The sequence below is a fragment of the Qipengyuania aurantiaca genome (genome assembly GCF_019711375.1).
In the GTDB taxonomy this organism is placed as follows: domain Bacteria; phylum Pseudomonadota; class Alphaproteobacteria; order Sphingomonadales; family Sphingomonadaceae; genus Qipengyuania; species Qipengyuania aurantiaca.
On the sequence record NZ_CP081295.1, the window covers coordinates 2,311,783 to 2,367,768 of the forward strand.

The following is a 55,986-nucleotide window of genomic DNA, read 5'->3' on the forward strand; positions in this document are numbered from 1 at the left end:
AAGAAATAGCGCAATCGCGAAAGGGGAAGGCGATGCAGGCGCAGGAGCAAGAGGTCAGGCAAGACGGACCGGTCGCAAGTGGGCTGGCCTATGACACGCGCTTCCGGGCCCTCGTGGGTGAAGTGGCCTGGCGCGGGCTCCCGCAGGCCGTGCAAAAGCGCTTCTCGAAGCGCCTCGCGGAGGCGAAGCTCGCAATTTACCCCGGCGTGATCGAGGAGGTCCGCTTCAGCCGCGCTGGGTGGCTTCTCGCCCAGCTATGCCGGGTGATCGGCGCCCCGCTGCCGCTCCATGCGGACAAGGGCGTGCCCGCCACGGTCTCGGTCAGCGAAGACGGGGCGAGCGGCGGCCAGTGCTGGACGCGCGTCTACGCCCGCAAGCGCGGTTTCCCGCAGGTGATCCACAGCGCCAAGCGCTTCGCCGGGCGTTCGGGGCTGGAAGAGTATCTCGGACGGGGCATCGGCATGGCGCTCAAGGTGGTCGCGATCGAGCGCGGCCTCGAATTTCGCAGCGACCACTATTTCCTCGACATCGGGCCAGTCCGCTTGCGCCTGCCGCACTGGATCGGGCCGGGCCGCACGGTCGTCCGCCACCGCGACCTCGGCGAGGGGCGGTTCGAATTCTCGTTGAGCCTCGTCCACCCCTTGCTGGGCGAACTGGTTTACCAGATGGGAGTGTTCCGCGATGGCTGAGCCTTTGAAAGTCCTGCTGGTGGGCGCGAGCGGTGTCTTCGGGTCGCGCCTTGCCGAACTGGCGGTAAAGGAGCCGGGCATCGCGCTGACGCTGGCGGCGCGCAACCTTGCCAAGCTGGAGGCGCTCGCCGCCCGGCTTCCCGCGAAGGTCGGGCTGGCCCGCATCGATCGCGACCACGTGAAATCGGTCGATCTTGTGGGCTACGATCTCGTGATCGACGCCGCCGGCCCTTTTCAGCATTCGCACACGCGGCTGATCGACGCGGCGATTGGGGCGCGAGTCGACTATTTGGACCTTGCCGACGGGCGCGAGTTCATCGCCCGCTTCCCGCGCTTCGACGCGCAGGCGAGGGAGGCCGGTGTCGCGCTGGTGACGGGCGCAAGCTCGATCCCTGCACTCAGCCACGCGGTCCTGGACTGGCTGACGGCAGGCTGGCGTGCAATCGACGACCTGCGCGTCGGCATCTACCCCGGCAACCGCGCCCCGCGCGGCCGCTCGGTAGTGGAAGCGATCCTCTCCTATGTCGGCAAGCCCGTCCACGTCTTTCGCGAAGGCGCGTGGCAGGAGGTGCCGGGCTGGGGCGGCCTCCACCGCGAGGACATCCCGCGCATCGGCAAACGCTGGGCCTCGGTCTGCGACACGCCCGAGCAGGACCTGCTGGTCGCGCGCTACAAGCCGCGCCGGTCGGCGGAGTTCTTTGCCGGGCTGGAGCTTGGCCTTCTGCATATCGGCCTGTGGCTGTGCGCGCTGCCGGTGCGCTGGGGCTGGCTCAAGACCCTGCAGCCATTTGCTCTGCCGATGCTCAAGCTTGCCGAACTGGTGCGGCTCGTCGGCTCCGATCGGGGTGCGATGACGGTGAGGGCGCGGGGCGAGGGGCCTGCTGGGGAATCGGTCGAGAACACATGGATACTGCGCGCCGACGCCAATCGCGGGCCTTATGTCCCGGTGCTCGCCGCGCTGGCGATGATCCGGCACCGTCGGGAGGGCACGGGTCCGGGGAAGGGCGCGCATGTCTGTTCGGGCTTCCTCGCGCTCGAGGATTTCCTGCCCGACATGGAGGCGCTCGGCATGGAGCATTGGTTCGAAAGCGCGCCGCAAGGCTTTGACTTGGCGCAGGAGGCGCGGCAATCCTCTGCCGCATGATCCGAACCGCACTCGCCGCCGCTGCCCTCCTCTCCGCCACACCGACGCTCGCCCAATCGACCACACAGGACGAGCTCGACGCGCGTTACGACAGGGCGCTCGCGGCCGGGTACAAGGCGCTGTTCCTGTGCAGTGCCATCGCGAATGCGGAGCGCAATGGCGCTGAGCGTTCGCCTGAAAGCGTGGAGCGATGGGAGCTTGCTGGCATTCAATCCCCGCTCGACGGTTTAGCCCCCGACTTACCCTTCCAGATCCAGCGCGGGCCGACCGGGCAATTGGTTCAGGTCTCCGTCTCCTGGGCCGATGGGGTATCGCCGCGTATTGCGATCCACGATTCCCAGAAGGGTTGTTACCAACTCCCTGTTGGTGGAGCCCCCGCTCCCTTCAACTCAGTGCGAGAGCCGAAGACCCTTGCAGACGGAGAGGTCATCGCTCCAACCGCTTCTCTGGGTGACGTCTTCGGGCGAGCGTTCGGTCCTGCCTACGGCCAGGACACGCGCACGACTGCCGCCTTGGTCATGCTCGGGGGAGAAATTGTCGGGGAACGCTATGTTGCCGAGTTCGGGCCAGCCGTGCCGCAGCGCACGTGGTCCGTCGCGAAGAGCCTTGCCGCGACCCTCGTCGGAGCGGCCACTTATCGCGGCGAGATCACGGTAAACACGTCGGCGAAGCTCGGTCTTGCGTTTAACGACCGGCGCAACGCTATCACCATCGACCACCTTTTGCGCATGGCCTCCGGTCGCTATTCGGACACACCCGGCAACCGGACCGATCCGCTTTACTATGGCGGATCGAGCGTCGAGGAGACCGCGCAGCATTGGCCGCTCATTCACACCCCGGGCACGGTTTTCCGCTATGCGAACAACGATACGCTGGCAGCGATAAAAGCGATAACTCCTACCTTCGCGAGCCACCCTCCAGCGGCCTTCCTGGAAGCGGTCGGTATGGATCACACGGTTGCCGAGACCGATTGGCGGGGAGACTTTATTCTCTCGTCGCAAGTCTGGTCGACCGCGCGCGATCTTGCCAAGCTTGGCCAGCTCTACCTCAACGATGGGCTGCTGGCCGACGGAACCCGCATCCTGCCCGAAGGCTGGGTCAAGTATGTTTCCGCCCCCTCTAGCCCGCAGCCGGATGGTCCCTTTGGCTATGGTGCAGGGTTCTGGCTCTTCAACAAGTCGGACGGCATCCCGCCCGACACCTTCGCCGCGATGGGCAACCGCGGGCAGTTCATAGTAATCGTCCCGAGTATGAACACCGTGATCGTCCGAAGGGGTGAGGATCCGGCCGGTTCGCGCTTCGATATCGCCGGTTTCACGCGCGATGTGCTTGAAAGCATTGCAGAATAATTGTTCAGATAAAGTGCGCTTTACCTGAACATCGCCTGCAATCGGGATTCAGCGTCACCTCACAGCGAATCGCCTAGAACCTCAATCAACCGAGGCAATCCCGCCCCGGTAGAGATGAGGAGAACCTCACATGACCAACTATTTCCAGAAGTTTGCGAAGGGTGGGATCGCGACGGCAGCTGTCGGTGCAATGGCGCTCGCCGGTGCAACGCCTGCCCAGGCCCGTGACCGCGACGACGGCATTTCCGTCGGCGACGTCATTGCCGGTGCCGTGATCATCGGCGGTATTGCCGCCATCGCCAATTCCGCGAGCCGCGACCGCGATTATTATCGGGACGGACGCTATTACCGCGATGGCCGTTATTACCGAGACGGACGCGATTATCGCTACAACCAGTACCGCAACCGCGGCAATCCGCGCGCAGCCGTCGAGCGCTGTGTAGCAGCGGCAAAGCAGGATGCGCGCCGCTACGGTGGCTATCGCTACGCCCAGGTCACCGAAATCCGCGACGTGGACGACACGCGTTACGGCTGGAGGGTGAAGGGCCGCATGGTTGTCGATGGAAACTACCGCGGTGGACGTTACGATCGCCGGGGCTATCGCGATCGCAACAACCGTTACCAGCGCTGGAACGACCGCGATAGCGGCAAGTTCACCTGCAACATCGAGCGTGGCCGCGTGAGCCATGTCGACTTCAAGGGTATCCGCGGCCTCCGCTAAGACCCTTTTGCAAACACATCACACACGGCCCGGGCGCAGGCGTCCGGGCCGTTTTTCGTGCGCGGTTCAGCCTCGCTAAAGGCTTTCCTCCGCATGAACATGGGCATCACTAGACGATTCGCGCCAGGTGGGGGTGCGTAAGAAACGGGGACCGGTCAATGCCGCTGAAGACCAGACTTGCCGCCGCGCCTGCCATGCTGGCCGCGCTTTCGCTCACCGCCATGCCCGCTCAGGCTGCCGAAATGCCTCAGCCGACCAAGGCGCCGGCCCATGCCGCCGCCGTGCCGGTGCTCGATATCGAAAAGGCGCAGACGGCGGAGCATCGCCGCCATTATCGTTACCGGTACCGTCGCGGACCCGGTGTGGGAGACGTGCTGGCGGGAGTGCTGATCGTTGGCGCTATCGCTCATGCTGCCAAGGCGGCCACCCGCGATGACCGAAGGAATCGTGACCGCGACTATCGCCGCGACGCGCGCTGGGAAGACGGGCGCGGAATCGATCGCGCGGTCGAGATGTGCCTCGATGCCATCGAGCGCGATCGCCGGGTCGAAAGCGTCGAGCGGGTGGACCGCACCGCGCGCGGCTGGATGGTCGAGGGCACGCTTTCGCGCGGCGGCGGCTTCCTGTGCCGGATTGGCGACAATGGCCGTATCCAGGACATCGACTACAGCGGACGCAGCGCTCGCTACGACCGCGACGACGATGGCCGTTACGAAGACGGCCGTTACGAGGATACCGACTGGAACGAGGATGAGCGTCGCTATGGTCAGGACGATCAGGGCGAGGACGCGGATGATCAGTGGGACGATGATCGCTACGCCAGCGAATGGAGCCGGGTGGATCGCGGCGAGGCAGTCGCTTCGGCGGTCCCGCAGGCCGACTATCCGGGCGGCCCGGTCGAGGATGACGACGCCCCGGTCGACGGCGATCTCGAAATCGGTACCGGCTACCCCGGCGCCGGGGCCTAGTCCTCGGCGGCGGCCCGCTCGTCATAGGCGGGCAGGGCCAGATTGAGCAGGATCGCGGCTAGGCGCAGCGCAAAGCCCGCCAGCGCCGCCGCGATCCATGTCCACCAATTGGTGACACCCAGCAAGCTCCCTGCGACGGTGATCGAGGCCGACAGCGCCGCCGCGGTGACATAGAGTTCCGGCCGCATCAGGATCGACGGGCGACCTGCCAGCACGTCGCGGATGATCCCGCCGGCTGTCCCGGTGATGACTCCCATCAGCAGCGCAGGCACGGGCGGCACGCCATATTGAAGGGCCTTCGCCGTGCCGAGCACCGCATAGGCGGCTAGACCCATGCCGTCGGCAATCGAGAGAAACTTGCCCTCCAGCCAGCGCGTCGGCGTGAACCAGGTGAAGAGCGCCACGCCAAGGCAGATCGCCGCCACCCAGGGGTCGGTAATCCAGAACACGGGCGCGCCGATCAGCAGGTCGCGGATCGTACCGCCGCCGACGCCGGTGATCAGCGCGAAGAAGGACAGCGTCACCAGCGTCTGCTTTTCCTTGGCCGCGACCAGCGCGCCGGTCAGCGCGAAGATCGCAACGCCAGCAAGGTCCAGCCAGTCGAGGACGGGGGTGAGGATTTCCTCGTTCAAGTGGTTACCTGCGGGCGCGCCTTGCGGCGGCGGAACATGAGCACGCAACCAAGCAGCGATCCGATCACGCCGAGCAGGGCGAAGAGGATGAGGATTGGGTGGCTCGTGTCCTCGCGCGTTTCCAGGTCCATGATGTGGAGGCCCCAGACGAAATCGAAGGTCCGCCACCAGCGCGTGCGCACCGCCTCGATCGCGCCGGTTTCGGTGCCGACATAGACGTGCGTGCCGTCTTCCAGCACGACCTGCCAGACCGGCATCGGGCGGCGGAAGTCGAAGGGCACGGCGTCGGCCTCATAACGCGCCGTGCTGACCACCTTGTCCCCGCCGTGAATGCGTTCGCCCACGATCAGCCGCGCTTCCACTTCGGACAGGGGCGACATCTTCACGCCATTCGTGCGGAAGCGTTCGCTCGTCCCGTCCATGTATGTGATGCGCGTCACGGTCTCGCCACGCTCGACCTGCGTGGTGACCGAGCGGACCGGTTCGGTGCTTTCGGACGGAAGCGCGACCGAGATGTTCGTATCGGGCGGCAGCGCGCGCTCGGTCACTTCCTTGCGGAGGTGGTTGCCGCGCACTTCCTCGATCGGCTTGATGACCATGATGAGGCCGGTGACCGTCCACATGAGGATCGGCACGCCGACCAGCCATCCGAGCCAGATGTGCCATTTCGCAAAGCGCTGCATGATGCGCTGGTTCGCCACGCGTATTCTCCCGTCGTCCGGCTGCGAGCCTTGGCGCTGCGCGGTCAGGAGTGCAAGACCCGGCCGATCTCTTCCGCAGCTTCGATGGCTGCCAGGTCCGCCCAGCGCGGAGCCATGACCTGCATGCCGCACGGAAGCCCGCCGCTCTCGCCAATGGGAAGGACGGTGGCGGGAAGATTGGGGAAGGTGGCAAGACCCGCCCAGCACAGGCCCGCGGCTCCGGGAGCCTCCTTTCCCTCGATCTCTATGGTCCCGTCGAACACGCGGGTCTTGCTGTTCGGGACGGCAAGCACCGGTGCGGGCGGGGCAAGGACGAAGTCGTAGGTCTCGAACAGGCGGTGCCACGCCATCTCGTTGCGCGCCTGCGTGTCGAGGAGGTCGAACCAGTCGGTCGCGCTCGCGCGCTTGCCGTCCTTGTTCGGCGCGCCGCGCGCCATGGCGATGTTGAGCATGCGCATGTAGTTGCCGTGCTGGCGCTCGAGATCGGGGACGAGGTCGCTGCTGCGGTCAACCGTCACTCCGGCCTTCTCCAGCGCGATGGCGGCCGCCTCCATCGGGCCACGCACTCCGCTGTCAGTGGGGCAGGAGGGGTGGTCGATGAGCATCAGGACCCGGCAGTCGCGCAAGGGCCTGGTGCGCTCGGACAGCGGCATTGAGGCGGTCAGGCGCAGCAGCACCGCCAGATCGGCGGCGTTGCGGGCCAGCGGGCCGGCAATGGAGAGCGCCCCGTCATGCGCGCCGCGGCCGGCCATCAGCGGATGGTCGTGACCCTCCTTGCTGATCAGGCCCCAGCTCGACTTGTGTCCCCAGACGCCGCAGAAATGCGCAGGCACACGCACCGAGCCGCCGATGTCGGTCCCGAATTCGCAGGGCACCATGCCGCTCGCCACGGCCGCTGCGGAACCGCCCGAGGACCCGCCGGGCGAACGCTCATGGTCGTGGGGATTGTGCGTGCGGCCATAGACCGGGTTGGCGGATTGCCAGTCGGCAAGGTCGGGCGGGACGTTGGTCTTGCCCAAAAACACTACGCCCGCCTGCTTCAGCAGCGTTACAACGCGCGAATCCGCCTTGGCGATGGCGTCCCGGTGCGCCTCGTGCCCCCAACTGGTGGGCAGACCCTCGATGTCGAAACTTTCCTTGATCGTCATCGGCACGCCGAACAGCGGCTGGCCGCGTGAGCCGCCGCTGCCCGTCATCGCCTTGGCCTTATCGCGCGCACGGTCGAAATCGCACACGACGACCGCGTTGATATGGGCATCGAGCCGCTCGATCCGCGCAATCGCGTGGTCGACGGCCTCGAGCGGCGACATCTCGCCACGCGCGATCATGGCGGCGGTCTCGATGGCGCCGGGCTCTTGGGTCAGTTTCGGATAGGCCACGCAGATCTCCTCTCGCGCGGATGTGTCGGACATCCGCGCGCCAGCGTCAATTGCCGGGAGAGGAGGGCGGAGCGCTAGCCCCGGTTGCGGCTATTCCGCCTGTGCCGCCATCTGGTCGAACAGGGCCCGGTAATGCCTCGCCATCAACAGGTCGGGATCGGTCGCCTCCAGCAACTGCAGTCCCAATTCGAAAGCGTCGCCACCATTCATGAACAGGACAAGACCTTCCCGCGTTTCCGGACTGAAATAGACTTGTGCATGCTCGCCGAAGTCGTTGCCACTATGGTTGAGGATCATCCGGTCGGGTTCGCCGAACAGCGTCCAGCCGGGGCCGTAGCCAAGGGGATCGGGGCAGTCTTCGGGGGTCGCAACGCACACATACCCTAGTGCGCTGTCCGAGCGGGACAGCAGGGTGCTGCGCTCCTGCTGCATTTCGGGCGAAAGATCGTCGGCTTTGATCAAGGCGACGAGCAGGCGGGCATAACCGGGCACCGTGGCGTACAGATTGTCCGCCGGATTGTAGGCGCCCATGAGGATGAGCGCGCCGCTGCGGTCGTTGGTGAAGGGGGCATAGCGCTTGCCCGTGGCGTCGACCGGCCCGGCGACTCGTCCTTCCAGCCAATCCTCGCGGCCGACTGCGATTTCCGCGATGCCGAGGGGATTGAAAAGATATTCGTCGACCAGTTCGGGGTAGGTCTTCCCGTAACGAGCCTCGAGATAGCGCATGACGATGGTGATTCCGGCGCCCGAATAATGCACCTGGCCATTGCCAGGCTCGTCGATGAAGGCGAGCTTGCCGTCATCGTAGGAGTCGGCCCAGTTGAGTAGCCCCGCCTGATGTGAGAGCAAAATACGCGGCGTAAGTTTCGCGTAGCGCGCGTCTTTCGAAAGTTCGGGGTGCTCGTAATAGGCAGCAATCGGATCATCGAGATCGAGATCGGTCCGGTCGGCGATGCGGTAAGTGGTCTCGGCCAGCACGGTCTTGGCGACCGAAGCGACGTTAAAGGCGGTCTGCGGGCCGACAGGAACACCCTCGGCCTGCTCGCCCCAGAAATCCATCCAGACCACGCGCCCGTCTTCGATGCGCGCCATCCCGATACCGGCTACGTTGAGCTGGGCGAGCACTGTGCGCGCGACACCGTCCACCTGTTCCGGAGCACTGGCTAGAGGCGATGTGGCCCAGGGCGTGGCGCAAGCTGCCGTGCCGAGACAAAGCGCTGCGGCGAAAGTTCGAAGAATCATGGCAAATCCCTTGCTGTATTATCTTTGCAATACAGCAAGGGATTGTTGCGTCAACCGGGGTGCGATCAGATGTGGATCGGCTTGCCCTGGACCGCCATGGCCGCTTCCTTGATCGCTTCCGAATGCGTCGGGTGGGCGTGGCAGGTGTAGGCGATGTCTTCGGATGTAGCGCCGAATTCCATCGCCTGAGCAGCCTGCGCGATCATGGTGCCGGCAACGCTGGCGATCGCCCAGACGCCGAGTACCCGGTCGCTCTCCGCTTCGGCGATGACTTTCACGAAGCCGTCGGGTTCGTGGTTGGTCTTGGCGCGGCTGTTGGCCATCATCGGGAACTTGCCGACCTTCACCTTGGCCTTGTCGCCACCCATCTTCTCGATGGCTTCTTCGGTGGTGAGGCCGACACCGGCGAATTCGGGCAGGGTGTAGACCACGCCCGGGATGATATCGTGGTTCACGATACCGGTCTGGCCCGCGATGTTCTCGGCACAGGCGATGCCTTCGTCTTCCGCCTTGTGCGCGAGCATGGGGCCGGGGACGACGTCGCCGATGGCCCAGACGCCGTCGACAGTCGTGCGGAAATCGTGATCGGTTTCGATCTGGCCGCGCTTGTTGACCTCCAGACCGATGTTCTCGAGGCCGAGGCCGTCGGTATTAGGCTTGCGACCGATGGAGACCAGCACGCAATCGGCTTCGAGCGTTTCCGCTTCGCCGCCAGCGGACGGTTCAAGCGTCAGCGTGGCCTTCTTGCCCGTGACCGTCACACCGGTGACCTTGGTCTTGAGCTTCAGCTCCATGCCCTGCTTCTTGAAGATCTTGGCCGCTTCCTTGCGGACATCGTCGTCCATGCCGGGCAGCAGCTTGTCGAGGAATTCCACGACCACCACCTCGGCGCCAAGGCGGTTCCAGACCGACCCCAGTTCGAGGCCGATCACGCCGCCGCCAATGACGACCATCTTCTTCGGCACCGAGGCCAGCTCGAGCGCGCCGGTGGAATCGACCACCACTTGAGCATCGTTGTCTACCTCGACTCCCGGAAGCGGGGTGACCGAGGAACCGGTGGCAATGATCACGTTCTTGGCGGTGACCGTTTCGTCGCCGACCTTGACCGTGTGCGCGTCCTGGAAGGTGGCGTGGCCCTTTTTCCAGTCGACCTTGTTCTTCTTGAACAGGAACTCGATGCCGCCGGTCAGACCCTTGACCGCATCGCGGCGCTGGGCATGCATTTTGTCGAGATTGAGCTTCGGCGCGACCTCAATGCCCATGTCGGCCATCGCGCCATTGGCAGCAGCGTCGAAGAACTCGGACGCGTGCAGCATCGCCTTCGACGGGATGCATCCCACGTTGAGGCAGGTGCCGCCCAGCGTCTCGCGGCTTTCTGCACAGGCGGTCTTCAGGCCCAGCTGCGCAGCGCGGATCGCCGCGACATAGCCACCCGGGCCAGCACCGATAACAAGAACGTCGTAGTCGTAATCTGCCATGATCAACTCGGTTTTTCGCATGCCGTTGCGGCACAATTCGATTGCTGTGCGCGACATAGACATTCGCACTGCGAAGGCAACACTTGCCGGCCTGTGAAGCGAAACATATAAGGGCTTATGGAATATCGAAACGAAGCCCCGCCGGTTGGCCTCGGCACGCTGCTGAGGGCGCTGCTTGCCCAACTCGAACCCGCGGTGGAGCTGGCCTATACAAAGTGCGATCCGCTGATGCGTTCGCGCTATTACCCCGTCATGCGCGCTTTGTTGAGCGAACGGCAGGCGACCGTGGGCGAGATCGCGCAGGCGGTCGGCGTCAGCCAGCCCGCGATGACGCAGACGATCCGCCAGATGGTGCAAGACGACCTGCTCGAAGTGAAGCTGGGCGAAGACCGCCGTGCGCGGCTCGTGACGCTGTCGGAGCGCGGTATGGAGGCTGTTGCCAATCTGAGGCCGGTCTGGGCTGCCGTGTCGGAAGCCTCTGCCACGATGGCGGCAGACGCCGATATCGACCTCGTCACCACTCTCGAACGCGCACTTGCCGCGCTCGGAGAGAAGGATTTTGCGGCGCGGATCGCCGATGCCCAAGGAGACACGAAATGAAACTACGCCTGGCGCTTGGCGTCGCTTTCCTCGCTCTACCGTTGCCCGCGCTTGCGGCCGAAGTCGACCCTGCCGAGCAGCGAGCGGCGCTTGAGGAAGCGATCGAGATGATCGAGACCCGCTATGTCGGCACGCAGCATATCGACACGCTGACGGCGGAATTGGAGCGTCTGGCTGCGAAAGTCGAACGTGCCGAAGATGGGCAGGCTTTCGCAAAACGCGTGACCGAACGCTTGCGCGCAGTTTCGGGCGATGGACACCTTGGGCTTTCCTATAGCGAGAAGCCGATCCCAGATCCGGTGGAGGAGGGCGAGCAGCTCACGCTGAACGACGATTTCGAGGAATGGTTCGGGGCCGGTGTCAACAACGGCGTACAGAAGATTGAGCGGCTGGAAGACAACGTCATGCTGCTCGACCTGCGCGTGTTCCCGCCGCCCTCGATGGGCGCGGAGACGATTGCGGCGGCCATGAACACGGTTGCGCAAGGCAACGCGCTCATCATCGACCTGCGCAAGAACGGGGGCGGGGCGGAAACCGTGCTGCTGGTGATGGGCTACCTCGTCGAGCCAGGCAGCCAGTTCATGTCGACCTATAACCGCCCACGCGACGAGTGGACTCATGAGTCGGTGCCCGCCTGGGTGCCGGGAAAACGCTTCGGGTCGGAAAAGCCGCTCTACATCCTGACCTCGCGCCGGACGTTTTCAGCCGCAGAGGCGCTGGCCTACAGCCTTCAGGCGATGGACCGCGCGACCATCATTGGCGAGGTAACCGGCGGCGGCGCGCACCCGTTCGAATATCGCAAGGTCAGCACGCATTTCGCGCTCGACCTGCCCGAAGCGATGTCGCGCCATCCGCTGACCGGTACCAATTGGCAGGACGTCGGAGTGAAACCCGACGTGGAAGTGCCGCGCGAGGAGGCGCTGGACGTCGCCCTACGCCTCGCCCGCGAGGCTATCAAAGGTCGATAAGCATCCGGGTCGGATCTTCGATCGCTTCCTTGATGATCTTGAGCGCGGTGACCGCCTCGCGGCCGTCGATCAGGCGGTGGTCGTAGGACAGCGCGATATACATCATCGGGCGGATGACGATCTCGCCGTCGACCACGACCGGGCGGTCCTCAATGCGGTGGAGGCCGAGGACGGCGCTCTGCGGCGGGTTGATGATCGGGGTCGACATGAGGCTTCCGAACACGCCGCCGTTGGAGATGGTGAAGGTACCGCCCTTCATGTCTTCCATCGTCAGCGTGCCTTCCTTGGCGCGCTTGCCGAAGTCCGCGATGTCCTTCTCGATGCGGGCAAAGCCCTTGTCCTGCGCATCGCGAATGACCGGGACGACGAGGCCGTTGGGCGCCGAGACGGCGACCGAGATATCGACATAGTCGTGATAAACGATCTCATCGCCTTCGATATAGGCGTTGACCGCGGGTACGTCCTTCAGCGCAAGGCAGGCGGCCTTGGCGAAAAAGCCCATGAAGCCCAAGCGGATCTCGTGCTTCTTGGCGAACATGTCCTTGTACTTCGCGCGCGCTTCCATGACGGCGCTCATGTCGACATCGTTGAAGGTGGTGAGGAGCGCGGCGTTGTCCTGCGCGCCCTTGAGGCGCTTGGCGATGGTCTGGCGCATGCGCGTCATCTTGACGCGTTCCTCGCGGCGCTCGCCGGTTGCAGCGGGGGCCGCAGCCGGAGCCGATGCGGCGGGAGCCGGAGCCGGGCTGTCGCCCTTGGCCTTGGCGGCGGCGATCACGTCTTCCTTGGTCAGGCGACCGTCCTTGCCGGTGCCCTTGATGGTCGAGGGATCGACTCCGTGTTCAAGCACCGCGCGGCGCACGGCTGGCGAAAGCGTCTGCGAGGCATCGGAGCCGGTCGCTTCCTTGGCCTGCTCGGGAGCCGCCTTCTCGACACCCGCATCGGGAGCCGCCGCCTTGGGCTCGCTCGACGGGGCAGCGCCAGCGCCGCCTTCCTCGACGATGGCGAGGACCGCGCCGACTTCCACCGTGTCACCCACGGCGACCTTGAATTCCTTGATCACGCCGGCGACGGGCGAGGGAGCCTCGACCGCGACCTTGTCGGTTTCGAGGCTGACGATCGGCTCGTCCACCGCGACGCTATCGCCGACATTCTTCAGCAGTTCGCCGATGGAGGCTTCGGTGACGCTCTCGCCGAGCGTGGGGACTTTGACTTCGGTGGCCATGGTCGTGGGTTTCCTTTTCAGGCCTTGAATCAGTTACTGCTGCCGGCGCCGTTGAGGCCCAGCGCGATGTTGACGAGGGCTTCCTGCTGCACCTGGTGGCGGCTGGCGTAGCCCGTGGCGGGCGATGCGGCGACTTCGCGGCCCGCATAGGTCGGGCGCATGCCGTCCTTGCCGGCCTTGGTCGCCGCTTCCTCGATCAGGCGATCGACGAAGAACCAGGCGCCGTTGTTCTTGGGCTCTTCCTGGCACCAGACGATCTCTTCGAGATTGGTCATGCGCTCGAGACGCACGGCCAGCGGTTCGCCGGGGAAGGGGTAGAGCTGTTCGATGCGAACCACCGAGACATCTTCCAGACCCGCTTCGTCGCGGCGCTGCATCAGGTCATAGGCGACCTTGCCGCTGCACAGCACGAGGCGGCGCACCTTCTTGTCGTCGATCTCCTTCAGGTCCGACTTGATGCGCATGAAGTGATGGTCGCCCATGAACTCCTCCGCGCTCGATTTGGCGAGCGGGTGGCGGAGCAGCGACTTCGGCGTCATGATGACCATCGGCTTGCGGAAGGACCGCAGCATCTGGCGGCGCAGGACGTGGAAGTAGTTCGCCGGGGTGGTGATGTTCATCACCTGGATGTTGTCATTCGCGCACAGCTGGAGGAAGCGTTCGAGACGCGCCGAGCTGTGTTCCGGACCCTGGCCTTCGTAACCATGAGGCAGCAACAGGACGAGGCCGTTGGCGCGCAGCCACTTTACCTCGCCAGCCGCGATGAACTGGTCGATCATGATCTGCGCACCGTTGGCGAAATCGCCGAACTGCGCTTCCCACATCACCAGGCTCTTCGGGTCCGCCATGGCGAAACCGTATTCGAAGCCGAGCACGCCGTATTCGCTCAAGGGGCTGTCATAGACTTCGAACTTGCCATGCGGCAGCGTGCAGAGCGGGATGTACTTGCGCTCGTCCTTCTGGTCGATCCAGACGGCGTGACGCTGGCTGAACGTGCCGCGACCCGAATCCTGGCCCGACAGGCGCACGCCGAAGCCCTCGGTCACGAGGCTGCCGAAGGCAAGCGCTTCGCCGGTCGCCCAGTCGAAGCCTTCGCCGGTTTCGAACATCTGGCGCTTGGCGTCGAGCACACGGCCCAGCGTCTTGTGGATCGTCACATCGTCTGGGACGGTGGTCAGCGTGCGGCCAAGGCTGTCGAACAGCTTCTTGTCGAGCGCGGTTTCCACGTTGCGGCGCGCCGTTTCCGGATCGGCCGGCTTGTTCATGCCCGCCCAGCGGCCACCGAACCAGTCGGCCTCGTTGGGCTTGTAATCCTTGGCGGCGGCGAATTCCTGCTCAAGATGCGCGTTGAATTCCTCGCACAATCCGTCGGCATAGCCCTTTTCGATCACGCCCTCGTCTTCGAGACGCTTCGTGTAGAGCTCGCTCACCTTGGGATGCGCGCGGATCGCGTCGTACATTAGCGGCTGGGTGAATTTCGGTTCATCACCCTCGTTATGGCCGAAGCGGCGATAGCACCACATGTCGATCACGATGTCGCGGCCGAACTTCTGGCGGTATTCGATGGCGAGCTTGCAGGCGAAGGTCACCGCTTCGGGGTCGTCGCCGTTAACGTGGAGGATCGGCGCCTGGACGCCCTTGGCCACGTCGCTGGGGTAGGGGCTGGACCGCGCAAACTGGGGCGAAGTCGTGAAGCCGATCTGGTTGTTGATGACGAAGTGCAGGCAGCCGCCGGTGTTGTAACCGCGCACGCCCGAGAAGCCGAGGCACTCCCACACGATGCCCTGGCCGGCAAAGGCCGCGTCGCCGTGGAGAAGGACGGGCAGGACCTGCTCGTGCTTTTTCAGATCGTCGCGAATGGCCTGCTGCGCACGGGTCTTGCCGAGCACGACGGGGTTCACCGCTTCGAGATGCGAAGGGTTAGGCACAAGGCTCATATGCACGTCGATGCCGTCGAAGGTACGGTCGGTGCTGGTGCCAAGGTGGTATTTCACATCGCCCGAACCGCCGACATCGTCGGGGTTGGCGCTGCCGCCCGAGAACTCGTGGAAGATTACCTTGTAGGGCTTGCCCATGACGTTGGCGAGCACATTCAGGCGCCCACGGTGGGCCATGCCGTAGATTATCTCGCGCACGCCGAGCTGGCCACCGTACTTGATCACGGCTTCCAGCGCCGGGATCATGGACTCGCCGCCATCAAGGCCGAAGCGCTTGGTGCCGACGTATTTCTTGCCGAGGAACTTCTCGTACTGCTCACCCCGGATGACGGCGGCGAGGATCGCACGCTTGCCTTCCTCGGTGAACTGGATCGTGTCCTCGGGCGTCTCGAACTGGTCCTGGAGGAAGCGGCGTTCCTCCGTGTCCGAGATGTGCATGTATTCGAGGCCGACCTTGCCACAATAGGTTTCGCGCAGAACGCGGTAGAGATCGCCCACGGTGACCCATTCGAAACCGAACACGCCGCCGACATAGACCTCGCGGTCCTCCTGTCCGGCAAAACCGTGCCATTCCAGCGTCAGGTCTTCGGGCACGTCGCGGTGCGACAGGCCCAGCGGATCGAGATCGGCAGCCAAGTGCCCGCGCACACGGTAGAGGCGCACGAGCAGCATCGCGCGGATGCTGTCGTCGGCGGCCTGTTCGATGGCCTTGGGGTCGGCAGGCTTGCCGGCCTTTTCGGCGGCTTGCTTCACCGCAAGGCGCATCTGCGTGGGGTCGAGCGCGGCGGTAAGATCCGCCTCGCTGTCGACCACTTGCTGCAGCCAGTTCGGATTGCCCCAGCTGGGACCGGCTTGCGGCCCCTCCTGGTCGCCCATTTCAGGCAGGAAGTTCTGGCTCTCGTTACCCATTTTCAGTCCTCATGGAGAGGGAGCGTTCGGCGGTTACGCCAGTTCCTTCAGCATCGCATCGAGCGTCGTGCCGAGCTCGGAAGGCGACGGGCTGACGCGGATGCCTGCGGCTTCCATCGCCGCGATCTTGTCGTCCGCGCCGCCCTGGCCGCCCGAAACGATTGCGCCCGCATGGCCCATGCGGCGGCCCGGAGGCGCCGTGCGGCCCGCGATGAAGCCGACCATGGGCTTTTGGCGTCCTTTGGCGGCTTCCTGCTTGATGAACTCGGCGGCCTCTTCTTCCGCGCTGCCGCCGATTTCGCCGATCATAATGATCGACTTGGTGTCGTCGTCGTCGAGGAAAAGATCGAGCACGTCGATGAAGTTGGTGCCATTGACCGGATCGCCGCCGATGCCGACCGCGGTGGTCTGGCCGAGGCCGACCATGGTGGTTTGGTGGACGGCTTCATAGGTCAGCGTGCCCGAGCGCGAGACTACGCCGACGCTGCCCTTCTTGAAGATCGAACCGGGCATGATGCCGATCTTGCATTCGCCGGGCGTCAGCACGCCGGGGCAGTTCGGGCCGATGAGGCGGCTGTTCGAACCGCGAAGTGCAGCCTTCACGCGCACCATGTCGAGCACGGGAATGCCCTCGGTGATGGCGACGATGAGTTCCATCTCGGCATCGATCGCCTCGAGGATGGCGTCGGCTGCGAACGGCGGCGGCACGTAGATGCACGATGCCGTGGCGCCGGTTTCAGCCTTGGCTTCGCGCACGGTGTTGAACTGCGGCAGACCGATGTGATCCGTGCCGCCCTTGCCCGGGGTCACACCCGCAACCATCTTAGTGCCGTAATCGAGCGCCTGTTGCGTGTGGAAGGTGCCGGTGTTGCCGGTCATCCCTTGCGTGATGACCTTGGTGTTCTTGTCGACGAGGATGCTCATCTTGCCTCTCCTTTTCGAATGGTTTGGTAGGTTAGGCGAGCGAGCTCTCGAGGCCCTTGCAGGCTTCGAGCAGCTCCTCGACCGCGTCGGTCGAGACCTTGAGGTTGCTCTTTTCCTCGTCCGACAATTCGATCTCGATCACTTCCTCCGTACCGCCCGCGCCGATCATGGTGGGCACGCCGACATAGAGGCCGTCGAGGCCGTACTTGCCTTCGACATAGCTGGCGCAGGGCAGGATGCGCTTCTGGTCGCCGAGATAGGCTTCGGCCATGGCAATCGCGCTGGTGGCCGGCGCGTAATAGGCGGAACCGTTGCCGAGCAGGCCGACGATCTCGCCGCCGCCCTTGCGGGTGCGGTCGACGATCTCATCGATGCGGCCCTGTCCGACGCCCTTGATCTTGGCGAAATCGTTGACCGGGATACCGTTGATCGTGGTGTAGCTGGTGACGGGGACCATGGTGTCGCCATGCCCGCCGAGGACGAAGGCGTTGACGTCCTTCACCGACACGTCGAATTCCCAGGCGAGGAAGGTGGCGAAGCGTGCGCTGTCGAGCACGCCGGCCATGCCGACGACCTTGTTGTGCGGCAGGCCGCTGAATTCGCGCAGCGCCCAGACCATCGCGTCGAGCGGGTTGGTGATGCAGATCACGAAGGCGTCGGGGCAGTTGTTCTTGATGCCTTCGCCGACCGACTTCATCACCTTGAGGTTGATGCCGAGCAGGTCGTCGCGGCTCATGCCGGGCTTGCGGGGGACACCGGCGGTAACGATGACCACGTCGGCGCCGGCGATGTCGGCATAGTCGTTCGAGCCGGTGATCTTGGCGTCGAAGCCTTCGATCGGGCCGCACTGCGACAGGTCGAGCGCCTTGCCCTGCGGCATGCCTTCGGCGATGTCGAACAGGACGATGTCGCCCATTTCCTTCTTCGCGGCGAGGTGAGCGAGGGTGCCACCGATCATGCCGGAGCCGATGAGCGCGATCTTCTTGCGTGCCATAAGGGAAAAGCGTCCTTCCGAGCGTCGCGGGACAAATTTTGTCTGGACCGCTGTGGCGCACGGATGTCCCGCGTGGGTACGCGCGCCCGGTGTTTCGGGTCGCGGCCTAGGCCCCGTCGGATAGGAATGCAAGGCGAATTGGGTGAAGGTGGGGAACTATCTTTGCAAATAGTTCGCAATAGCAATAAGGGGTCGTGGCTGTTCCTTTAACGGTAAGACGAGCGAGCGCCAGCAAGGGTCCCGAAACCTCAGGAAGGGTGGCTTTTTATCGGACTGTGGTGGGCCTTCACTCGAGGCTCAGCCAATGAGGCGCTGGTCGGCACCCTGGTGGTTGGCCTCGATCCGGCGGGCGGCGGCCCCGTCGAGCGATCGACAGATCTCCAGCCAATGATTGTAATCCTCGGTCTGGTTTGCGGCTGCTGCCGTCTCCGCGTTACGGATGGCCATTGGGACGGCGCGCAGGCCGTATTCGGCGAAATGGCGCAGGGCGGCCTTGGTCGTATCGCTCATGAACCCCTTCAGTTCCTCGTGGTCGTTGGCGGCCATAGTCACGGTTCCACGCTTCAGGACGCGGGCGATCGGCGAACGCGCGGCACAGCGCGCAGGCGCAAAACGTACGGACATCGGCTCAAGGACTCCCCATCTTTTAAGACCGCCACCTCGGTCTCCGGCTCTGTGTCCTATGATGTAGCCACTCCTCGCTAAACATGGGTTCCGGATCATGCTTGCGATTATATTAAATTGCGGCTGTGGCTTTGCGAAAGCTGCGCGCTTGCTTCGCCCGATGCGGGGGCGTAAGGGGCTCAGATTGGTACGGGTCAAGGGAACGCCGGTGTAATGCCGCGGCTGCCCCCGCAACTGTAACCGGTGAGGCGCGCCCCGATGTGCCACTGTCCCGCGTCAGGGATGGGAAGGCGGGGCGAGGCCGTATGATCCGGGAGCCAGGAGACCTGCCCGCACCAGTCGTTCAGCCGCGGGCGGGGTGTACCGATGGCAAGCGGGGATGGGGCAATCCCGCCTCCTCCCGTCATGGACGGCGTGTACGGACATGACTGGAGGAAACGTGACCAAATACCTGTTTTTGCTGAGCGCTTCGGCGCTGTGCGCTCCCGCCTATGCGCAGGATTCGAGCGAGGATGCGCTGGCGGAGATTATTGCGGAGCAAGATGACTCTTCGCCTGACACGAGCGAGCTGGACGATGGCGGGTGCTGCTATATCGCGGGCGAAAGGATCGAGGCGCCCTCGATCACCGTAACCGCCAACGGCCTCGGCACCGATATTCGCAACACTGGTCAGGCGGTCACGCTCATCGACACGAAGGAAATCGACGCCGTTCAGGGCGCGGATCCCGTGCGCGTCCTGCGCCGCACTCCCGGCCTCTCCTTCACCCGCAACGGCGGCGTGGGCGGCTTCACCGGGGTGAGCCTTCGCGGGTCGGCATCCGAGCAGGTGCTGGTGCTGGTCGACGGCGTCCGCGTGGCGGACCCGGCCGCACCCGGAGGCGGGTTCGACTTCGGCAACCTGCTCCTCTCCAGCGTCGGCAAGTTCGACATCTTGCGCGGCTCGAACAGCACGATCTGGGGCTCCGACGCGATCGGCGGCGTCATCGACGTGACCACCCGCACCGAGACGGGGCTGGAAGGCCGCGTCGAATACGGTTCGCGCGACACGCTCAGCGCCAGCGCGACCGGCGGTTTGGGTGGCGATAGCTATTTCTTCGGCCTTACGGGCTCCTATCTGCACACGGACGGCTTCTCATCGGTCGTGGATGGCGGCGAGCCCGACGGGCTGGAGCAATACGCGCTCGGCGGCGCGGCGTTTTTCGACGTCACGCACAATATCGAGCTTTTCGCCCATGCGAACTGGAGCGAGGCCGATCTCGACCTCGATGGCTTCGCGCCGCCCACCTTCGCCTTTGCCGATACGCTCGATACGCAGGAAACCCAGCGCTACTGGGGCGATGTCGGGCTGGCCTATTACGGCAACGATCTGACCCTGCGCGCCGCCTTCAGTCTCGCCGACACCGAACGCTACAATTTCGATGGCGATGGCAATGTGACGTTCGGAGGAGACGGGCATTCCGAACGCCTGCAATTGCGCGGCGAATACCGTGTGCTCGGCCCTCTTACGCTGGCTTTCGGGGCGGAGCACGAGTGGAGCGACTATGTCACTCTCTTCGACGCGCCCGGCTCGATCGAGACGACCGGCGGCTATGCCCAGATCGGCCTCGCTTTCGGGCGGCTGGCCGCGCATGTCGGCGGGCGGATCGACGACCACGAGCTGTTCGGCACCAAGGCGACCTATGGCGCGGACCTGTCTTATGGACTTCGCGACGACTGGCGTGTGCGGGCCAGCCTTGGCGAGGGCTTCAAGGCACCGACCCTGTACCAGCTGCGCAGTTTCTACGGCAATGCACAGCTCCGCCCCGAGGCGAGCACCAGCGTCGATCTCGGCATCGAGAAGGGCCAGCGCGGGCAGGGCGTCCATGCGGCGCTCACCGGCTTCCTGCGCACGACCGACGATCTGATTGGCTTCGGCTTCGGACCCGAGCGGCCATTCGGCGGCTACGAAAACGTGTCGCGGGCGCGCGCCATGGGCTTCGAGCTTGAGGGCGGCTTCGACGTGACGCCGTTCCTTCGGGTCTCCGGCGTGTTTTCGCATGTCGATACCGAGGATCGCGACAGCGGTCTCGAACTGGCGCGCCGTCCCGAATATTTCGGCACGCTCTTCGCCGATTGGGAGACGCCTTTCGGGCTAAACCTCGGCGGCGATGTGCGGTTCGTTTCGGAAAGCTTCAACGACAACGCGAACATGACGCCGCTCGACGGCTATGAGGTCGTCGACCTGCGCGCCTCCTACCCGGTGGGTGAACGGTTTGAGCTGTTCGGCCGCGTGGAGAACGTGTTCGATGCGGATTATACGGTCGTGAAAGATTACAACACGCCCGGACGCGGGGCCTTCGTCGGGCTGAGGGCGCGGATGTGATCCGCTTCCTGCCCCTGCTGGCGCTTGCGCTCGCAGGGTGCGGGGAGGGGGCTCGCGGGCCGGTGGAAGCGGCTGGTCCGACTATCGTAAGCCTCAACCCCTGCACCGATGCGATCCTGGCCGAGGTGGCGGCGCCCGGCCAGCTGCTGGCGATCTCGCATTACAGCGAGGACCCGTCCTCCAGTTCGATGACACCGCAGGATGCCGCGCGTTATCGGGCCACCGGCGGGACGGTGGAGGAGGTGCTCGCGCTCGATCCCGATGTGGTCGTGGCGAGCACGTTCCTTGCGCCTGCCACCCGCGCGGCGCTGGAGGATCTCGGCCTGCGCGTCGTGACTTTCGGGGGCACTGCGACGGTGGAAGACAGCTTTGCGCAGGTCCGCGAACTTGCCGCGCTGGCCGGATATCCGGCGGCGGGCGAGCGGCTGGTGGAGGAGATCGAGACCGCATTGGCTGAGGCCGAAGGGCAGGGCGATCCCGTCGAGGCGGCGCTGTGGCAGCCGGGCGGGATCGTGCCGGGAGAGGCTTCGCTGGTGAGCGACCTGCTCCGCCGCACCGGCTTTTCTAGCTATTCGGCGGCGCGAGGCATGGCGCAGGCGGATTACCTCTCGCTCGAACAGGTCGTGGCCGATCCGCCGCAAGTGCTTTTCGTGGCGGGCAGCGAAAGCGGGCAACGTCACCCGGTCCTGGCCGAGGTCGAGGGGATGCGGCAGGAAAGTTTCGACACGCGGCTGCTCTATTGCGGCGGGCCGACGATCCTGCGCGCCGTGCGCTTCGTGCATTCGGTAAGGGAGCGCGTGTCATGAACCGCGCCACGCTGATCTTTGCGCTGCTTCTCCTTTTCGCGCTCCCGCTGTCGCTGCTGGCGGGGCGCGTGTGGATCGATCCGGCGAGTACCCCCAACGCGGCGCTGATCCTTGGCGAGCTGCGCCTGCCGCGCGCCGTGCTGGCGCTGGTCGTGGGCGGAGGCCTCGGCGCGGCGGGGGCGGCGATGCAGGGCTATTTACGCAATCCGCTGGCCGATCCCGGTCTCTTCGGTATCGCGCCCGGCGCGGCGCTTGGGGCGGTCGTGGCGCTGTGGTTCGGCTATGCGGCGAGCGCGTGGTTGCTGCCGCTCTTCGCGCTGGTCGGCGCAGGCGGTGCGATGGCTCTGCTGGCCGCGATTGCCGGACGCACGGGAGGTATCGCGCTATTCACGCTGGCGGGCCTGATGGTGGCGAGCCTTGCGGGCGCGCTGACCGCGCTGGCGATCAGCATGGCGCCCAACGCCTTTGCGATGAGCGAGATCGTGCTGTGGCTGAACGGCGCGCTGACCGACCGCAGCTGGCGCGAGGTCTGGCTGGCGGCTCCGCTGGTCGCGCTGGGCGTGGCGCTGCTCTGGCGTAGCGGGCGCTCGCTCGACGCGCTGACGCTGGGCGAGCCGGTCGCGCGGTCGCTCGGCATCGACACTTCGCGCCTGCTCTGGCTGCTCATTCTCGGCATCGGCCTCACCGTGGGGGCGAGCGTGGCGGTGGCGGGCATCATCGGTTTCGTCGGCCTCATCGTCCCGCACCTCGTCCGCCCATTGACGGACCGCCGCCCCTCGCAATTGATCGTGCCGAGCGCACTGGCAGGCGCTCTGCTGGTGCTGGTGGCGGACAGCCTCGTGCGGGTTCTTCCGCTGGTGACGGAACTACGGCTCGGCATTGCGCTGAGCCTGCTCGGCGCGCCCTTCTTTCTGTGGCTGCTGATCCGGATGCGGAGGGGGCTGGTATGACGCTCGCAGCGAACAACGTCTCGCTCGGCGAGCGACTTCACAACATAACTTGCGCACTGCGACCGGGCGAGATCACCGCGATCTGCGGCCCGAATGGCGCGGGCAAATCCTCGCTCCTGCAGGCGCTGGCGGGCCTCCTTCCTATCGACAGCGGGGAGGTCACACTCGACGGTGAGCCGCTTGCCGGCCACGCACAGCGCGCCAAACGCATCGGCTATCTCCCGCAGGCACCCGAGATCGCCTGGGACGTGACCGTCCGCAGCCTGGTCGAACTGGGCCGCATTCCGCACCGCGACGCGGCCGGCGCGCCGGTCGAGGCCGCCATCGCAGCGCTGGACCTCAACGCGTTCGAGCAACGCCGCGCGCAGACGCTTTCGGGCGGCGAACAGGCGCGGGTCCTGCTCGCGCGCGTGCTGGCGGGCGAGCCCGAATGGATACTCGCCGACGAGCCGCTGGCCGCGCTCGACCTCGCGCACCAGTACGCCCTCATCGGCCATCTGCGCGTATCGGCAGGCGAGGGGCGGGGCGTCCTCGTCGTGCTCCACGATCTCGCCATGGCGCGGAACCATGCCGACCGCGTGCTGGTGCTCGATCAGGGGCGGCTCGTGGCCGATGCCGCGCCGTCGGAGGCGCTGTCCGTCGAGCGCATTGGCGAGGTCTGGGGCGTGGGGACTGAGTGGCTCGGCGAGGAAGGAAAACGGGCACTCGCCAGCGCGTGAGGCGTTGGGTCCCCATGGATCGCACAACACTTCAGAACGACTGGTTCGACCTCACCCGCGAACGGATGCCCCAGGCTGCGCAGGCGCGCGGATGGCCAGTGCGGTTCGACCATTGTTTTCAGCGCATCCTGCTCGACAACGCGGTTGGTGCAAAGTGGAATGAGCAAATTCCTGCGCCCGCCTATCGCAACGCGCCGGACGAGATCTTGCAGCGTGCCGTCGCGCTTGGCCGTGCGGCCATGGAAGGCACGGAAGACCTTGCCGAGCTCAACCGCAACTCGCTCGGTTTTCGCGGGAAGCTGAAGCCTTGAAACCATCAAAAAGCCGGACACCCGCAAGGATGCCCGGCTCGAGTTGCGACCCTTTGTGGGCTTGTTTTTAAACTTATTTGATCCCGATGACGTCGGGGTTGTTGTCCCGGTCGCCGCTCACCGTGCCGCCGTAGCGGACCGAGCGCTGCAGGATCAGGCCGGCGAGGTGCGGCGCGGCCATCGAGGTGCCCGAGAGATAGGCGTAACCACCGTTGAGGTAGGTCGAGACGATGTCCACGCCCGGCTCGGCCACGTCGATCGGCGGGTTGCCGTAGTTGGAAAAGCTGGCGAAGCGGTCGTTGCTGTCGCTGGCCGACACCGTCCAGATGTAGGTCCCGTTGACGCGTCCCGGCGACGAATAATTCGCATTCATCGCCTCGTTACCGGCAGCAAGGGTGAAGTAGATGCCGCGGTTCGAAGCGCGTAGCACGGCGTTGTCGAGCGTGGAGCTCGTGCCGCCGCCAAGGCTCATGTTCACGACATCGCCCGGTGAAGCATAGCGATAGGTGTGGTCGACCGCTGCAAGGACGGCGGAATTCGAACCCTCGCCGCTTGCACCGAAGACGCGAAGCGACACGACCGGCGCACCCGGAGCCACGCCGACGACACCCGCACCATCGCCCTTAGCAGCGATCGTGCCGGCAACGTGTGTACCGTGACCATTGCCGTCACCGGTGCTCGACGTACCCGACACGAAGCTGCGCGAACGGCCGCGGTCGATGTTGAGATCCGGGTGGTCGGCGATCCCGCTGTCGATCACCCATGCGCGGCGGAAACCCGAACCCGTGCCACCTCCGACACGCGCAACACCCCAAGGAGTGTAATCGGCCGTGATGCTGACGTCCCTGGTCGGCTTTCCGCGCTGCTTGGTGGCGATTGCCATGACCTGGTCCTGCTCGCACGACTCGATCGCCGGATTGCCGTTCATGACGCGGCCAATCGCGTGATCGGGAATCTGCAACGCAAAACCCTTCACGGCGCCGGTGTAGACGTGCTTGATACGCCCCTGCCCGCGATTGGCGGCGCGGCCTGCTTCCTGCGCCACGGCATTGCCGGGGGTGTTGAAGTTCATGGTGCAGATCCAGCTGCCCGAAATCTTCTGGCCGGCACGCTCGATGGCTGGGTTTACCCGTTCTTCACCGGCGCGCAAGCTGGCTCCGTTCTGGGCGATAAGGGTCGTCGGGATGGCGGCAAGCACCATCGCCGTGAGAAGCGACTTCTTCATTGTTTTTTCTCCCAAAATTGCGAGTTTCCACTCGCCGTTTCAGGAGTATGTGTAAGGCAATGTTTGCCAAGCCTGTTTTGTCGCTGCGCTGCAGCAATGTAACGAGTTGCCTCGCTTGCAATTCCCGATTGTTTCAGTGAGATGAACGGAAATTGTATAAAAACGACATTTAGAAAAACGATCTGCTTCGGATGAACGTTCACTTCCGAAACATACTAATTTTTGCGTCTTTTTTGCCGCAGTTTCTGAAAACTTCATCTTAACCAAGTGCGGCCTTGACGAAAGCGACAGTTGATACGTGCTTGCCCTAAGGGCGAGCGTATCGGGGCGGCCTTGGCAGCCGCCCCGACAAACAGAATCACATACCGGCATCGCCGATAGTGGCTGGACCGTCGTCCGAAACCGCGCTGTCCGCCGCCTCATCGCCGGCGACAAGGCCGCGGGCTTCGAGCATCGGGGTCACGTCAGGGGCGCGACCGGCGAAGTTTTCGAACATCTTGAAGTAGTCCATCGTGCCGCCGCGGCTGAGCACGGTAGCGCGGTAGTGATCGCCATTGGCGCGGGTCAGTCCACCGTTCTCGAGGAACCACTTGCGGCTATCGCGGTCGAGCATTTCGGTCCACAGATAGCTGTAATAGCCTGCCGAATAGCCGGTCGGGCCACTGAAAATGTGGTTGAAATAGGTGCTACGATAGCGCGGCGGGACGAGGTCGATCTCCAGACCCAGCTCCTCCAGCGAATTGCGTTCGAAGGCGCTGACCTTCTCCGGCGTATCGAGCGCGGCGGCTTCTTCGGGCGAGAGCGCGGCCCACTTCATGTCCAGCAGGGCGGCTTCGACGACTTCGCCGAAATCGTAGCCCTGGTTGAACTTGGACGCGGCCTCGATCCGGTCGACCATCGCCTGCGGGATGGTTTCGCCGGTCTGGTAGTGCTTTGCGTAATTGCGCAGCACATCGGGGTAGGTTGCCCACATTTCGTGGACCTGGCTCGGATATTCGACGAAGTCGCGTGCCGTGGCCGTGCCCGAGAGGCTTTCGTAGCGCTGGTCGGCGAAGAAGCCGTGCAGCGCATGGCCGAACTCGTGGAAGGTCGTGTTGACCCAGTCGAAGCTGACCAGCTGCGGTTCGCCCGCGGGCGCCTTCGGGATGTTGAGCACATTGTAGATCACCGGCTTGGTGCCCCACAGATGGCTCTGGTCGACGAAGTTGCTCATCCACGCACCGCCGCGCTTGGAAGGGCGCTGGAACGGGTCGAAGTAGAACAGGCCCAGTTCGCTGCCGTCGCGGTCGAACACGGTGTAGGTCCACACGTCGGGGTGATAGACCGGCAGGTCCGTGCGGCGTTCGAAGGTCAGGCCGTAGAGCTTTTCCGCCATGTAGAAGACGCCGTCTTCCAGCATCGTGTCGAGCTGGAAATACTCCATCATCGCGTCTTCATCGAGCTCGTACTGCTCGGCCTTGATGCGGTTGGCGTAGCGATACCAATCCCATGGCTTCACTTCATAATTGCCGCCATCGGCTGCGATGGCCGCGTTAAGCATTGCGGCTTCGCGGCGCTGCGTCGCGGCGAGCGCCGGGACCATCTGTTCCATGAAGTCGAGCGCGGTCTCGGGGGTCTCCGCCATGCGGTCCCACATCGCGTAGGTCGCCCAGTCCGGCTTGCCGAACAGAGCGGCCTTTTCGGCGCGCAGTTCGGCGATACGGGCGATGAGGAGGCGCGTGTCGATATCGGTCGTGCCGTCGGCGCGGTGATAGCTTGCCATGAACAGCTTCTCGCGCGCGGCGCGATTAGTCATGCTCGGCAGAAGCGGCTGCTGCGTCGTGTTCTGCAGCGCTATGGCGTATTTGCCTTCGTGGCCCAGTTCAGCCGCGAATTCGGCCGCCGAGGTGATGTCGGCGTCCGAAAGGCCAGCAAGGTCGCTGCGGTTGTCGAAGATCACCGGCTGATCCGCCATGGCATCCTTGGCCTGCTGGCTGAATTCGGTGGTCAGCGTGGACAGTTCGGTGTTGATCGCCTTCACGCGTTCACGCTGCGTCTCGGTCAGGAGCGCGCCGGCCTGCACCATGCTGTCATAGGTGTTTTCGAGCAGCGTCGCGTCTTCGGGCGTCATCGTCATCGCGGCGCGGTTGTCGTAGACGGCCTTCACGCGGGCGAAGAGCGCGGGATCGAGGGTGATGCTGTCGCTATGCGCGGTCAGCAGCGGGCTGACTTCGGTGTTGATTTCGTCAAGACGGTCGGTGGTGTTCGAGCCGGTCAGCGCGAAGAAGACCCGCGAGACGCGGCCGAGCATGCGGCCGGACTTTTCGTAAGCGACAATCGTGTTTTCGAATGTCGCCGGAGCGGGGTTGGCCTTGATCGCCTCGATTTCGGCCTTCTGGATCGCCATGCCCTGGCGGAAAGCGGGGAGGTAGTCGTCCTCCGAAACGGCTTCGAAATCGGGTGCGAGGAACGGTAGGTCGCTGTCGGCAGCGAAATAGCCGGTGCCCTTGGGGATCGAAACCGCGGCGTCCACGGCGGCGTCGGCGATGGGGTCCATTTCTCCTCCGGGAGCGGTGGTGCAGGCGGACAGAAGGGCGGCTGCGGCGGTGGTGGCCAGAATATGGGCCTTCATGGTTTCTCCAGTTTTATCTCAGGTGCTGCATGCCAACGCGCGAGATCGCAGGTTGGTTGCAAATGCGACAGAATGTGCGGGAGCCTAGGTAGCCGACAGTAACAAGGGCTGAACGTCCAACCGCACAGGGTCTTCGATAGACGGCGTTCAGCTCCCTTCCAACGCCTCGCCCTGACCGCGTTCGGCCTGGTTGCGCGCCGCGAGCGCGGCCTCTTCGAGCGCCTGGTTGTTGACCGTCATCACCTTGGGCTGGCCGCTGTCATCGACCACCAGCCACAGCGAACCCAGCTCGAAAAAAGCCCCCTGGTCCTTCTCGACCGTCATTTGCGACAGGTCGAGCCGCTGCAGGAGGTCGAGCATCCGCTCATCGAAGATATCGTCGAACAGGGTATCGATCTGTGTTTCGGTCAGTTCGTGCCGATTGCCCGCGTCGTCGATGTATAGGAGGGGGATACCGACCTGCTCGAGGATGCGCGCGCGGTCGCCGCTACGGGCCGCATCGCGAAGCGCCGAAATGGCGGCTTCGAACTGGCTGGGGCTGGTCCCGGTCGCACAGGAAATCGCGCCGCCTTTCACCGCATCGTGCTGCTTGTCGAACTCGATGTCGGGATCGTCCTGCTCCGACCAGACCATCAGCAGGCAATTGTCGCCCGGGTCGGGCTCGGCCTGCGCTTCCACCGCGCGTAGCAGCTGCTCGCTCGGCGGATCGTCACCTACCACTTCCTCGGTCACCGGCGAACAGGCCGCAAGCGGCGCTGCGAGCAGGATCGTGCAGGTTGTGCGGATGCGGGAGAGGGTCATTCGGCCTTCGCGTGGTAAGTGACGACAGGATCGTAGAGCGAGCCTGCTTCGCGCAGGAAACTCTCGTACAATATGTAGGTATCGACGCGCCATGGGCCAAGAGCGAGGCTTTCGTTGCGGGCGAGGAATGGGGCCAGCGATCCGGCCGCTGCGTTGAGCCGCGCCAGCGTGATGTGGGGCGTGAACTTGCGGGTCTCGGCAGGCAGACCGCAGCGCTGGCACAGGCGCTCGATCCGGGCCTGGAGACGGGTGAGCGGCTCGCTAGGCGCAATACGCGCCCAGACCGAGGATGGGCGGGATTTTCGCTCGAAATATCCGACACCTGCGATGGAGAGTTCGAACGGTTCGAAGGCGAGCGTCTCGGCTTCTTCGGCCAGATCATCGGCGCGATGGGCGTCGACCTCGCCGATATAGCGTAGCGTCAGGTGCAGCTGGTCGTCGTCCTGCCAGCGGGCGTTCTCGAGATCGTCCATCGTGTCGATCAGCGCGTCGCGCAGCGGTGCAGGCGGGCGAAGGGCAAAGAAGAGGCGGTGGGTCATTATGCGTCGGCCCGGGAACACTCAGGCGGTTTGGACGACGACCCGGTTCCGGCCGCCTGCCTTGGCTTCGTAAAGCGCCTTGTCGGCGCGTTTGATGGCGCTGCCGATGGCTTCGCTTGCGCGATGCTCGGCCACGCCGATGGAGGCGGTGCCGAGGAGGCCGGTCAGACCGAATTCTGCGGCGACGGCCTTGATGGCCGCACGAATGGCCTCCGCGATTTCATGGGCACGGGCTGGATCGTCCAGCGCAAGGAAAACGGCAAACTCCTCGCCGCCAAGCCGCGCGGCGAAATGGTTCTCGTCGCCGAGGTCGCGCACATTCTGTTGCAGCGCCTGCCCCACAGCGATCAGCACACGGTCGCCGATGTCGTGGCCATGCTGGTCGTTGACCTGCTTGAAGTTGTCGAGATCGAGCAGGAGGACGTGATTCCTCTCGCCCGGTGCCGGTGTGACAAGCTCGCTCTCGAAGAGCGCCCTGCGGTTGTATAGGCCGGTGAGCGGATCGCGATTGGCGAGGAACTCGGCGCGCGCCAGCGCTTCGGCGAGGTCTTCGCCGAGGCGATGGTTGTTTACGAGCGTCTCGGCGGCCGCGTATTTCTGCCGCGCCGCGGCAAGGCTGAAGGAAGCGACGGCGAGATAGATCAGGCCTACGCCGAGCGACATCCAAGTCCCGAATGGCGAGGGGGCCTGCAGCATGGCAATCCAGAAGGTGGCCAGGAAGGCGAGGCCGAAGGGATACCAGACCCAAGGCAGCGGCGAGCAATGCACCGCCACGAGGCTGGTACAGATGAGCACTGACGCGGCCACGATAAAGGCAGCCGGATGGAGATTGGGCTCAAAAAACACCGGCGCGAGCAGGAGCGCCCAGCTTGCTCCGCCAAACAGGCCGATAGGGAGTGCCAGCGCGGGAGGCATTGCAGGGCGTTTGCCCGCAGCAAACTTTTTCCGGATCGAGATATAGACCGATGTCATGAACAGCGTTGCTGCGAGCCGGAAAAGGATCGGGATGTGGAAATCTGCGGCGTTGGGCAGGAGCTGCGAAACCGCAGCGATAATAAGCGTCCCCACGATGTTGGAATAGATCGTGCGGCCTTCGGTCTCGGCAACGCTGCGCAACACCTCGGCCTCGCGCTCCCCATGCCAGTCGGGGTCGCGTTCGGACAGGCTGGGAGTGGTTGCGAAGCGCGCGGTGCTTGACGCCATCATTGCCCCTTATCGTCGATCGAGACTTTCCGCTAGCCTTCCTAGCTGGATACCGAACGCGATGTGGAAACCTCGCGGGGGTCCTCGTAGCTGGCTTCCATAAAGATTTTCGCCCGGCGTTCCGAACGGAATTCCAGTCCGCGGGCGACTTTGCCGGCGGCATGGGTATAGTCGAGTTCGGCAGCGATGCCTTCGTAATCGGCCGCGTTGATGGCGGCGTTCAGACGCGGGCTCTCGCGGTCCGACACATTGCCGAGGCCCACATTGTAAACGAGGTCGAGCAAGGCATCGAACTCGTGCTGGTACAGCGGTAAATCGCCCACAAGGATGCGGACGCCGCGCTCGGCTGTCTTGAGGTCGTCTTCAAGAAAAGCAAGCACCTGTTCGTCGCTGATGCGGTCGCCCACGCGAAGATTGTCTGCCGGGCGGATGAGGTGGCCGACGCCCACGGTCGGGTAGCCGGCGACATCGCGGTAAACGGTGTAACGCACGCCTTCCTCTTCGATCAGCGCCTGCTTGAATTCGTCACTGGCGGTCAGCAGGGCGGCGGGCTTACGCACCTCTTCCATTTCCACCGCGCTGATGGTCACGGCAGGCGTCACGGTCGGCTTCGCCTTCTGGGTTGGCGGACCGGTGAAGGCGGCAAGGCTCATGGCTCCCGCCCCCATGAGGAGCGATGCGCGTTTGCGCGTCGAAAGGCGCGGTTTGACCTTGTAGACCTTGGCGGCCGCCTGGCGTGCGCGCTTCAGTTCGCGGCGATGGTCGCGATGACGGCGGATGCGCTGGAGGAAGGATTTGGCACCCTTCTGCTCGCCTGCATGCGGGGTGGAAGTCCATTTTTCGTTGTCGAGCGGGCGGTCGAGTTCCGCCATGATCGCTTTCAGTCGCTCGCTCTGGAGCGAATTGATCTGCGATTGCCTGCTGAGGGTGGCGGACGGCGACGAGCCCGGTTTTCTTTCATTGTCTGACATGAATTCGGTGCGCCTTGTATTCTGCTATTCGAGACCGGAACGGCGCGGTTTCGCCCTCCGGTCGCCCAGCCGTGTCTTTGCGAAAACGCGCATAGAGGTGGGCGTGTATGCTTAAGGAACGGTCGGGGAGGGCACTTGGGTCCACGCTTCACCGCCGCTGCAGAACAGATGGCGGTCGGACGGTGCACGCTCAGGCGGCGGCCTGCACCCGGTTGCGGCCTGCGTTCTTGGCCGCGTAACACGCCGCATCGGCGCGCTGGAGAGCTTCATCGAGCTCTTCGCCCGGATGCCAACGCGCGATGCCGATGGAGGCTGTCGTTTCGAGAGCTCCGATATCGGCAGCCGCTGCGGAGATTTGCGTAATATCGCCCCGCAGCGCCTCGGCCACGCGGCGCGCGGTGTCGCAATCGGTGTCTTGCAGGAGGGCGACAAACTCCTCTCCGCCGAGGCGGAAGGCCATGTGGCCGCTGCCTTTCATGCCGTCCAGCCTCGCGCCGATGGCATCAGCTGCTGCCACCAGCACACGATCGCCGGCCGAGTGGCCGAATTTATCATTGATGCTCTTGAACCGGTCGAGGTCGATCATCAGCACCTGCCGCAGGCCCCCGTCGGCGGCTCTTTCGCGCTGCTCGAACAGCTTGCGGCGGTTGTATAACCCGGTGAGCGGATCGCAGGCCCCGAGGTATTCCGCCTTGGCCAGCGCTTGCGCCAAATCCTGCGAGAGCAACCGGTTTTCCACCAGCACGGCGGCTGAAGTGATGATGTGCTCCCCGGCGTTGTAGGCGTACATGCGAATGCCAGCGACGGTGATCGCTGCCACGGCGATGATCCACATATTGGCTGTCGATGCCAATTGGCTCGGGACAATCACGCACATGGTGAGGAAGAAGCTGGCGAGCATCATGTCCCGTGGTCCCCGCATCGCAGCCAGCGTGGTCGAAATGAGTGTGAGTGCGACGAGCACGACGCAGCCAACAAGCAATTGCGCGGCAAACGGCGTGCCTGCGGGTGCGGGCAGCAGCAGCATTGCGAGGGTGAACCCCGTCAGCCCCATTGCCAGCATCATGCGTCGATGCGGCCAGGTCGTGCGCCTGTTCTCGCGCACCGCGAGATTGAGCAGCGCAGCCGCACGGCGGGTGAAAGTGAAGGACGCCAAGCGCAGGCCGAGCAGCAGGTAGAAAGGCCCCGGCAAGGCGTAGAAAGCGAAGGAGAGGGCGAGTAGGGCCATGGCAAGCAGGCTGCTGCTGAGCGAACGCCGCTCGCGCTCCAGCATGGCGAGCATAGTCTCCTGCTGCACCGCGCGCGGATCGACATCCGGCGAAGCGCCGGCACGATCGGTCGGTCCAGAATGCGGCTCGTGCGCCATGATTTTGTGCAAGTCCTCCCCCGCTATCCGGCAGGCTAGCGGGAAAACCTTAACAAAACCGAAGCGCCTGTTAACTTTCGCATGGCATTGCACACATTCTGGCCCGTGATCGCTTCTAAAGCACGAAGTCTGCGCTGGTCAGATCCGTCACCCCTTAGAGCGCGATGATGAAGTCGGCCGAACCGTCGTTGTCGGTGCGCCTCCGAGAAAGGTGTTGCCGCCCGCGACATAGCTGACCAGCTCGCCCACCGTGCCGGTAAAGGCGCCGCTTGCGGTGAAGCTAAAGGCATCGTCCTCGCCGCCTGCTACCGCGTCGATGGCGGACAGGTCGACGATAAGCATTCCGATCATCTGCCGGTATTTTCGAAGGGTGGGACCTCGCAATCCGGGATTACGTTCCTATCTGAGACACCTCCCTTGACCACTGCGAACAATTCGGGAACACGCTCCCTCCATGGCACTTACCAAGATCTCCGTCCGCGGCGCGCGGGAACACAATCTTAAGGGCGTCGATATCGAACTGCCGCGCGATAGCCTCATCGTCATCACGGGGCTGTCCGGCTCGGGCAAGTCGAGCCTTGCCTTCGACACCATCTATGCCGAGGGGCAGCGGCGCTATGTCGAGAGCCTGAGCGCCTATGCGCGCCAGTTCCTGGAGATGATGCAGAAGCCCGATGTCGAGCATATCGACGGGCTCTCTCCCGCGATCTCGATCGAGCAGAAGACGACGAGCCGCAACCCGCGTTCGACCGTGGCCACGGTGACCGAGATCTACGACTACATGCGCTTGCTGTGGGCGCGGGTGGGGGTGCCGTATTCGCCCGCCACTGGACTGCCGATCGAGGCGCAGACGGTCTCCAACATGGTCGACCGCGTCATGGAACTGCCCGAGGGCACGCGGCTGTATTTGCTCGCGCCGGTGGTGCGCGGGCGCAAGGGCGAATACCGCAAGGAACTGGCCGAGTGGCAGAAGGCGGGCTTCACCCGCGTGCGCATCGATGGGGAGATGTACCCAATCGAGGAAGCGCCTGCGCTCGACAAGAAATTCAAGCACGACATCGAGGTGGTGGTCGATCGCCTCGCGGTGAAGGAAGGCATCGAGACGCGCCTCGCCGACAGTTTCGAGCAGGCCCTGAAGCTGGCTGATGGGCTCGCCTATGTCGACCTCGCCGACGGCGTAGTGCCCGGACGCGAGGACGAGGGCGCGTCAGGCGGCGCGATGAAGGGCGCTGGCCTGCCCGCCAACCGCATCGTGTTTTCGGAGCATTTCTCCTGCCCGGTCTCCGGCTTCACCATCGAGGAGGTCGAGCCGCGCCTGTTCTCGTTCAACGCGCCGCAGGGGGCCTGCCCGACCTGTGACGGTATCGGCGAAAAGCAGCTGTTCGACCCGCAGCTGGTCGTCCCCAACGAGGCGCTCAGTCTGAAGAAGGGCGCGGTGGTGCCCTGGGCGAAGAGCAACCCGCCGAGCCCCTATTACATGCAGGTCCTCGCCAGCCTCGCGAAGGAATACGAGTTCGACCTCACCACCCCGTGGGAAGATTTCGACAAGGAAATCCGCGACATCATCCTCTACGGCACCAAGGGCCGCGCCATCCCGCTCACCTTCAAGGACGGGCGCAAGCAATATACGGTGAAAAAGCCGTTCGAAGGCGTCATCGGCAACCTCAACCGCCGCATGCTGCAGACCGAAAGCGCGTGGATGCGCGAGGAGCTGGCCAAGTTCCAGACCGCGCAGCCGTGCGAGACATGCCATGGCAAGCGCCTCAACGAGAAGGCGCTGGCGGTGAAGATCGACGGCACCGACATCGCCACGCCGACCAAGATGAGCGTGGCCGATGCGAAGGACTATTTCCTGGGGCTCCCCGATGCGCTGAACGACACACAGCGGCAAATCGCGCACGCCATCCTCAAGGAAATCAACGAGCGGCTAGGCTTCCTCGACAATGTCGGGCTTGACTACCTCAACCTCGACCGCACCAGCGGCACATTGTCCGGCGGGGAGAGCCAGCGCATCCGCCTCGCCAGCCAGATCGGCAGCGGTCTTTCCGGAGTGCTCTACGTGCTCGACGAGCCCAGCATCGGCCTTCACCAGCGCGACAACGACCGGCTGCTCGAAACCCTCAAGCGCCTGCGCGACCTCGGAAACACCGTGATCGTGGTCGAGCATGACGAGGACGCCATCCGCACCGCCGACCACGTGGTCGACCTCGGCCCCGGCGCGGGCGTGCATGGCGGCGAAGTGGTCGCGCAGGGCACGCTCAAGCAGGTGCTGCGTTCAAAGAAGTCGCTCACCGCAGACTACCTCACCGGCCGCCGCGAAATCGCCGTCCCTGCCACCCGCCGCAAGGGCAACGGGCACGCGCTCACCGTCCACGGCGCGCGGGCGAACAATCTGAACAACGTCACCGCCTCCATCCCGCTCGGCACCTTTACCTGCATCACCGGCGTCTCGGGCTCGGGCAAGTCGTCCTTCACCATCGACACGCTCTACGCCTCCGCCGCGCGCCAGCTGAACGGCGCACGTGTGGTCGCGGGCGCGCACGACAAGGTCACCGGCCTCGAATATTGCGACAAGGTGATCGAAATCGACCAGTCGCCCATCGGCCGCACCCCGCGCTCCAACCCGGCGACCTACACCGGCGCCTTCACCCAGATCCGCGACTGGTTCGCCGGCCTCCCCGAAGCGCAGGCGCGCGGCTACAAGCCCGGCCGCTTCAGCTTCAACGTCAAGGGCGGCCGCTGCGAGGCGTGCCAGGGCGACGGCCTCATCAAGATCGAGATGCACTTCCTGCCCGACGTCTACGTGACCTGCGAGGAATGCGGCGGCAAGCGCTACAACCGCGAAACGCTGGAGGTGAAGTTCAAGGGCCACTCCATCGCCGACGTGCTCGACATGACGATCGAGGATGCGGAAGGCTTCTTCAAGGCCGTCCCCCCGATCCGCGACAAGATGCACATGCTGAACGAGGTGGGGCTGGGCTACGTCAAGGTCGGCCAGCAGGCGACCACGCTGTCAGGCGGCGAGGCGCAGCGCGTGAAGCTGGCCAAGGAACTGTCCAAGCGCAGCACCGGCCAGACGCTCTACATCCTCGACGAGCCCACCACGGGCCTCCATTTCGAGGATGTGAGGAAACTCCTCGAAGTGCTCCACCGCCTGGTGGACCAGGGCAATTCGGTGGTCGTGATCGAGCATAATCTCGACGTGATAAAAACAGCCGACCACATTCTTGATCTCGGTCCGGGCGGCGGCGTGCGGGGCGGGGAGGTTGTTGCGCAGGGTACGCCGGAGGAAGTGGCCGAAATCGAGGGATCCTATACCGGCCAGTACCTGCGTCCAATGCTGGCGCGCCAGAAGGAAGCCGCCGAGTAGCAACGGAAGCCGGCCCCCGCGCAAGCGGGGATGGCCGAGGTGGCGGAGCGCTATGCGGGGCAGTATCTCAAGCCGATGCCTGTGCTGCGGCAGAAATTGAATAGAAGCGCATTTGCTCTGAACCTGAAGAGGGATAATTCTTGCGTGTGTTTAACTAAAGTCTGCAGTTAATAAAATCTTAGATACCAACCATCCATTGACTATATAATAATCGCATTAATCATCTTCGACCTGGTCTTCGACTTTCTTTGATTTGGTGCTTTCGAATACATAGAAGTCTTCTTCGAAAACCTCCGCATAAGTTTCGCGAAATTTCTCCTTCTCGCGTACCCAGTGGAAAACCGGCCATACTTTATAGTCTGAGCGAGAAATCTTAGCTTCATCAGACAATTTTTTCATCAGTTCGCACACTCCATCGACGTTTCCGCAGACGGCCCGCTCGCAAATCTGAAATTCGTACGAAGAATTTTCCCAATCGTATCGCTTGAGCGCGTTTTCTGATTTCTCAATCTCATCCAGAAATCGGTATGCATTCGCGAGATTGATGACCATCATGCGCCGAATGCGTTCTGGACGATCCTCGCTTTCCCAGTCCACCAGTGCTTCCAGAAGTCGGCTAGCCAGCGTATAACGTTTATCTCGAATGCTCTGAAATGCTGCTGCATTCAGAGCGGTATAGGCCTCTTCAAAGTTAGACTTATCGAGCCTTATCCAAATATTCCAAATGAAGACTAGTAAGAAGTAAACCAAGTGGTCGGTGGATTTTCGGAGGTACAGCGAATCGAGGCTGACATTTTCCCCGATTTTGAGCATCGAATCTTTGGGGCAGGAAGCGGCTTTGCAATTTTTCTGGTAAGTGGCGTTCGTCACTTTAACGCCATGCGCGATTAGATTACGACGCTCAAAGACTTCGATAAACTCTCCCCACTGTGGATAATGTTCGGTGATAGAGAAACCGAAAAGTGATTCAAATTTCTTGATTTGTTCCTGATGGCTATCCCAGAGAATTTTTTCTACTTCGTTTTCGACCGCATAATTTAGGAATTCGGCGAAAGAAGAAGCCTTGAATATTTCACTGGCACTATAAGAGCGCTGACTGTTTGTAATTCTTTCTGGCCGGTAAAGCAGAGCCTGCTTCGCTATATCGGATATGAGCGCGTCAAAAGTTGAAACGATACTCAGAATGACGGCATTCGGCATGACTTTGAAAGCCTTCCGAAGTTTAGCGGCTGTATCGACAACAGTCGCGATGTGGTCAAATTGCTGGTCGTTTATTTCGTATATGCTACTCCCTTCGAATTTTTCGACGAATTTATATTCGCTCAGTTTTGCGATTATATCTTTCTGGATCCTGCCTTTCGAAAGTGTGGGAGCCATCATCGTCGAGTAATATGAAAGAACCTAGTACGGAAAAAGTTCTGAAATCGCTTTCTCAATGAGTTGTGGGAACGGGGAGGGTGAAGACGTGCCGCCCTCTTCGCTGGACGAAGTTTTGTCACCTGAGGCCTCGCTGTCTTCTTGATCGCTTGCCTCTTCGCCCACTTCGTTCGACTCTTCCGTCGCAATTTGATGTGCTTCTTCAATCGACAGCGCGAGGAGCGGATAAGGATCGTCCGCCTCATTATTAACTACAATATAGAGCTTTTCGGGTTGTACATTTTCTTCAGCCATTCTCTCAAGTTAGCAGTTCATTCTGAGACCAGAAAGGATGATAGGTGTTTGTTCCACAATGCGTGTGCATAGACGGCGGCGATTTTTTCGGCAGCGCTTCAACGATGCTGTCCTACTTCCCGACCAATCTATAACTAAACCGGTTCACTCAAACCCATGAGGTGAACCATGAACTCTGTTTTTTGTTTGCGCCCTCAAACGCCGGGCGGAGCGCATCCGCGTCGCTTGGGTTGGCACTTCGTGCCTTCTCCGCCTTCGGCTCCGAATCCCTCGCATAAGCTCGGGCGGCCGTGCAGGTGGCCTTTGACCAGCTGCGTCTTCGACTTCGCTTCCGGCCTTGCCTCGCCTGGCGGCTCGGTGATTTCGCCAGCCAGCAGCGTGGGAGGTGTCGCATGAATGCGCTTGTGACTGTGGAGCAGGCCCCCACCGCCGGTCCTCACGGGGAGGGGCACACCCTCTTCTCGCCCCGGCGGCAGGCCAAGTTTCTCCAGCACCTCCAATTGTTCGGCAATGTCCGGCTCGCGGCGAAGGCGGCGCGGGTTTCGGCTCAGACCGCCTATCGCCAGCGGCGGGCCTCTCCGGCCTTGCGCAAGGCGTGGGATGCGGCGCTGCTCGCGGCGCGGGACCACGCCGAGCAGGTGCTCGCCAGCCGCGCGCTCGACGGATGGGAGGAGGCAGTGTTCTACCACGGGGAGGAGGTGGCGCGCCGGCGCCGCTATTCCGACCGCCTGCTGCTCGCCCACCTCGCGCGACTTGACCGGCTGGAGGAACGCGAGGAGGTCGCCGATACGCTTCCCCGGCTCGACACGCTTATCGACCGGTTGAGGGACGGGCGGGCGCTCGAGGAAAATCTACCCCAGGACCGTGTTCCACCTGTTCCATCCTGTAGGGAAGGCCCGCCCGCGAAGGCCAACGGGGCAGCCGGGCAGGGATCCGGCGCGTACCGTCAGGCGGACGATCCGCTCGACCGGCCCTGCGACTGCATCGGCGCGGGGAAAGACGGTGGCGGGTCTGCGCACTGGCGAATGGGAACGCATGGGCCGGAGCCGGTGGCCAACACCTGCGGCGACGGGCCCTGCTGCAATGATCCGAGCTGGCCTGAATGCCGCGCCTGCCCGCACTTCCCTTCGGTCGAGCGCATGATGCACGAAATGGAGGAGGCGCGACCCGAAGATGCGCCCGACCCGCAGCTGATGGGCAGCCCGTCGGAGGTCGACGATTGCCAGACCAGCGCGTTCGTCGCGGGCGATCGGGACTGGTGGCGCTATGGCGCAGGATTCGTCCGGTGGCAGAAAGACGGGGAGGGCGAGTGGTACTCACCCATTGATGGAGCCTAGTCGAGCAGCGCGAGTTCCACCGTTCCATGGCCCCTGCTGACGATGCCGATTTCCTCGGCGGCGGCGCGGCTGAGGTCGATGGTGCGCCCGTGAGAGAAGGGCCCGCGGTCGTTGATGCGCACGACCACGCTCTTGCCGCTGTTGGGATTGGTGACGAGGACTTTGCTGCCGAAGGGCAGGGTGCGGTGCGCGGCGGTGAAGCCGTGCATGTCGAACCGCTCGCCATTGGCGGTGCGGCGGCCGTGGAAGCGCTTGCCGTAGTAGGAGGCGACGCCGCTGCCGAGCGAGGTGGTGGCGGGTTCGGCCTCAACCGGCGGCTCGAATGTGTCGAGGTCGACCGCTTCAGGGCCGGGCGCGGGGGTGTCGGGCAGCTCGCGATAGGGCGCGAAATGCGAAGTAAACGTCGGCTGGACGATGGCGGTGCTCTCGCTTTCCTGCGAGTGACCGGCGGTACTTGGCAGCGCCAGGGCTGCAAGAAACATTACGCTGCGAAGCGTTCGATTGGCCATGAATGGACCTCCCGTTTGGTTCGGGAGGCTATAGGGCAAGCTTTGCGGAGAGTCGTTAACGCGCCCGTCGACTGCCCCGTTTTGGCCACGATTCAACGCGCGAAATCGAAGGGCAGTCAGATTTTGTGGGTCTCGGGCGCACCAGGCACAAGATGCAGAGAGATACCTTCCGCATGGCAAATGGGGCCGGCATCGCTGCCGACCCCACTCTCACCGATGCGTGGCCGAGTTCCTTCATCCGAAGATCAAGGGACGCAGACTTGGCATCCGATGTTTTCCCTTCCGTTCCGTCCGAAGACTTCCCTTCCGGTTCTATCACCGGCGCTCGCACCGGCATCCGGATCTACCCTCCGCTCGGCCCGGTGTCGGTCGCGTCGCGATCCGAAGATCGTTCGCTTACCTTGCCCAGCCGCGCTTCAACGGGCGGTTCCGCAGCCATGCTTTCCGTTGGTGGCGGGAGGCTCAAACGGTCACATCGCCTTGAAAGTCCGAAGACCTTTATACGACGCCACCTTCGCACATCCTGCCGGGTTGGCCTGGCTCGCCTTGGAAAACCTTTGCACTTCCGTCATCGACCCGCCTTGCGTCCGGTGTGAACCTTCGGCACGAGGGTCTCGAAAAGCGCGCGGACAGATCCCGCGGCGTCTTCCCGGTTTGGAATTTCTCACTGCTTTCAAGCCGTTAAGCCGTCCAGAGGAGAAGTTTTCTTCGCCGTTCCGATGACTTGAAGCTGCGCCCGCTTGGCCGATTCTTCAAGCTGTCAAACCTCGACTTATCCACTTTCCACGCATTTCGTTGTGGAGGAGAGTTGATAACTCAACCACTCACCGCAGAATTTTGAACGCGCACGGCGCATCAGGCGCAATTTTCCGCCTCCGCGCGCCAAATGTAAGAAATTTCCTACCGGTCGCGCTTGGCGAGCAGGCGCAGGCGGAGCGCGTTGAGCTTGATGAAGCCTTCGGCATCCTTCTGGTCGTAGGCGCCCGCATCGTCCTCGAAGGTGACGTGCGCTTCGGAGTAGAGCGAGTTGGCCGACTTGCGGCCCACCACCATGGCGTTGCCCTTGTAGAGCTTCAGCCGGACGGTGCCGCTGACCTTTTCCTGGCTGAGGTCCACCGCGGCCTGCAGCATCTCGCGCTCGGGGCTGAACCAGAGGCCGTTGTACACCAGTTCGGCGTAGCGCGGCATGAGCTCGTCCTTGAGATGCGCCGCGCCGCGATCGAGCGTGATCTGCTCGATACCGCGATGGGCGCGGGCGTAGATCTCGCCGCCCGGGGTTTCGTACATGCCGCGGCTCTTCATGCCGACGAAGCGGTTCTCGACGAGGTCGAGGCGGCCGATGCCGTGTGTGCGGCCGAGATCGTTCAGCGCGGTCAGCAGTTCCGCCGGGCTCATCGCTTCGCCATTGAGCGAAACGCCATCGCCCTTCTCGAAACCGATCTCGATATATTCGGGCGTATCGGGCGCGTCCTCGGGGTGGTCGGTGCGCGAATAGACGTAGTCGGGCGTCTCCTCCCACGGATTCTCGAGCACCTTTCCCTCCGACGAGGTGTGGAGGAGGTTCGCGTCGGTCGAGAAGGGGCTTTCGCCGCGCTTGTCCTTGGGGACCGCAATCTGGTGCGCTTCGGCCCAGGCGATCAGCGCGGTTCGCGAAGTCAAATCCCATTCGCGCCACGGGGCGATCACCTTGATGTCCGGGTCGAGCGCATAGGCCGACAGCTCGAAGCGCACCTGGTCGTTGCCCTTGCCGGTCGCACCGTGGGCGATGGCGTCGGCGCCGGTCTCATGCGCGATCTCGACGAGGCGCTTGGAGATCAGCGGGCGCGCGATGCTGGTGCCGAGCAGGTAATCGCCTTCGTACCGCGCGTTGGCGCGCATCATCGGGAAGACGAAATCGCGCACGAATTCCTCGCGCAAATCCTCGATGAAGATGTGTTCGTCCGGAATGCCCATCGCGCGGGCCTTGGCGCGCGCCGGTTCGATTTCCTCGCCCTGTCCGAGATCGGCGGTGAAGGTCACGACCTCCAGCCCGCGCTCCACCTCAAGCCACTTGGCGATGACGGAAGTATCGAGGCCGCCGGAATAGGCGAGGACGACACGCTTGATATCGGACATGGAAAAGCACCTTTCGACTGTGGCCGCGCCGCTAGCAGCCGCGCAGGCGCGCTGGCAATCAAGAAGCGCTAGGCGGGGGGAAAGTCGCGCGCGGTAACTGTATCTTGACGCACGCGCGGCTTAACACTGGGGCGCAAGGCAGGAGGGACGCGGGTTATGGGGATGTGGCACAAGGCACGGTCGCTGGCGGAGCAGGCGCCGCAGACACGCAACCGCTATGTCGATTTCCTGCGCGCGCTGTCGATCCTGGCGGTGGTAGTCGGCCACTGGCTGGTCGCCGCACCTTATATCGGGGCGGATGGCGAGGTGGTCGGAGGGCATTTGCTCGGCATCCTGCCGTGGACGCAGTGGCTCACCTGGGGTTTCCAGGTCATGCCGATCTTCTTCCTCGTCGGCGGCTATTCGAACGGGGTGAGCTGGGCCTCGACCCGCGAAAGACAAGGCCATTATTCGGACTGGTTCGCCAGCCGCATCCAGCGCCTCATCAACCCGGTCTTCCCTGTGCTGCTGGTGTGGGCCGCCTTCGCCTTTATCGCCACGCAAGTCGGCATGGCGCGCGAGACGGTGCGCATGGCGGTGTTCCTCGCGCTGATCCCGGTGTGGTTCCTCGCGGTGTACCTGCTGGTGACCGCACTCGCGCCGTTGACGTGGAAGCTGTGGGAGAGGCTGGGCTGGGGCAGCGTGGCGTTCTTCGTCGCGGGGGCTGTGGCGATCGACTGGCTGACGCTCTCGGCGGACGTGCCCTACGTTAACTTCCTCAATTTCCTCTTCGTGTGGCTGGGTATCCACCAACTGGGCTATGCGTGGCAGCAGGACAGGCTCGGGCAGGGGAGGGCGCTGGCGCTGTTCCTTGGCGGTCTCGCCGCGCTGGTGGGCCTCACTATCTGCGGCCCCTATCCCATCGCCATGATCGGCGTGCCGGGGGCCGAGATCACCAACTCCATGCCGCCGACGCTCGCGCTGCTGGCGCTGGGCGTGACGCAGACGGGGCTGGTGCTGGCGCTGGAGCCGTGGGGCAGGAAACTGCTCGACAACCTCACATTCTGGACCGCGACGGTGCTGATGAACGGCATGATCATGACCGTCTATCTCTGGCACCTGACAGCTTACGTGCTGGTGATGGTCGCTGCCTGGGCGGCCGGAGGCGTGGGCCTGCGCGTAATGGCCGGAACAGCCGAATGGTGGTGGAGCCGCCCCGTCTGGTTCGCGCTCTACATCGCCGCGCTGCTCCCGCTGATCGCCATCTTCGCCCGCTACGAGCGCGGGATGGGAGCCGCCAAGCGCGAGACCCCGGTCCCGCATCTTCGCCTCGTGATCGGCATGATCGCGATCTGCGTCGGCCTAGCCATGACCGCCGCCATCAGCATCGCCAGCCCCGAGGGCGTGACCGGCGTGCGCCTATGGGTCGTGGCGTTGCCGTTTGTCGGCGCAGCGCTGGTTGGCTTCGGGCCGGTCTATCGGTGGGTGCGGGGGTAGCCACCCGAGGGGATAGCCAAATGAGAAGGAATGAATTGTGCCGGTAATCTTTGGGAACATGATGATCATGTCGATAGCGGCAGTCCTATTTATAGGGGCTTCACACGCATATTTTTACCGGGATCGATCAGAGAAGGCCAAGCGCATCGGTCAATATGTGGCAATTCTCATAGGCGGAGTTGGTTTAGTCGGTATTTTTTATAGCTCGGCAGGGGACCGTGCACGCTTCGAATTGGAGATGCTTGAGTATGACAAGTTCCGCGCTCAGCAGGATGTGCTGAGAGCAGTGGACTACGTAGCGGAGTTCGCTTGTGGTGCCGAACGGGTCCGGTCCGAATTTTCACCGTCAAATTTTGATCAAATTGTCGCCAGCGAAGCGGCTGCTTGCGAAGCGGGGACCTTGTTGAAGATTGAGTCGCCCGAATGGTTCGAACATGAAAACTCAATAATTGTCCGAAGTCGTCCCGATGCTCAAATCTCGGACGAGATTTTCCTCGAACCGTTCCAACATCTCGACAAGCAGATAACGCAGTACAATCTGATTCAGGATGATCGTGGGAAAAACCTGAAAGTCTTGCGGCAAAGCGATATCGAAATCTTGATGAAGATACTCGGGCCCTATGCTGCAATATTGGCTTTTGCTCTCGGGTTGGGGGCTACCTGCTTCGCCGTTCGAGAAATGTAGTCAGACTTAGCATAATTCGCGTTTATCGATCCTGTGGATGAGCCGTACTATTATCCCGAGATATTGAACTATTTACTATAGGTTCAATTCGTATGTGGATACGTGCGGCCGAGGTGCTGGGATGGGGGCAAACTATGATTGATTTTGAACTGACTTTCGAGGGCGGCGAAGCTGATAAGGGCTCGCTTGAATTTTACGACGCATCGAAAGCGCTAGCGGAATTTCAACGATCTTTAGCCCTGACGACGCACCTCGTTCTCCATGGTGAAATCATCACTCAGGCACCCTCTGCAAAAGGGTTCCAGATATTTGTCCCGCCCTTCGAAGAGGGGAGTTGGAAAACAAAAGCTAAGGTGCTGATCGGCGGGGCATTTCTTGTCGGTTCTGTAGGAAAGGATTCGCCAGTCGGCCACATGGTGACGTCGGTGTATGACTTGGTGCTTCAGACAACGATGGGCTTCTCTGCAGACTACGACAAGACCCTTCAAGAGCTTTATTTGGACACCCAGAAAAACAAGATAGGTGATGGCAAGATCGACAGCCTTTGTGAGAAGGTTGAAACGAGCGTGGCCGATATGCATCGTCCTATCGTTGCTTCTAAGACTGCGACGAGAGCTCAGATCACTCGATGTGACTATCAGAACGTCGATGTCGGACCCCTTATGAGTCCGCTAACCTATGAGTACGTGAAGCAAACTAAACGTGAAGAAGACGAGAACGAGATCGTCGGTTACGTCTCAAGCTACAACATCAACACATACACCGGTCGCATCTACTCAGTTGAAGAAGATCGACCGATCCCATTTGAACTTCACGACGAACTTAGGGACAAAAAGACCATTGGCCTGATAACTCGTAGCCAGCATTTTAACGGGCAAAACCCATTTGATGAAAGAGCTCTCATCACGTTCATTTGCAACCGATTGGTCAGCGCAAATGGCAAAGTAAAGCGGTTGATTGTACTCTCAGTCCATGAAGGTGATGCGAGTGGTTGAATCCAAGCGTGTCTTGTTGGCGTGGAAGTAGCCAGCAACGTTAGAGAGCGATTTCCTACACCCTTGTGAGGGCGTATGATCGAGAAGCTCTTTCAAACCGTCCATCCTCACCCACAAGGCCCCGCAAGGTGCATTGCGCTCGGCCCCGAAGAAAATTCCCCCAAGGACCGTGCTCCACCCGCTCCACCCTGTCGGGCTTCGCGGGCGCAAACCCTGCTTGCGTCCTACAGCGCGTTACTCCGCCGCTTCCCTCTGGGCGAAGCGCCATTCGGGCACCTTGTCCGCGTCGGCGGCGCGCAGGCGGGCGCTCTCTTCCGTGATCCACTCGCGGGTCATGGGGATGGCGCTGCGGTCCTTCACGTAGATCAGCTGCCAATTGACCATGTCGCCGTGGCGGAAGCTCTGTTCGGCTCCGGCGAGGTAGTAGAGCCACATGCGGTAGAAGGTCTCGTCGTACATATCGACGATCTCCGCGCGATGCTGGACCGTGCGGTTGTACCATTCCTCCAGCGTGTGGCTGTAGTGGAAGCGCATCGCCTCCACGTCCATCACCTGCCAGCCGTATTGCTCGGACTGGCTGACCAGTTCGGAAAGCGCCGGGATGTAGCCGCCGGGGAAGATGTAGGTGCGCGTCCAGGCGTCTGTAAAGCCGGGAGGGCCGGCGCGCCCGCAGCAGTGGCTCATCATCACACCGTCGGGTTTGAGCAGGCGGGCAGTGTGCTCATAGAACTGCGGGTAATGCGGCGTGCCGACGTGTTCGAGCAGGCCGACCGAGCTGATACGGTCGAACTGACCCTCCACGTCGCGATAGTCGGTAAGGCTGAACTTGACCTTGTCGGCCACGCCCGCTTCCTCCGCGCGCTCCTTGCAGAAGGCGATCTGGTCGGGGGCCAGGGCGACGCCGTGGACCTCCACGTCGTAATGCCGCGCAAGGTAGAGCGCGAAGCCGCCCCAGCCGCAGCCGATGTCGAGGATGCGCTGGCCGGGCTTGATGTGCATCTTGGCGGCAAGGTGCGCCTTCTTGTCGAGCTGCGCCTTCTCGAGCGAGGTCGCTGCCGGATCCTCGCGGTAATAGGCCATGGTGTACTGGCGGTCCTCGTCAAGGAACCGCTCGTAAAGCTCGCGGGTGAGGTTGTAGGTGTGCTCGGCGTTCTTGCGGGCCTTGCCGCGCAGGTTGATGCTGTCGGCCTTGGCGATCAGGCGCTGGGCGGCGGTGCGCAGCTTGCCCTTGGGCTTCAGCGCCTTGTCGCCGGGCTTGCCCGCCTGCTCGGTGACGAAGAGGATGAGGTCGCGGATATCATGCGGTTCCTCGACCTTGAGCCAGCCCCACATGAACGCCTCGCCTGCGCCCATCTGCGGATAGCGCGCGATGTGGTTGGCGGCCTTCTTGCTCGTCAGGCGGATGTGGATCGGCGGCTCGCTCGCATCGCCGGTGCCGTAGTCATAGGTCTTCCCGTCGTAATTGGTGACCTGCATCCGGCCGTGTTTGACGGCGGTCTTCAGGAACTTGTCGAGCAACCACATACGCTTGTTCTCTCCCCACAGTACGGCGGCGAGCATGGCACGGGATGCCAAACTGTCAATCGCGTGCTAGATTTGCCCACATGGCAGAGGCGAAGACACAGATTACCGCAGTCGACCCGGGCGATTTCCTCGCGGCTGTCGAGCCGGAACGCAAGCGCGAGGAAGCGGGCGTTCTCGACGCGCTGTTCCGCAAGGTTACGGGCGAGGAGCCGAAGATGTGGGGGCCGAGCATCATCGGCTATGGCGACTATCGCACCACCTACGACAGCGGGCGCGAGGTTCACTGGCTGCGGAGTGGATTTTCGCCGAGGAAGGCCAAGCATTCGCTCTACCTCATGGGGGGATATTGCGACGAGGTAGCGGGCGAGCGGCGCGATGCGTTGCTGGCGAAGCTTGGCAAGTACAAGACCGGCAAGAGCTGTCTCTACATCAACAAGCTCGCCGATGTGGACATGGAGGTGCTGGAGAACCTGCTGCGCAACGACTGGGAAGCGATGGCGCGCAAATATCCGGAATAGGGCTCAGATACCGGCGTACCACTGATAGCCGGAGCGATCCTCCCAATACCCGCCCTGTCCGCGACCAATATCGTCAAGGCTGGCGACCGCCTCGATCGCGGTGAGGTACTTGGCGTGCTTGTAGCCCAGCTGCCGCTCGATCCGCATCCGCAGCGGTGCGCCGTTCTTGACCGGCAGCGGTTCGCCGTTGAGGCGATGCGCAACGATGGTCTGCGGGTGGTAGGCGTCGATGAGGTCGACGCTTTCGTAATAGTCCTGCCCGTTGAGATTATCGGCGCAGCGGAAGACGATAAACTTGGCCTCCGGCTTGAGTTTCGCGGCATCGAGGATCAGCGAGAGTTGCGGTCCGGTCCATTCGCCGATCGCGCTCCAGCCTTCGACGCAATCGTGACGCGTGACCTGCGTGCGCTGGGGCAGCCTGCGGATGTTGTCGAGACTGAGGCTCATCGGGTTTTCGACCAGCCCGCGCACTTCCAGCCGCCAGTTGGCGAAACCTTCGGCAGCCTGCGCGGGATAGTCTCCATTCTGCGGATCGGTCGAACCGTTGCCGCGGAAATAGGACGAGATGGCGCTGCGCGGATATTCGGGCGCAAGGGCCTCGCGGTCGGTCAGCAAGCGGTGCGCGCCCTGGTGCCATTTCTCGGCGGCCCCCAGCAGGCGCGATCCGGAATCGCTTTCGGCAATCTTGTTGCAGCCAGCCGCGAAGCCGGCGCCGATCACGGCGAGAAAACCCCTACGCTTCACCGTGCCTGCCCCCGGTGATCATGTCGCGTATCTGTCCGATGGGACCGGCCAGCAGGACCAGCAGCACATGGACGATGAAGAAGCCGAACAGCGCGAAGGCAAAGATGAAGTGCAGGCTGCGCGCCGATTGCCGCCCACCAAGAAGGTCCACGAGCCAGCCGAAAGTCGGCTCCATCCCCGGACTGATCGCGATGCCGGTGAAGATCATCATCGGCAGGAAAACGCCGAGAACAAGGCCGTAGGCAAGCTTCTGCAAGAAGTTGAACTTCCCACCCTCGTGGTCGAAATTGAGCTTCAAGTGCTGGACAATGTCGTGCCAGATCGCGCGCGGTTTCCATTCGGCGCGGGTGGTGACAAGATCGCGCTTAAAATGGCGGTTCACCAGCATGGTTACCCACATGAACAGCAGAAGGAGCGCGAAGGGCCACGCCATCAGTATGTGCCAGTCGCGCGCGACAGCGAGGCTGTAATAGCCCGGTATCGTCATCCAGTCGGGAAAACGGGGCACGGCGAGCCAGGCCTGCTCGGGCGCGAAGCCCCAGTCGCCCCAGTAAAGGCGGCGGTGGGCGTTGGAGATCGTCAGGCCCGACATAAACAGCACCACCACGCAGACGAGGTTCAGCCAGTGCCAGATCCTCGTGCTGAGCGCGTGCCGCTTCATGCCGCGTGCTCCCGCGCAAGGTAGATCACGTCCCGCTCCTGCTGCAACAGGTGCTGGCCGCTGTCGACATAGACCGTCTGCCCGCTGGCGAGCGCTCCGTTGGCGAGGAACAGCGCCGCCTCGGCCACTTCTTCCGCCGAGGTCCGGCGGGTGAGCAGGTTCATGCGGTGGGAGATTTCGGCCTCCTCCTCGCTCTGGTCATGGCTGGCGAGGATGGCGCCGGGCGCAAGCCCGTAGACCCGATCCTCGGCGCGGCTGGCGCCCATCGACAGCATGGCAATGGTCGCGTCCAGCGCGTGCTTGCTCATGGTGTAGCTGAAGAAGTCGGGATTGGGGTTGGCAAGCTTCTGGTCGGTCACCTGGATCACGCGGCGTCCGCCCTCGGCCTTGGCGTGGCCGAGATAGGCTTGCGCGAGGAGGGCAGGGGCGCGGGCGTTCACTTGCATCGCCCGCTGGTTCGTCTGCGGATCGAGTTCGGTTACAGCGTCGGGCTGGAAAACGGAGGCGCAGTTCACGAGACAACGCCAGTCGGTGAGATCGCGTGCCAGTCTGGCCGCAAGCGTGCGGACCGCGTCGAGATCGCACAGATCCGCCTGGCAGGTCTTGGCGCTCGGCAATTCGGCGGCCAGCGCGTCTGCCGCTTCGCCGGACGAGTTGTAGTGGATGACGACGTGCCAGCCAGCGTGGCCGAATGCCCGGCTGATCGCTGCGCCGAGGCGCTTGGCGCCGCCTGTTACCAGAACCGAGGGTCTCGTCTCGCTCATCGCGATGGGCATAGGGGCTTGGAAGCGAATAGGAAAGCGGCGCCGCCACCTTGGGAGTGACGACGCCGTGAAGTAACGACCCTTATTTTCTCTTCTGGCTTATCTTACCGGCAGCTGAGGCTTCCGCGGTCGATCTCGCGACCGATGACAGCGCCCACGGCGCCGCCGAGCACTGCGCCCAGCACCTTGTCGCCGCGACCGGCCAGCTCGTGGCCTGCCAGAGCGCCGACGCCGGCGCCGATCACAAGACCGGTCGTGCCGTTGTCGCGCTTGCAGTAGTAACGGCCATCGCGGCCGCGCCACATGTAGCTGTCACGGGTGATGCGACGCGGGGAGACATAGTAGCCGCGGTCGTCATACATACGCTGGCGATGGGCGCGATCCTTGGCGCGCTTGCCGTGCGCCGGTGCCCATGCGGGCGGATCGGCGGCGACGGGTGCTGCGGTGCCGAGGCCGGTGAGGGCCATGGTCGAGGCGGCGAATGCGAGAGCGAATTTTTTCATTGTACGTCCCTTGTGATCCTTGGGGAAACTTCTGAGCCTCCATTTAGCGCAGCAGAAAGACAACCGCGGCTGAACGAACGCGCTTAACTCCAAATTAGGGATGAACTGTGCCGGGAAGGCGGACGAGCCGTGGCGGTTTTACCGCAATTTCGCTTCGAGCTTGCTGCGCCATTGCGGACCAAGGGCGGGAATGGCGAGGAGATCGCGAATCTCCCCCTCGCTCGCAGGCACGGCGGGATCGAAGAGCAGGGCGAAGGCCGCATCGACACTCCAGCGATCCTGTGTGCGCTCGACAAGCGCGAGGTCGTCGTCCGCGCGTGCCTCGCCTTCCTCGAGCACGCGGAAGTACCAGCCGCAGCGGTGGTTGGCGATGATGCGCTTCACCATGTCCTTGCGCTGGAAATGCCGTTCCAGCGTGGAGCAGGGTTGCCGCCCCATGCTGAGTTCCAGCAGCGCGCTGCCGAGGCGGAAACGGTCGCCGATGAATACGTCCTTCTCGGTCAGGCCCATCGCATGGAGGTTCTCGCCAAAGGCACCGGGCGCGGCGAGACGGTCCACTTCCGGGATCTCCTCGCGCCAGTAGGGGTAGTGGTCGGCGGCGTAGAGATGGACCGCCATATGCGCGCCCCCATGGTGCTTGCGATCGACCTGCGTATCGCCTTCGAGGCCGGGCGTACCGATCCTCACCGGGCCTTCGCGCACCTGCTTGTCGATCGAGCTGATCTTGCCGTCGGGCAGGGGGGCGGGCTGGCCGGTGCACAGGGCGAGGAGTTTGGCCTTCACGCGTGATCCCCCTTTCCAACAGGATGGAGCGGATGGAGCACGGTCCTGGAGCAAAAACGCCTGAAGGGTGCAAACCCGCTGACAGCGGCGCTTTTGGAAGGGTGAGCGAGGATCATGACCACCTTCCAGCACAGGACGCGAAAGTAGGAAAGGCTCCGCGCCAACTCAGCCGGTCGGTCGCTGCACGGTGAGGGCGTACCAGTCGCGCTGCACCCCATCGGCACCTTCGCCGCGATAGCGCTCGGTGGCCTCGATCCGGAAACCCGCCTCGCGATAGAGGCGCTCCAGCCAGCCCTCGTCGGGCATGTTGGCCAGCCGGCCCAGCGGATCGCGTCCCTCGGCGGTGCCGAGCTTGTAATTGGCGAAATGCCAGCCACCGGGTTTCAGCGCGCGCAGGATGGCGGCGAGGACACCGGGCAAATCCGCCCGCGCGACATGGAGGAGGCATGCGTGCGCCCAGACCGCGTCGTACGCCTTTTCTTCATCAAGCTCGTCAAACCGCATTACCCGCGCGCCCACATCGAACCGTTCGTTCGCCTTGCGGACCATCGCAGGAGTTCCGTCGGTGGCGTCGAGGTCGAAACCACGTTCAATGATCCGCGCGGAATCCCTTCCGCCGCCGCACCCGAGCTCGAGCAGGCGGCTCCCCGGTTCCAGCCGGTCGAGGAAACGGTCGAGATGGCGGCTCGGGGCCTGCCCGAAGCTCAGCGTGTAGCGCGGCGCGTTCGCCTCGTAATAAGCGATGGTGGCGGGATCGGCAGTCATGTCGCGGTAGTAACGCAACCGGCCATCAAACGAGAACAGGGCAAGTTCCGCGCTCGAAGCGGATGATGGGAAGAAGGTCGGCGGGCGTGACAGCCCGGATTGCGGCCTCGTCAGCACTGTCTTCCATCGCGACGACGAACCAGTCGCTCTGGTGCTCGTAAAGCATCATGCAGATGCCGAGATCATCGCCATACGCCTCCACCAGCCGGGCAATCGCCGCGTCGGTTCCGGCGCGGTCGAATGCCGTGTGGCGAAACCGGATTTGCGGACGAAGTTTCGGCGCCGCCATCGCGAGATAGGCGCTGCGGTCTACCGGCTCGCTCGACCCGACGTTTATCCAGTTTCGACCGAAATCCCTTTCCACCCAGACCTCGTTGAAGCCTGGCAGCTTGGCTTGGCGAGAACGCGTGGCAAAGGTCTGGACGAGGTTCGAGAACAGGCCTTCCTCATCGAGCGGGTAGTTCGCCTCGGCTGCGCGCTGCCGGATGATTTCCTCTTCGTCCTCCGGTGCGGGCAATGGTTCAGCCTCGCGACTGTAGAGATCGAAGGCCTGAAATGGGGGAGGCGGAGGTGGTGGAGGTGGTGGAGGTGTGGTCGCACATCCGGCCGTGGCGAGTAAAAGCAAAAGCGCTGGAAAAATGCGTCGCATTCCAACGCAACGCTGATTCCGAAATCCGGTTTCCCGTCAGCAGCTTGGTGTCAGGAAGCTGCTTGCTCGGCTTCAGCTGCCTCGCGGTCGCGCTGGGCGCGGCTCTTCTTTTCCGCCGCAGTCTTCAACTGGCCGCAGGCCGCATCGATATCGCGGCCGCGCGGCGTGCGCACGGGCGCGGAGATGCCGCCTTCGAATACGATGTCGGAGAAGCGCTTCACCCGCTCGGGCGTGGAAGTGTCGTACGCCGCGCCGGGCCAGGGGTTGAATGGGATCAGGTTCACCTTGGCGGGCAGCTTGTAGTGCTTGAGCAGGCGGACCAGCTCATGTGCGTGCTCGTCACTGTCGTTCTTGTCTTTGAGCATCACATATTCGAAGGTGATGCGGCGGGCGTTGCTGGCGCCGGGATAAGCGGCGCAGGCTTCGAGCAGTTCCTCGATGCCGTATTTCTTGTTGAGCGGCACGATCTCGTCGCGGATTTCCTTGGTCACCGCGTGGAGCGAGACGGCAAGGTTCACGCCGATTTCCTCGCCGCAACGCTCCATCGCCGGAACGACGCCGCTGGTCGACAGGGTAATGCGGCGCTTGGAGAGGGCGAGGCCGTCGCCGTCCATCACGAGCTTCAATGCGCCCTTCACATTGTCGAAATTGTAGAGCGGTTCGCCCATGCCCATCATCACGATGTTGGTGAGGAGGCGGCCGTCGCTTGTGTAGTGGCCTTCGTCCTCAGCGTCGTCGAGACCCGCCATAGAGCCTTTGGGCCATTCGCCCAGCGCGTCGCGCGCCAGCATGACCTGACCCACGATCTCGCCCGGCGTCAAATTGCGCACCAGCTTCATCGTGCCGGTGTGGCAGAAGCGGCAGTTCAATGTGCAGCCGACTTGGCTCGATACGCAAAGGGTTCCGCGGTCGGCATCGGGGATAAAGACCATCTCGAATTCGTGTCCGTCGGCGGTCTTCAGGAGCCACTTCCGGGTGCCGTCGGTCGAATGCTGCGCTTCGACCACTTCGGGGCGGCCGATCACGAAGCGTTCGGCGAGCCAAGGGCGCATGGTCTTGGCGATATCGGTCATCGCCTCGAAATCGGTGACGCCGCGATGGTAGAGCCAGTGGAACACCTGCTTGGCGCGCAGCTTGGCCTGCTTGGGTTCCAGCCCGGCCGTTTCAAACAGCTCGCGGATGCGGTCCTTGGGGAGGCCGATCAGGTCAACGCGGCCGTCTTCGCGCGGCGTGATATCACGCGCAACGGGAACCGGGTCGATCTGCCCGGGAATGCTCATCAAGGTCGTGTCTGCCATGGGAGACGCGCATATAGTAGCCATCAAGCTGGATGGAAAGCCCCGCGAGGGCGCGTAACAATCATTCGCCCCGATTTGCGTTCCTTGCGTCATCGCATTTGCACCGGCAGTTCGTCGAATTTTTGTGCGGCGCACCATTCGTCGCCAGAAAACGTCTTTTCGTCGACAAAAATGTGACCAAAAAGTCACGGGTTTTTGTTGTGCAGTGTTAATGAAACTACATCGGCTTCATCGCCGTTTTGAAGGTCCACGCGGTCGGAAAATCGACGGCGGACAATAAAAACGGAGTTTAGTAATGAAGACCACCGCAGCCCTTCTCGTCGCAGGTTCGATCCTTGCCACGGCCACGCCCGCAATGGCGCAGGACAGCGATAATTTCGACGGCTTCCGCATCGAAGCTCTCGCTGGCTATGACGTCAGCAAGGCCGGCAGCACTTCGGACAACGACACCAACGCCAACGACGATCAGTCGATCGACGGTCTCGCCTATGGCGTCGGTGCGGGTTACGATTTCGATGCCGGCGGCGTCGTTCTCGGTCTCGAAGCCGAATATGTCGGCTCGACCGCAGAAACCGAATACGACATGGGCGACTTCGAAGACATCGGTGTCGGCAATGTCGAAACCGGCCGCGATCTTTATCTCGGCGCGCGTGTCGGTGTGAAGGCCAATGACGACCTGCTCGTCTATGCCAAGGGCGGCTACACCAACGCCACCTACAACTTCCGCAACAACGACGGCACGACCGAGTATGAAGTCGATCTCGACACCGACGGTTTCCGTGTCGGCGCGGGCCTCGAATACGCGCTGAGCGGCAACACCTTCGCCAAGGTCGAATATCGCTATTCGAACTACAGCGATGCCGAACTCGACTTCGAAGGCGACGCGCCCGACGTGGCCGTTCCGGACATCGACCTTGACCGTCACCAGGTCATGGCCGGCTTCGGCATGCGCTTCTAAGCGCAGACGTCGCCAAAAAATCGGGCCGGGAGCGTGAAGGCGCTTCCGGCCCTTTTTGTATCAGCGGCGCGCGCAGGCGAGGGTGGCGGCGTCGATCGCGCTGGCGGCGCCGGCAAGGGCGTAGGTGTTGGAAAAGCGCCGTCCGCGGCTGTCGGTGGCGAAGATCGTCATGCTGTCGGCGGACCGGATGGCGGCGAGGATCGCGGTGTCGGTCGCCGGATCGCGCGCCCAGGCGTCGGCCTTGCCGCCCACCATGGGGTAGTTCCTTCGCGCGATGCGCAAGGTTACACGCGCGCCTTCGCGAAGTTCGCGGGACATGCGGAAGTGGACCTGACCGCGGATGCGGCGGGCGGGCCAGGAGGCAACGGTCATGTAAGGCTGGAAGTCGCGCTGGAGGCGGCTCGGCGCGGCTTCGGCAATGGCGTAGCAGCGCGGGACCGAGGGATCGCGGAAGGCGCCCCAGTCGGAGAACACGCCGAGGCTGTCTTTCGCGGCGAGCGGCGCGGCGAGGGCCGTGAGCGCGAACAGGGGGAGGGCGAGGCTACGCATAGTCGATGCTCACGATTTCCCACTCGCGATCTCCGCCCGGAAGGCGCACGGTGCGCACATCGCCCACGCTTGCACCCTTGAGCGCACGGGCCAGCGGGCTCGACCAGCCGATCCGTCCCGCGCTGGCGTCCTGTTCGTCGTCGCCGACCAGCGTGACGGTCTTCTCTTTGTCGTCTTCGTCCGCCAGCGTGACCGTGGCGCCGAAGAAGGCGCGTGTCTTGTCGGGCTGGTCGGCAGGCACGATGACGCGCGCGGACTTCATCCGCCGGGCAAGGTGGCCGAGTTCCCGGTCGATCTCGCGCATGCGCTTGCGGCCATAGAGATAGTCGCCATTCTCGCTGCGGTCGCCGTTTCCGGCGGCCCAGCTCACGATCTCGACGATTTCCGGCCGCTCCTTGCCGAGCAAATGGTCATAGCGCGCCTTCATGGCGGCATAGCCTGCCGGCGTGATGGGATTGGTCTTGCCCTCCATGGTGCGGAGAGCCCTAGCCGATCCTATCGCGGAAGGTAATGGCGGATATCGCGCTGGTAGGCGGCCGATTTGTCGGGGTGCATATTGGCGTAGGTGACCGCGTTGCCGATCACGCGCATGACGTAATAGCGCGTCTCGAAATTGGCGGGGATCTTTTCGATCCAGGTCACCCAGTCGACCGCTCCGGTGCGCGGATCGCCGTTGAGGCGCAACCACTCGTTCACCCGGCCGGGGCCAGCGTTATAGGCCGCGATGGCCAGCGGATAGGCGCCGTTGTAGCGGTCCATCAGCCGCGCGAAATGCGCATCACCCAAGCGGATGTTGTAGGCCGGATCGCCGGTGAGGCTGGCCGACATGTACTGCACGCCGATCTTGCCCGCTTCCTCGCGCGCCGTGCCCGGCATCAGCTGCATCATGCCCCGCGCGCCGGCATGGCTAACGCGGGTGCGGTCGAATTCGCTTTCCTGGCGGGCGATGGCGTGGACCATGGTCCAGTTCGCACCCGGATGCGTGCGGACGGTCGGGAAACCCAGCCGTTCGAAGCCAGCCACGCCTTCCTCGCCTGCAACCATGCCGGCGACGACGGCCATCTCGTCGAGGCCGGTTTCGCGGGCGAGTTCGGCGACCAGCGCCATTTCGCTCGGCGTTTCGGCTTCGGCGGCGATGGCTTCGAAAAATGCGCGCTCGGTGCGCCAGTCGCGGCGGTTTTTCGCCATGTCGCGCAATGCCAGCGTCAGCGCTTCTTCGGAGAAATTCTTGCGGGTTTCGGCATCGACGCCCGCGGTGAGCATGGGCGCGAAGGTCGGTGCGGGCTTGCCCAGTTCGCTCAAGGCGAGCTGGCCGTAATACCAGTCGGGATAGGCGGCGGCCATGTTCCAGTACCGCTCGGCCTCGGCGCGGTCGCCTCCACGCGCAGCGGCGCGTCCGGCCCAGTAGAAGCCCTTGGAGCGCGTCAGCGGGGTCTTGGCCGCAGTGCCATAGCGGTAGAACAGCGGCGCCGCGCGGGTGCCGTCACCCAGCGACCACAGCGCCTTGGTCCCGCCAAGCCACATGAGGTCGGTGTATTTGTCGCGCAGGGTGAAGCTGCCGTCCGAAATATCGGTGCCTGGCGCAAAGAGGTCGTCCACCTTCGACGCGATGGCGACGGCGCTTCGTGTATCGGCACCCTGTGCGACGCGCAAAGCCTCGCTCACGAAATCGGTGCCATCGAAGGCAGGCCCTGTAAACTCGGCGCGGTTCGCCAGGAGGTTGATGGCTGCGGGAAGCTGGCCCTTGCCGCGATAATGACGGGCGAG

At 63.4% G+C, this 55,986-nt stretch carries 54 protein-coding genes and 1 riboswitch (2 of these 55 cut by a window edge); of the genes, 20 read left to right on the top strand and 34 right to left on the bottom strand.

The features are described 5' to 3' along the window. From K3148_RS11305 to K3148_RS11330, 6 genes are all read left to right on the top strand, one after another. On the top strand, positions 1–9 hold the final stretch of the coding sequence (locus K3148_RS11305) for a GbsR/MarR family transcriptional regulator (protein ID WP_221424878.1). Its footprint begins 558 nt before the window's first position; the window shows 9 of its 567 coding nt (coding positions 559–567); its start codon lies beyond the left edge, outside the window; its stop codon occupies positions 7–9. Between the two features lie 23 nt (positions 10–32). Next, on the top strand, positions 33–689 hold the full coding sequence (locus K3148_RS11310; protein ID WP_221424879.1) for a DUF4166 domain-containing protein: 657 nt from the start codon (positions 33–35) through the stop codon (positions 687–689). Continuing rightward, complete coding sequence (locus K3148_RS11315) at positions 682–1,833, top strand: saccharopine dehydrogenase family protein (RefSeq protein WP_221424880.1); 1,152 nt, start codon at positions 682–684, stop codon at positions 1,831–1,833. Before K3148_RS11310 ends, K3148_RS11315 begins: the two co-directional genes overlap by 8 nt. Beyond that, entirely contained in the window at positions 1,830–3,182 is a 1,353-nt protein-coding gene (locus tag K3148_RS11320; protein WP_221424881.1) for a serine hydrolase domain-containing protein, read from the top strand. The genes K3148_RS11315 and K3148_RS11320 overlap by 4 nt, the downstream gene beginning before the upstream one ends. A gap of 130 nt (positions 3,183–3,312) precedes the next feature. Next, positions 3,313–3,903: a hypothetical protein gene (locus K3148_RS11325; protein WP_221424882.1), complete on the top strand. Its 591-nt coding sequence runs from the start codon at positions 3,313–3,315 to the stop codon at positions 3,901–3,903. A gap of 158 nt (positions 3,904–4,061) precedes the next feature. Further along, positions 4,062–4,871, top strand: a complete 810-nt coding sequence (locus K3148_RS11330) for a hypothetical protein (RefSeq protein WP_221424883.1) — start codon at positions 4,062–4,064, stop codon at positions 4,869–4,871. Here the strand turns inward: K3148_RS11330 and K3148_RS11335 are convergent. The 5 genes from K3148_RS11335 to lpdA all read right to left on the bottom strand — a co-directional run bounded on the left by K3148_RS11335 (position 4,868) and on the right by lpdA (position 10,303). Beyond that, positions 4,868–5,503, bottom strand: a complete 636-nt coding sequence (locus K3148_RS11335; RefSeq protein WP_221424884.1) for a trimeric intracellular cation channel family protein — start codon at positions 5,501–5,503, stop codon at positions 4,868–4,870. The two genes, K3148_RS11330 and K3148_RS11335, sit on opposite strands and share 4 nt — an antisense overlap. Further along, on the bottom strand, positions 5,500–6,204 hold the full coding sequence (locus K3148_RS11340; protein ID WP_221424885.1) for a PepSY domain-containing protein: 705 nt from the start codon (positions 6,202–6,204) through the stop codon (positions 5,500–5,502). The genes K3148_RS11335 and K3148_RS11340 overlap by 4 nt, the downstream gene beginning before the upstream one ends. A gap of 44 nt (positions 6,205–6,248) precedes the next feature. Further along, entirely contained in the window at positions 6,249–7,616 is a 1,368-nt protein-coding gene (locus K3148_RS11345) for an amidase family protein (RefSeq protein ID WP_247711560.1), read from the bottom strand. A gap of 57 nt (positions 7,617–7,673) precedes the next feature. After that, a complete protein-coding gene (locus K3148_RS11350) occupies positions 7,674–8,825 on the bottom strand; it encodes a serine hydrolase domain-containing protein (RefSeq protein WP_221424886.1) in 1,152 nt (383 codons plus the stop codon). Positions 8,826–8,890: 65 nt separating this feature from the next. Continuing rightward, positions 8,891–10,303, bottom strand: a complete 1,413-nt coding sequence (gene lpdA, locus K3148_RS11355) for a dihydrolipoyl dehydrogenase (RefSeq protein ID WP_221424887.1) — start codon at positions 10,301–10,303, stop codon at positions 8,891–8,893. A 117-nt stretch (positions 10,304–10,420) separates the two neighbouring features. Between lpdA and K3148_RS11360 the strand changes: the two genes are divergently transcribed. Both K3148_RS11360 and K3148_RS11365 read left to right on the top strand, forming a co-directional pair. After that, positions 10,421–10,903, top strand: coding sequence for a MarR family winged helix-turn-helix transcriptional regulator (locus tag K3148_RS11360; RefSeq protein WP_221424888.1), 483 nt, complete (start codon positions 10,421–10,423; stop codon positions 10,901–10,903). Then, positions 10,900–11,871 (top strand): S41 family peptidase, encoded by a 972-nt coding sequence (locus tag K3148_RS11365; protein WP_221424889.1) that lies wholly within the window; start codon positions 10,900–10,902, stop codon positions 11,869–11,871. The genes K3148_RS11360 and K3148_RS11365 overlap by 4 nt, the downstream gene beginning before the upstream one ends. On the opposite strand, the gene odhB is transcribed toward K3148_RS11365, so the two are convergent. From odhB to K3148_RS11390, 5 genes are all read right to left on the bottom strand, one after another. Further along, positions 11,858–13,093 carry a 2-oxoglutarate dehydrogenase complex dihydrolipoyllysine-residue succinyltransferase gene (gene odhB, locus K3148_RS11370; protein ID WP_221424890.1) on the bottom strand — a complete coding sequence of 412 codons (1,236 nt, stop codon included), beginning with the start codon at positions 13,091–13,093 and terminating at the stop codon, positions 11,858–11,860. The genes K3148_RS11365 and odhB overlap by 14 nt on opposite strands. 29 nt (positions 13,094–13,122) lie before the next feature. Continuing rightward, positions 13,123–15,939, bottom strand: coding sequence for a 2-oxoglutarate dehydrogenase E1 component (locus K3148_RS11375; protein WP_221424891.1), 2,817 nt, complete (start codon positions 15,937–15,939; stop codon positions 13,123–13,125). 33 nt (positions 15,940–15,972) lie between these two features. Then, positions 15,973–16,863: a succinate--CoA ligase subunit alpha gene (gene sucD / locus K3148_RS11380; RefSeq protein WP_221424892.1), complete on the bottom strand. Its 891-nt coding sequence runs from the start codon at positions 16,861–16,863 to the stop codon at positions 15,973–15,975. Positions 16,864–16,894: 31 nt separating this feature from the next. Continuing rightward, positions 16,895–17,857 carry a malate dehydrogenase gene (gene mdh, locus K3148_RS11385; RefSeq protein WP_221424893.1) on the bottom strand — a complete coding sequence of 321 codons (963 nt, stop codon included), beginning with the start codon at positions 17,855–17,857 and terminating at the stop codon, positions 16,895–16,897. A 297-nt stretch (positions 17,858–18,154) separates the two neighbouring features. Next, complete coding sequence (locus K3148_RS11390; RefSeq protein WP_221424894.1) at positions 18,155–18,481, bottom strand: hypothetical protein; 327 nt, start codon at positions 18,479–18,481, stop codon at positions 18,155–18,157. A gap of 174 nt (positions 18,482–18,655) precedes the next feature. Continuing rightward, positions 18,656–18,829, top strand: a riboswitch (cobalamin riboswitch). A 76-nt stretch (positions 18,830–18,905) separates the two neighbouring features. On the opposite strand from K3148_RS11390, the gene K3148_RS11395 reads away from it, so the two are divergent. From K3148_RS11395 to K3148_RS11415, 5 genes are read left to right on the top strand one after another with little or no spacing between them, the layout of a single operon-like run. Continuing rightward, positions 18,906–20,843, top strand: coding sequence for a TonB-dependent receptor plug domain-containing protein (locus K3148_RS11395; protein WP_221424895.1), 1,938 nt, complete (start codon positions 18,906–18,908; stop codon positions 20,841–20,843). Further along, positions 20,840–21,649 carry an ABC transporter substrate-binding protein gene (locus K3148_RS11400; RefSeq protein ID WP_221424896.1) on the top strand — a complete coding sequence of 270 codons (810 nt, stop codon included), beginning with the start codon at positions 20,840–20,842 and terminating at the stop codon, positions 21,647–21,649. Before K3148_RS11395 ends, K3148_RS11400 begins: the two co-directional genes overlap by 4 nt. Next, entirely contained in the window at positions 21,646–22,599 is a 954-nt protein-coding gene (locus K3148_RS11405) for a FecCD family ABC transporter permease (protein WP_221424897.1), read from the top strand. The genes K3148_RS11400 and K3148_RS11405 overlap by 4 nt, the downstream gene beginning before the upstream one ends. After that, positions 22,596–23,318 (top strand): ABC transporter ATP-binding protein, encoded by a 723-nt coding sequence (locus tag K3148_RS11410; RefSeq protein WP_221424898.1) that lies wholly within the window; start codon positions 22,596–22,598, stop codon positions 23,316–23,318. Before K3148_RS11405 ends, K3148_RS11410 begins: the two co-directional genes overlap by 4 nt. Before the next feature lie 14 nt (positions 23,319–23,332). Further along, entirely contained in the window at positions 23,333–23,629 is a 297-nt protein-coding gene (locus K3148_RS11415; RefSeq protein WP_221424899.1) for a GCN5-related N-acetyltransferase, read from the top strand. Between the two features lie 73 nt (positions 23,630–23,702). On the opposite strand, the gene K3148_RS11420 is transcribed toward K3148_RS11415, so the two are convergent. From K3148_RS11420 to K3148_RS11455, 8 genes are all read right to left on the bottom strand, one after another. Further along, positions 23,703–24,854: a S8 family serine peptidase gene (locus tag K3148_RS11420; protein WP_247711561.1), complete on the bottom strand. Its 1,152-nt coding sequence runs from the start codon at positions 24,852–24,854 to the stop codon at positions 23,703–23,705. A gap of 358 nt (positions 24,855–25,212) precedes the next feature. Beyond that, positions 25,213–27,465, bottom strand: coding sequence for a M3 family metallopeptidase (locus K3148_RS11425; protein WP_247711562.1), 2,253 nt, complete (start codon positions 27,463–27,465; stop codon positions 25,213–25,215). A gap of 147 nt (positions 27,466–27,612) precedes the next feature. Then, positions 27,613–28,266, bottom strand: a complete 654-nt coding sequence (locus K3148_RS11430) for a hypothetical protein (protein ID WP_221424900.1) — start codon at positions 28,264–28,266, stop codon at positions 27,613–27,615. After that, the gene (gene thpR, locus K3148_RS11435) at positions 28,263–28,805 is read right to left on the bottom strand and encodes an RNA 2',3'-cyclic phosphodiesterase (protein ID WP_221424901.1); all 543 of its coding nucleotides are present in this window, start codon (positions 28,803–28,805) and stop codon (positions 28,263–28,265) included. Before thpR ends, K3148_RS11430 begins: the two co-directional genes overlap by 4 nt. Positions 28,806–28,826: 21 nt before the next feature. Further along, entirely contained in the window at positions 28,827–30,011 is a 1,185-nt protein-coding gene (locus tag K3148_RS11440; protein WP_221424902.1) for a GGDEF domain-containing protein, read from the bottom strand. Between the two features lie 38 nt (positions 30,012–30,049). Continuing rightward, positions 30,050–30,979, bottom strand: coding sequence for a lysozyme (locus K3148_RS11445; RefSeq protein ID WP_247711563.1), 930 nt, complete (start codon positions 30,977–30,979; stop codon positions 30,050–30,052). A 190-nt stretch (positions 30,980–31,169) separates the two neighbouring features. Next, positions 31,170–32,345: a GGDEF domain-containing protein gene (locus K3148_RS11450; RefSeq protein ID WP_221424903.1), complete on the bottom strand. Its 1,176-nt coding sequence runs from the start codon at positions 32,343–32,345 to the stop codon at positions 31,170–31,172. A gap of 147 nt (positions 32,346–32,492) precedes the next feature. Beyond that, positions 32,493–32,696, bottom strand: a complete 204-nt coding sequence (locus tag K3148_RS11455; protein ID WP_221424904.1) for a hypothetical protein — start codon at positions 32,694–32,696, stop codon at positions 32,493–32,495. Between the two features lie 103 nt (positions 32,697–32,799). Here K3148_RS11455 and uvrA point away from each other — a divergent pair, with 103 nt between their 5' ends. Continuing rightward, positions 32,800–35,715: an excinuclease ABC subunit UvrA gene (uvrA, locus tag K3148_RS11460; protein ID WP_221424905.1), complete on the top strand. Its 2,916-nt coding sequence runs from the start codon at positions 32,800–32,802 to the stop codon at positions 35,713–35,715. A 216-nt stretch (positions 35,716–35,931) separates the two neighbouring features. On the opposite strand, the gene K3148_RS11465 is transcribed toward uvrA, so the two are convergent. Continuing rightward, positions 35,932–37,095: a hypothetical protein gene (locus tag K3148_RS11465; protein WP_221424906.1), complete on the bottom strand. Its 1,164-nt coding sequence runs from the start codon at positions 37,093–37,095 to the stop codon at positions 35,932–35,934. Positions 37,096–37,116: 21 nt separating this feature from the next. Continuing rightward, positions 37,117–37,386 carry a hypothetical protein gene (locus K3148_RS11470; RefSeq protein WP_221424907.1) on the bottom strand — a complete coding sequence of 90 codons (270 nt, stop codon included), beginning with the start codon at positions 37,384–37,386 and terminating at the stop codon, positions 37,117–37,119. Between the two features lie 392 nt (positions 37,387–37,778). Between K3148_RS11470 and K3148_RS11475 the strand changes: the two genes are divergently transcribed. After that, positions 37,779–38,723, top strand: a complete 945-nt coding sequence (locus K3148_RS11475; RefSeq protein WP_221424908.1) for a hypothetical protein — start codon at positions 37,779–37,781, stop codon at positions 38,721–38,723. Here the strand turns inward: K3148_RS11475 and K3148_RS11480 are convergent. Both K3148_RS11480 and K3148_RS11485 read right to left on the bottom strand, forming a co-directional pair. Further along, on the bottom strand, positions 38,720–39,232 hold the full coding sequence (locus K3148_RS11480) for a septal ring lytic transglycosylase RlpA family protein (protein WP_221424909.1): 513 nt from the start codon (positions 39,230–39,232) through the stop codon (positions 38,720–38,722). The two genes, K3148_RS11475 and K3148_RS11480, sit on opposite strands and share 4 nt — an antisense overlap. 900 nt (positions 39,233–40,132) lie before the next feature. Further along, entirely contained in the window at positions 40,133–41,347 is a 1,215-nt protein-coding gene (locus K3148_RS11485) for an argininosuccinate synthase (RefSeq protein WP_221424910.1), read from the bottom strand. Between the two features lie 162 nt (positions 41,348–41,509). On the opposite strand from K3148_RS11485, the gene K3148_RS11490 reads away from it, so the two are divergent. The 3 genes from K3148_RS11490 (at position 41,510) to K3148_RS11500 (ending at position 44,503) form a co-directional block, all read left to right on the top strand. After that, positions 41,510–42,823 carry an acyltransferase family protein gene (locus tag K3148_RS11490; protein WP_221424911.1) on the top strand — a complete coding sequence of 438 codons (1,314 nt, stop codon included), beginning with the start codon at positions 41,510–41,512 and terminating at the stop codon, positions 42,821–42,823. Positions 42,824–42,881: 58 nt separating this feature from the next. After that, the gene (locus K3148_RS11495) at positions 42,882–43,508 is read left to right on the top strand and encodes a hypothetical protein (RefSeq protein WP_221424912.1); all 627 of its coding nucleotides are present in this window, start codon (positions 42,882–42,884) and stop codon (positions 43,506–43,508) included. A 134-nt stretch (positions 43,509–43,642) separates the two neighbouring features. Further along, positions 43,643–44,503, top strand: a complete 861-nt coding sequence (locus tag K3148_RS11500) for a DUF7946 domain-containing protein (RefSeq protein WP_221424913.1) — start codon at positions 43,643–43,645, stop codon at positions 44,501–44,503. A gap of 234 nt (positions 44,504–44,737) precedes the next feature. Here the strand turns inward: K3148_RS11500 and K3148_RS11505 are convergent, their stop codons facing one another. Continuing rightward, positions 44,738–46,063 carry an SAM-dependent methyltransferase gene (locus tag K3148_RS11505; RefSeq protein ID WP_247711564.1) on the bottom strand — a complete coding sequence of 442 codons (1,326 nt, stop codon included), beginning with the start codon at positions 46,061–46,063 and terminating at the stop codon, positions 44,738–44,740. A 44-nt stretch (positions 46,064–46,107) separates the two neighbouring features. On the opposite strand from K3148_RS11505, the gene K3148_RS11510 reads away from it, so the two are divergent. Beyond that, positions 46,108–46,545, top strand: coding sequence for a DUF1801 domain-containing protein (locus K3148_RS11510; protein ID WP_221424914.1), 438 nt, complete (start codon positions 46,108–46,110; stop codon positions 46,543–46,545). A 3-nt stretch (positions 46,546–46,548) separates the two neighbouring features. Here K3148_RS11510 and K3148_RS11515 read toward each other — a convergent pair whose 3' ends face one another. The 8 genes from K3148_RS11515 to rlmN form a co-directional block, all read right to left on the bottom strand. Next, a complete protein-coding gene (locus K3148_RS11515; protein ID WP_221424915.1) occupies positions 46,549–47,289 on the bottom strand; it encodes a molybdopterin-binding protein in 741 nt (246 codons plus the stop codon). Further along, entirely contained in the window at positions 47,279–47,950 is a 672-nt protein-coding gene (locus K3148_RS11520; protein ID WP_221424916.1) for a cytochrome b/b6 domain-containing protein, read from the bottom strand. Before K3148_RS11520 ends, K3148_RS11515 begins: the two co-directional genes overlap by 11 nt. Continuing rightward, positions 47,947–48,714, bottom strand: coding sequence for an SDR family oxidoreductase (locus K3148_RS11525; protein WP_247711565.1), 768 nt, complete (start codon positions 48,712–48,714; stop codon positions 47,947–47,949). The genes K3148_RS11520 and K3148_RS11525 overlap by 4 nt, the downstream gene beginning before the upstream one ends. A 104-nt stretch (positions 48,715–48,818) precedes the next feature. After that, the gene (locus K3148_RS11530; RefSeq protein WP_221424918.1) at positions 48,819–49,217 is read right to left on the bottom strand and encodes a glycine zipper 2TM domain-containing protein; all 399 of its coding nucleotides are present in this window, start codon (positions 49,215–49,217) and stop codon (positions 48,819–48,821) included. Positions 49,218–49,355: 138 nt separating this feature from the next. Further along, complete coding sequence (locus tag K3148_RS11535) at positions 49,356–50,000, bottom strand: MOSC domain-containing protein (protein ID WP_221424919.1); 645 nt, start codon at positions 49,998–50,000, stop codon at positions 49,356–49,358. 165 nt (positions 50,001–50,165) lie between these two features. Next, complete coding sequence (locus K3148_RS11540; protein ID WP_221424920.1) at positions 50,166–50,765, bottom strand: class I SAM-dependent methyltransferase; 600 nt, start codon at positions 50,763–50,765, stop codon at positions 50,166–50,168. A gap of 25 nt (positions 50,766–50,790) precedes the next feature. Next, entirely contained in the window at positions 50,791–51,282 is a 492-nt protein-coding gene (locus K3148_RS11545; RefSeq protein WP_221424921.1) for a hypothetical protein, read from the bottom strand. A gap of 182 nt (positions 51,283–51,464) precedes the next feature. Next, entirely contained in the window at positions 51,465–52,712 is a 1,248-nt protein-coding gene (gene rlmN, locus K3148_RS11550) for a dual-specificity RNA methyltransferase RlmN (protein ID WP_221424922.1), read from the bottom strand. Between the two features lie 295 nt (positions 52,713–53,007). On the opposite strand from rlmN, the gene K3148_RS11555 reads away from it, so the two are divergent. Then, a complete protein-coding gene (locus tag K3148_RS11555; RefSeq protein WP_221424923.1) occupies positions 53,008–53,670 on the top strand; it encodes an outer membrane protein in 663 nt (220 codons plus the stop codon). Between the two features lie 60 nt (positions 53,671–53,730). On the opposite strand, the gene K3148_RS11560 is transcribed toward K3148_RS11555, so the two are convergent. The 3 genes in view from K3148_RS11560 to K3148_RS11570 are tightly spaced (at most 23 nt apart) and all read right to left on the bottom strand, a layout consistent with a single transcriptional unit that may run on beyond the window. Next, positions 53,731–54,219: a hypothetical protein gene (locus tag K3148_RS11560; protein WP_221424924.1), complete on the bottom strand. Its 489-nt coding sequence runs from the start codon at positions 54,217–54,219 to the stop codon at positions 53,731–53,733. Further along, positions 54,212–54,691 carry a transcription elongation factor GreB gene (gene greB / locus K3148_RS11565; protein WP_221424925.1) on the bottom strand — a complete coding sequence of 160 codons (480 nt, stop codon included), beginning with the start codon at positions 54,689–54,691 and terminating at the stop codon, positions 54,212–54,214. The genes K3148_RS11560 and greB overlap by 8 nt, the downstream gene beginning before the upstream one ends. Positions 54,692–54,714: 23 nt before the next feature. After that, positions 54,715–55,986, bottom strand: partial view of a lytic transglycosylase domain-containing protein gene (locus tag K3148_RS11570; protein ID WP_221424926.1) — the 3' portion only. The gene runs 651 nt beyond the window's last position; the window shows 1,272 of its 1,923 coding nt (coding positions 652–1,923); its start codon lies beyond the right edge, outside the window; the stop codon is at positions 54,715–54,717.

What these genes read in the sequence shown, in the direction of transcription:
- K3148_RS11310 (WP_221424879.1), top strand. Translation starts at nt 33, where the DNA reads ATGCAGGCGCAGGAGCAAGAGGTCAGGCAAGACGGACCGGTCGCAAGT.
- K3148_RS11315 (WP_221424880.1), top strand. Translation starts at nt 682, where the DNA reads ATGGCTGAGCCTTTGAAAGTCCTGCTGGTGGGCGCGAGCGGTGTCTTC.
- K3148_RS11320 (WP_221424881.1), top strand. Translation starts at nt 1,830, where the DNA reads ATGATCCGAACCGCACTCGCCGCCGCTGCCCTCCTCTCCGCCACACCG.
- K3148_RS11325 (WP_221424882.1), top strand. Translation starts at nt 3,313, where the DNA reads ATGACCAACTATTTCCAGAAGTTTGCGAAGGGTGGGATCGCGACGGCA.
- K3148_RS11330 (WP_221424883.1), top strand. Translation starts at nt 4,062, where the DNA reads ATGCCGCTGAAGACCAGACTTGCCGCCGCGCCTGCCATGCTGGCCGCG.
- K3148_RS11345 (WP_247711560.1), bottom strand. Translation starts at nt 7,616, where the DNA reads ATGTCCGACACATCCGCGCGAGAGGAGATCTGCGTGGCCTATCCGAAA.
- K3148_RS11350 (WP_221424886.1), bottom strand. Translation starts at nt 8,825, where the DNA reads ATGATTCTTCGAACTTTCGCCGCAGCGCTTTGTCTCGGCACGGCAGCT.
- lpdA (WP_221424887.1), bottom strand. Translation starts at nt 10,303, where the DNA reads ATGGCAGATTACGACTACGACGTTCTTGTTATCGGTGCTGGCCCGGGT.
- K3148_RS11360 (WP_221424888.1), top strand. Translation starts at nt 10,421, where the DNA reads ATGGAATATCGAAACGAAGCCCCGCCGGTTGGCCTCGGCACGCTGCTG.
- K3148_RS11365 (WP_221424889.1), top strand. Translation starts at nt 10,900, where the DNA reads ATGAAACTACGCCTGGCGCTTGGCGTCGCTTTCCTCGCTCTACCGTTG.
- odhB (WP_221424890.1), bottom strand. Translation starts at nt 13,093, where the DNA reads ATGGCCACCGAAGTCAAAGTCCCCACGCTCGGCGAGAGCGTCACCGAA.
- K3148_RS11375 (WP_221424891.1), bottom strand. Translation starts at nt 15,939, where the DNA reads ATGGGTAACGAGAGCCAGAACTTCCTGCCTGAAATGGGCGACCAGGAG.
- sucD (WP_221424892.1), bottom strand. Translation starts at nt 16,863, where the DNA reads ATGAGCATCCTCGTCGACAAGAACACCAAGGTCATCACGCAAGGGATG.
- mdh (WP_221424893.1), bottom strand. Translation starts at nt 17,857, where the DNA reads ATGGCACGCAAGAAGATCGCGCTCATCGGCTCCGGCATGATCGGTGGC.
- K3148_RS11390 (WP_221424894.1), bottom strand. Translation starts at nt 18,481, where the DNA reads ATGTCCGTACGTTTTGCGCCTGCGCGCTGTGCCGCGCGTTCGCCGATC.
- K3148_RS11395 (WP_221424895.1), top strand. Translation starts at nt 18,906, where the DNA reads ATGACTGGAGGAAACGTGACCAAATACCTGTTTTTGCTGAGCGCTTCG.
- K3148_RS11405 (WP_221424897.1), top strand. Translation starts at nt 21,646, where the DNA reads ATGAACCGCGCCACGCTGATCTTTGCGCTGCTTCTCCTTTTCGCGCTC.
- K3148_RS11410 (WP_221424898.1), top strand. Translation starts at nt 22,596, where the DNA reads ATGACGCTCGCAGCGAACAACGTCTCGCTCGGCGAGCGACTTCACAAC.
- K3148_RS11415 (WP_221424899.1), top strand. Translation starts at nt 23,333, where the DNA reads ATGGATCGCACAACACTTCAGAACGACTGGTTCGACCTCACCCGCGAA.
- K3148_RS11420 (WP_247711561.1), bottom strand. Translation starts at nt 24,854, where the DNA reads ATGAAGAAGTCGCTTCTCACGGCGATGGTGCTTGCCGCCATCCCGACG.
- K3148_RS11425 (WP_247711562.1), bottom strand. Translation starts at nt 27,465, where the DNA reads ATGAAGGCCCATATTCTGGCCACCACCGCCGCAGCCGCCCTTCTGTCC.
- K3148_RS11430 (WP_221424900.1), bottom strand. Translation starts at nt 28,266, where the DNA reads ATGACCCTCTCCCGCATCCGCACAACCTGCACGATCCTGCTCGCAGCG.
- thpR (WP_221424901.1), bottom strand. Translation starts at nt 28,805, where the DNA reads ATGACCCACCGCCTCTTCTTTGCCCTTCGCCCGCCTGCACCGCTGCGC.
- K3148_RS11440 (WP_221424902.1), bottom strand. Translation starts at nt 30,011, where the DNA reads ATGATGGCGTCAAGCACCGCGCGCTTCGCAACCACTCCCAGCCTGTCC.
- K3148_RS11445 (WP_247711563.1), bottom strand. Translation starts at nt 30,979, where the DNA reads ATGTCAGACAATGAAAGAAAACCGGGCTCGTCGCCGTCCGCCACCCTC.
- K3148_RS11450 (WP_221424903.1), bottom strand. Translation starts at nt 32,345, where the DNA reads ATGGCGCACGAGCCGCATTCTGGACCGACCGATCGTGCCGGCGCTTCG.
- K3148_RS11455 (WP_221424904.1), bottom strand. Translation starts at nt 32,696, where the DNA reads ATGATCGGAATGCTTATCGTCGACCTGTCCGCCATCGACGCGGTAGCA.
- uvrA (WP_221424905.1), top strand. Translation starts at nt 32,800, where the DNA reads ATGGCACTTACCAAGATCTCCGTCCGCGGCGCGCGGGAACACAATCTT.
- K3148_RS11465 (WP_221424906.1), bottom strand. Translation starts at nt 37,095, where the DNA reads ATGATGGCTCCCACACTTTCGAAAGGCAGGATCCAGAAAGATATAATC.
- K3148_RS11470 (WP_221424907.1), bottom strand. Translation starts at nt 37,386, where the DNA reads ATGGCTGAAGAAAATGTACAACCCGAAAAGCTCTATATTGTAGTTAAT.
- K3148_RS11475 (WP_221424908.1), top strand. Translation starts at nt 37,779, where the DNA reads ATGAATGCGCTTGTGACTGTGGAGCAGGCCCCCACCGCCGGTCCTCAC.
- K3148_RS11480 (WP_221424909.1), bottom strand. Translation starts at nt 39,232, where the DNA reads ATGGCCAATCGAACGCTTCGCAGCGTAATGTTTCTTGCAGCCCTGGCG.
- K3148_RS11485 (WP_221424910.1), bottom strand. Translation starts at nt 41,347, where the DNA reads ATGTCCGATATCAAGCGTGTCGTCCTCGCCTATTCCGGCGGCCTCGAT.
- K3148_RS11490 (WP_221424911.1), top strand. Translation starts at nt 41,510, where the DNA reads ATGTGGCACAAGGCACGGTCGCTGGCGGAGCAGGCGCCGCAGACACGC.
- K3148_RS11495 (WP_221424912.1), top strand. Translation starts at nt 42,882, where the DNA reads ATGATGATCATGTCGATAGCGGCAGTCCTATTTATAGGGGCTTCACAC.
- K3148_RS11500 (WP_221424913.1), top strand. Translation starts at nt 43,643, where the DNA reads ATGATTGATTTTGAACTGACTTTCGAGGGCGGCGAAGCTGATAAGGGC.
- K3148_RS11505 (WP_247711564.1), bottom strand. Translation starts at nt 46,063, where the DNA reads ATGCTCGCCGCCGTACTGTGGGGAGAGAACAAGCGTATGTGGTTGCTC.
- K3148_RS11510 (WP_221424914.1), top strand. Translation starts at nt 46,108, where the DNA reads ATGGCAGAGGCGAAGACACAGATTACCGCAGTCGACCCGGGCGATTTC.
- K3148_RS11520 (WP_221424916.1), bottom strand. Translation starts at nt 47,950, where the DNA reads ATGAAGCGGCACGCGCTCAGCACGAGGATCTGGCACTGGCTGAACCTC.
- K3148_RS11525 (WP_247711565.1), bottom strand. Translation starts at nt 48,714, where the DNA reads ATGAGCGAGACGAGACCCTCGGTTCTGGTAACAGGCGGCGCCAAGCGC.
- K3148_RS11530 (WP_221424918.1), bottom strand. Translation starts at nt 49,217, where the DNA reads ATGAAAAAATTCGCTCTCGCATTCGCCGCCTCGACCATGGCCCTCACC.
- K3148_RS11540 (WP_221424920.1), bottom strand. Translation starts at nt 50,765, where the DNA reads ATGACTGCCGATCCCGCCACCATCGCTTATTACGAGGCGAACGCGCCG.
- rlmN (WP_221424922.1), bottom strand. Translation starts at nt 52,712, where the DNA reads ATGGCAGACACGACCTTGATGAGCATTCCCGGGCAGATCGACCCGGTT.
- K3148_RS11555 (WP_221424923.1), top strand. Translation starts at nt 53,008, where the DNA reads ATGAAGACCACCGCAGCCCTTCTCGTCGCAGGTTCGATCCTTGCCACG.
- K3148_RS11560 (WP_221424924.1), bottom strand. Translation starts at nt 54,219, where the DNA reads ATGCGTAGCCTCGCCCTCCCCCTGTTCGCGCTCACGGCCCTCGCCGCG.
- greB (WP_221424925.1), bottom strand. Translation starts at nt 54,691, where the DNA reads ATGGAGGGCAAGACCAATCCCATCACGCCGGCAGGCTATGCCGCCATG.